A 47,347-nucleotide genomic window follows, 5' to 3' on the forward strand; every position below is an offset into this window, starting at 1 on the left:
GGCTGCGCCAGCTGTCGAACCCCGGTCGGGGCTTCTCATCCCCCCCCTGGTGGGTACAACAGGCGAAAAAAAAAGCCCGTACTTTCGTACGAGCTCTTCTTAAAATATGGCGGTGAGGGGGGGATTCGAACCCCCGATACGTTGCCGTATACACACTTTCCAGGCGTGCTCCTTCAGCCACTCGGACACCTCACCATATTGTTTCGCTGCACACCTTGGGTGGGCAACGGGGCGCTACTATAGGGAGTTGCGCGAAAACGGTCAAGCAGTATTTATTCTTTCTTTACCGTTCGGTCAAGCATTGAACACCGCCCCGCCGTAAACCGGCAGGGCGGTGATTTTAACGCTGTGAATCAAGCTGTTCGCTATTCTTCACCACTTCCTGAGCTTTGCTATAGCTCTCGATCAGTAGCTGGTAGGCCGGGAAAACTTTGGTATACACCTCCGCCCACTCGGCGGCATCCGGACGGTTCCATGTGCGCTGCAGCTCGGAAGCCACCGCCGCCGTATCCATCGGGATAACGCCTGCCTGAACGACGCGAGCCAGGGTTATCTCCTGCGCCATCTTGCTGTAGGTGCCGGAAGCATCGATGACCGCGAAGACTTTATAGCCATCGGCAACCGCGGCGATGGACGGAAATGCCATGCAGACACTGGTAATAGTACCTGCGATAATCAGCGTGTTACGTCCCGTCGCTTTCACCGCGGCAACGAAATCTGGATTATCCCAGGCGTTAATCTCACCTTTACGCGCAATATATTGGGCATGAGGCGCATTTTCGTGGATCTCCGGGATCAGCGGACCGTTCGGCCCCTGCGGTACAGAGGCCGTAGTGATAACCGGTATCCCTGCCAGAGAGGCCATTTTTGCCAACGCGGCGGCGCGAGCGCGGAGTTCAGGCATTGGCATATCACCCACGGTCTGGAACAATCCACTCTGATGGTCAATCAACAACATGGCGGTGTTGTTAACATCAATCACCGGACGAGAACCGTTAAAGTTTGCTGGGGCGGACATATTATTCACCTCTGTCGTTTCAGATCTGGCCAAAACGGCCGCTGTTAAAATCGCGTACCGCTTCCGCGATCTGTGCTTTCGTGTTCATCACAAACGGACCGTAGCCTACGATAGATTCCTGTAACGGCTCACCGGCCAGCAGCAGCACCCTGGCGTTAGCCGCGGCGTGGAGATGAATTGCATCTCCTTTCTGGCTTAACACCACCAGTTGGCCTTCACGTACAGCGTCACTGCCGTTGACGCTGACCTCTCCTTCGAGAACCACCAGCGCGCTGCTCCAGCCATCAGGTTGCGTGAACGTCACGTCATGGCCCTGATTTAACTGCGTATCCCAGACGTTCAACGGCGAGAAGGTATGCGCAGGCCCGGCAACATCGCCGTAGCTGCCGGCGATCACCCGGACATTGCCGGCGCCATCCGGCAGGGCGACATCAGGAATGACATCCGCCGTAATACTCTGATAGCCGGGGTGGGTCATTTTGTCTTTGGCTGGCAGATTGACCCACAGCTGTATCATCTTCAGTTCCCCGCCGCTGCGGGTAAATTCCGCTGAATGGAACTCTTCATGCAGGATCCCGGCACCCGCCGTCATCCACTGCACATCGCCGGGGCCGATGACGCCGCCTTTACCCGTCGAGTCACGGTGTTCAACTTCCCCGGAATAGACGAGGGTGACCGTCTCAAATCCACGATGCGGGTGCTGGCCGACGCCGCGTTTACCGCTACCCGCCGGGAAGCTATGCGGACCGGCATAGTCCAGCAGCAGGAAGGGGCTCAGCTGCTCGCCATGTGTGGTGTAAGAAAACAGCGAGCGAACCGGGAAACCGTCGCCCACCCAGTGCTGCGCCGGCGCGGTGTAAACTCCTGTAATCTGTTTCATTTCTTGCTCCTGTGTCTCTGTTGCTGATGTCAGTAAGCTTATATGTGTGACCAATAGTCCGGTAGATAGCAAAAATGGCCTATACTGTTCTGAAAATGGAACAATGGAGGAAGGATGCAGGATCTCAACGACTTAGCCTGGTTTGTCCAGGTGGTGGACCATGAAGGGTTTGCCGCCGCCGGAAGAGCGCTCGATCAGCCAAAATCAAAATTAAGCCGGCGGATAGCTCAGCTGGAAGAACGCCTCGGCGTGCGTTTAATTCATCGCACCACGCGACAGTTTGTGGTGACCGAAGTCGGGCAGGCCTTCTATCAGCACTGCAAAGCGATGTTAATAGAAGCCGAGGCGGCGCAGCAGGCGGTTGAAACCCTGCGTGCTGAACCGTGCGGCAGCGTCAAACTTACCTGTCCGATCACCTTATTACATGCGCACGTCGGGCCGATGCTGGCGCGGTTTATGCTGCGTTACCCGGGGGTGAACGTCCTGCTGGAGGCGACGAACCGCCGGGTTGATGTCGTCGGCGAGGGAATAGATGTCGCGATTCGCGTACGCCCGCGCCCGTTTGACGACAGCGATCTGGTGATGCGTGTCCTGGCTGACCGCGGCCATCGGCTAGTGGCCAGTCCGGCATTAATTGCCGGTATGGGACGGCCTCATGCGCCATCCGCGCTCAGCGCGTGGCCTGGTCTTAGCCTCGGGGCGGGCAAGCATCAGCACAAATGGCAGCTGATGGGGCCCGCTGGCGCGCGGGCGGAAGTCTATTTTACGCCCAGAATGGTGACCACGGATATGCTGGCGCTTCGTGAGGCGGCGGTTGCCGGCGTCGGGGTGGTCCAGCTGCCGCTATTAATGGTGCGCGATCAGCTGGCGGCGGGAGAACTGGAGGTGGTGCTGGATGAGTGGCAGCCGCAGCGGGAAGTGATTCATGCGGTATTTGCCTCCCGCCGCGGTCTGCTGCCCTCGGTAAGAGCGCTGGTGGATTTTCTCAGCGAAGAGTATCAGCGAATGGAAGAGGATTGATGGCAGGGCCAGCGCTGCGCCAGCCCTGATCTCCATACAGAGCGATTATTTTTGCTGCCTGAAAGCGATGACCGTATCCCATGCGGTTTGCTGCAGGGCGCGGGCCGTCTGTTCGCTCATATCGCTGTCCACAGGCAGGGCGCCGCCTATCGGTGATTTATTATACAGGGTCGCGAACAGCACGCAGGCCGTCAGATAAGTACCGGCCAGAGACGGGTGGTTGCCGTCGCTATGGTATAAATTTATCTCCGGATGCTGCGCAATGGCGCGCGCAAACGCGAGGCCGACAGGGGCAACGTACCCCTGGGTCTGGCGAGCGATATCCAGATAGGCTTTTTCCAGTTTATCCGTCTGCTCCGGTTTATTTTTGCTGGCCCACGTCATGAACCAGACGACCTTTTCATTTGCTTTATGCGCCATATCCGCCATTTTTATCGCCGATTGCTTAAAGTCTTCCCGGGTGGCGGCTTTTTTGGTAATGGCTTCCGTCGAGTTTCCCTGGAAGACGACCACGTCCCATTTTTGCAGGCCGTTTTGAAACTCCAGATTGGGGATATGCCAGCCTAAGTGCCCTGTCGAGATGGTAATACCGCGGTACGCATAGCCTTTGCCGCGATCGGGCAGCAGCGAACGGGCGAGATCGCGCAGGCGAGTATTCACGTTGTTATTGTAATGGGTGTAAGAGTTGCCATATATCGCCACGGTTTTGTTTGCACCGCTCATCGTCGACCAGGGCGTCGGGGCAATCACGGTCTCAGCCTGCGCGAGGGCTGACAGACACAGACAGCCGGCCAGTAGATAACGTGCTTTTTTCATATTGCTGATCCTCAAAAGTCGTAGCGCAGTCCGGCGATGAAGGCATCGTCATGGATTTGCTTATTTTTATTGGCCAGTTCCTTCACATAAGTCAGGGATAGCCAGGTATCTTTCGCTAGCGTTAATTGTGTTTCCGCACGCCAGCCCCGGCGTTCGGCATATTTCTTACCATTTTCATTCAGCGTGCTATATCCTCCCAAAAATCTGACTTTTTGATATTTCCATGAAGCTAAGGAATCGAAGCTGGTATAATCATTGTCAGCTTTCTTATCGCGCGCGATCGTGACTTTACCCACCGTGGCGGCGAAAGAAATATCGCCATAATCGAGCTGTAGCCCGCCGGTATATTGCGTATGCTTTTTCCGCCCGTCCGTCGTTTTTACCCCGTCTTTGCGCTTATATTCGCTGGATGAGAGGGCTGGCGTTATTTTCAGGTCAGCTAACGACCAGGTTTTTCTGTAACTTGCCATCATGCCGTCATCCAGAGCATTAGTATCGCTATTACCGTTGCCCATGACATATGCCAGCTGGATCTGGTGTCCGTCAAACTCGCCGTTCCACTGAATGGTACCGTCCTGACGGTTAAACTGGTAGGAGCTATCTATCGTCGTGATTCCGTAGTTATAGACGTTCGGCGTAAAGTTTTTATAACGGTCGGTCATTCTCATGACCTGATAGAGCGGGTTTTTGGTGCGCCCGCCGATCAATTCACCGTAGCGGGCATGGGCCAGACCGAGCCAGGCATAGCGGGCATCAAGATCTTTCTCTCCGGTTTTATTATCGTTTTTTTCCGTCCTGACCTGCCATTCAACCCGACCGACAATTTTGGTATCATCGAGTACGTCTAATTTGTGGGTTAAATAGAGTCCAAGACGTCCTCCAAGCTGGCTACGTGAATCGTCTTCGGCAAATGACGCGTCGCCATGGGCAAGTTGCCATTCTAACCGACCATATATATCCAACGTATTCTTTTTATCTTTATAAACATTGATTGCAGAGGCGGAATAACTGGCGGTCATGAATGTAATAAGGATGATTGCTTTCGTTGTTGTGTGCATAGAATCCCTCGGGCCAGATAAAATGTAGCGGTAACAGGTTATGTTCTATTGTTGGGCGTGCGCTGTTTTTTTAAACCTGAACGATGATGCGCGGTAGGGGAAACTTTTTTTCTCATGGCCAATTGTGATATTAAACACAAATTACCGTCCAGGGCGCTATTAAAAGCGGTGTTTTATTCCTCACGGAATTAGTGAAATGATTATTTTAAAAGAACCGAGGGCGTAAAATTGGGGGGGTTGTTAAGTCGCTCACATTCCCGCAGGGGGAGTCTTGAGGTCCGGCGGGAAATAAATTTTCCCATTTTTCCTGTTAATTATTTAACGCACAATCAGCCGCAGAGAGAAAACCATTCAGTTGTGCCAACCGGGCCATACTGTCGGTAGAGGCGTAACCCATACAGGAGTTGATGATGCGAGGTAGTCAAAGTTCGGTATTTGATTCAGAACTGTATTCTTCTCTGTTTACCCAAACGGAGATGAAAGTTATCTGGTCGGATGAAAACCTGATTAGCTGCTGGCTAACGTTTGAATCGACCGTCGCGCGCGTGCAGGCAGCGCTGGGGATAATTCCCCAGCAGGCGGCAGATGATATCGCCGAAACCTGCCGGACGCTTTCACTCGACTGGGACCGACTGGCGCAAGAAACCCGCAGCGTCGGTATGCCAATCAAGCCGCTGATCGATCAAATTGCCGATGCGGGGACGCCGCAGGTGAAAAAATACCTGCACTGGGGCTGCACCACCCAGGATCTTCTGGATAGCGGACTAGCGATGCGTCTTAGTCAGACGCTGACGCTGCTGCGGCGCCAGACGATCGCGCTGGGAAACGCGTTAAAAGAGATGGCCGTGGAGCATAAACACAGCGTCATGGTCGCGCGGACTAATTCGATAGACGCCTCAGCGACCACGTGGGGACTGCAGGTGAGCGGCTACCTGGGGGAAGTGACGCGGCATTTGCGGCGCCTGGATAACCTGTTTGCGACGGCAACGACCGGTTTATTTGGCGGGGCGGTGGGGAATCTGGCGTCGGTTGGCGCGCAGGGACTGGCTATCCGCAACCGTTTGATGAGCGAGCTGGGGCTAAGCTGTCCGTCCGGGGTCATGAATGCCAGCCAGGATAACGTCGTTGAAGTGGTACAGTTTTTCGCCCTCGTTCATGGCACCTTGTGTCGCATTGCCAATGACGTGGAGACGCTGGGCCGTACGCCGATTGCGGAGCTGCGTGAAGGGGAAGGCGGGGGCGGCTCCAGCGCGATGCCGCATAAAACAAACCCGCGGGCCAGCAATATGATCCAGACGCTGGCCCGGATGGGCTGGATGTATTCCTCTGGCGGGCCAAATCTTCTCGATCAGCATGACGTACGTTCTGCCTCCGTCCGGGTGCTGAACTGGACGCTGGTGCCGGAAGCCGCGCTCTGTCTTGCCACCAGCCTTGAGCGTGGCGAACGCCTGATTCGTCACCTGGAGGTGGATACCGCCAGGATGCGTGAGAACTTCACCGCCTCGCACCACTTTATCATGTCGGAATCCGTCTCTATGAAGCTGGCAGAAAAAATTGGCCGCAGTGAGGGATACAACATGTTGAAAAGCCTGTTAAACCAGGCGGACGGATCGCAAAATCTTTACGACACCCTTATGGGATGCCCGGCCATCAGAACTCTCCTGTCAGAAGAGGAGATCCGCCACGCCTGTGAACCGGCCAGCTGGCTGGGCAGCAACGATATATTAATTGATGAGGCCATTTGCGCCTTCGATCGCCAGCTATCTCCCCCGGCCAGCGGGCAGGGCTAATGCGTTATTTTCGGCTCATCCGGTAGCCCGTCAGGTACCGGATGAGAAGGTTTCAAAAAAGACGAAAAGCTCTTCCAGCTGTTCAAAATTACCTTCGCCGCCACCTTTTTCATAGGCCAGATGAAGGGTGAGTTCAATAAAGAAGAAACCAATGATCCGGCTTTTAAACACCGAGCGGGTATCGCTCGGTAAAACGAACTGCAGATTGCAAAACTTCCCGTAGGGATTGGATTCAGAATTGGTGATCAGCACCACCAGCGCCTTCTTGCTGCGAAACCATTCTGCGATGCGTAACGCGGTATTATTAAATCGATAATAGGAAAAAACGATCAGCACATCATTATCTGCCAGGTTCAATAGTGATTTGGGGAGTTCTCCGGCATCCAGAGATAATAGCGTGACGCGGTCGCGAAAATACTTTATGAGAGTGACGAAGTGCGTCGCCATCGCATGAGATGACGAGGGGCCGACGACAAATAATTTCCGGTCGTTATCCAGAATAATATCGATAAAATGGTTAAGGGTTTTGATATCGATGCTGTCTTTGAAACTCGTAAAAAGCGTCGCCACGTTATTATTGAACTCCGTCACGACCTGCTCCGTGGCGACGTTGTCTCTGACCGGCGAACGTGTTGCCAGCTGATACGGTGAAATCATCTTTTGCGGCGACAGGGACTCTTCGACAACCCGCCGGAACGCCGCATAACCGGTAAACCCTATTTTATTTAAAAAACGACCAATCGTCGCTTTACTGACCGCCGCGTTGTTAGCGACATCGACAATGCCATGATACGGGATTTCATTAAAATGCTCACGGATATAGTTATCCAGACGCTGTTCTGACTCGGTTAAAACAGATAAATGCGCGGTGTTAATCTTATATTCTTCCAGCGTTAAGGGTGATTTAATTGACATTTTATAGACCCCGGAAAAGTTATTTCGTTATGAAATATCGCATATTTAGATGGATAAGTAAGTATTTCGCTAATCCAATAACTCTGGACACTTCGCGTTATGGGATCATGCGCACAATTTGCTGTGGGAAAATCATTTTCTCATTTTTTACCGGTACGGCGAAATTTACTCTGTTGGTATCTGAAACACAACCCACGACCAGAAACGAAGCATTTCTCTATCTTACCCGGCTTCATAAAAGGACATCATCCATGATCGCATTTATAATCGCCATTGTGATTACCGCTATTGCCGCATGGTTAATTATCAAGAACGTTCAGCCTCAGACGGTCCTCCTGCTGGCCGGGCTGGCGCTGCTAACCATCACCGCGCTATTTTATCCTGAACAGAGCATCTTGTACGCTAACGCCAAATCGACGGGATCGATCTGGCTCGATATCTTCTCCTTCGCGAAAGAGTCGCTGGCCACCCAGGTCGCAGGGATAGGGCTTATCATCATGGCGGCAGGGGGCTTTGCCAGCTATATGGACCACATTAAGGCGTCGAATGCGATGGTGAATGTCTGCATTCGTCCTTTACAGGTGATTAAAGCCCCCTATGTGATTCTCGCGTTGGGATATATTTGCGCTCAGCTCCTGCACGTGGCGATTTCCAGCGCTGCCGGGTTGGCGATGCTGCTACTGGTAACCTTTTTCCCCGTACTGGTGCGCCTTGGCGTGAGCAAAGCGGCGGCGGCGGCGATGATCGGTCTGTGCGCGTTTATGGATCTGGGCCCCGCGGTCGGAACCGCCAACCTCGCGGCTAAACATGCTGGCATGGAAGCGGCGGTCTATTTTGCCCGCTACCAGATGCCGGTGGCGATCGCCGTGATGCTGACGGTTGCGGTACTGATTTATTTCACCGCGAAATATTATGATAAAAAAGAAGGACATTGCCCTGGCGAACCGTTAGCGCAGCACGCGAGTGCTCATGACGCCGAGCGGCAGGCGCCGATATTTTACGCCATTCTCCCGGTTTTTCCCGTCATACTGGTGCTGGTATTCAGCCCGTTGGTCATCACATCAATTAAGGTCGATGTGGTCACCGCGATGATTGTCGGCACGCTGCTGGCGTTTGTCTGCGAACTGGCGGTGACACGGGATTTTCGCGCGAGCTGCAAGGGCGTGCAGAGCTTTTTTAAAGGAATGGGCAGCATGTTTACCAGTATCGTTTCACTGCTGGTCTGCGCCGATATTTATGCCCAGGGAATGCAAAAAATTGGCGCTATCGACTATTTACTCGACGCCGTACAGAACGCCGGTTTTGGTTTCGCCAGTATGACGCTGGTGATGACCGCGCTGGTTGGGGTGACCGCCGTGCTCACCGGCTCTGGCGTCGCGGCCTTCTTCTCCTTCTCCGGTATGGCCCCTTCGATTGCCAGCACGTTTGGTGAGAGCGCGGTGAAGATGATTCTGCCGATGCAAATGATGGCCGGCATGGGGCGCGCCATTTCTCCGGTCGCCGGTATTATTATCGCCGTCAGTAAGGCGGGAGAGTGCTCGCCTTTTGCCATCGTACGGCGGACGCTCATTCCCGCTATCGGCGGCATTATCGCCATGCTGGCAACCAACTATCTCATGTTCTGAATATCAACGTCGCGCCACTTTACCCACTGGACCTTGTTATGGACAATGCAACAAGAGAAAACCCGCTTTATATTCCGTACGCCGGTTCGCTATTGCTGGAGTCGCCTTTATTGAACAAAGGGAGCGGCTTTACACAGGCGGAACGGGATAATTTTAATCTGCATGGTTTGATCCCGGCGACGGTTGAATCGATTGAAGAGCAGGCGCAGCGTGCCTGGCTGCAGTTTCAGGATATTAAATCGGATATTGCCCGGCATATTTATTTACGCAATATTCAGGATATTAACGAGACGCTATTTTATCATCTGGTCGAAGGTTATTTACCGGAGATGCTGCCGATAATTTATACTCCGGTAGTCGGGCTGGCCTGTGAACATTTTTCTGCGATGTACCGGCGCCCGCGCGGATTGTTTATTTCGTGGGAAGACCGCTATCGCATCGATGATATTCTGCACAATGCCTCCCGCCAGAATGTCCGGGTTATCGTGGTAACCGACGGCGAGCGTATTTTAGGACTGGGCGATCAGGGAATGGGCGGCATGGGGATTCCGATCGGCAAATTATCCCTGTATACGGTCTGCGGGGGGATCGCCCCGGAATATTCGTTACCCATTTTTCTTGATGTCGGCACCAATAATCCCCGGCTGTTAAACGATCCGCTGTACATGGGGCGGCGGCATCCACGTATCACCGGCGAGGAGTATTTTGAGTTTATCGACCTCTTTATTCGCGCGGTGAAACAGCGCTGGCCTGAGGTCCTGCTGCAGTTCGAGGATTTTGCCCAGCAGTCGGCGATGCCGCTGCTGGAGCGCTATCGTGATGAACTGTGCTGCTTCAACGATGATATTCAGGGGACCGCCGCGGTAACGCTGGGGGCGGTAGTGGCCGCCAGTCATGCCACCGGGCGGCGGGTCAGTGAGCAAACGGTGGTGTTCCTCGGGGCCGGCTCGGCGGGATGCGGCATCGCCGAGCAGATTGTGACGCAGATGGTCGCGGAGGGGCTAAGTGAAACGCAGGCCCGGGCGCGTATCTATATGGTTGACCGCGCTGGCCTGCTAACGGAGGAGCAGACGGATCTCCTTGCTTTCCAGGCGCGCCTCAGTCAACCGCTCAGCCGGCTGAAGGGCTGGCAGTGCGAACAGGGTCATTACGGGCTGCAGGAGGTGGTTCGCCACGCCCAGCCGACGATTTTGATTGGCGTGAGCGGCCAGCCTGGTCTGTTCAGCGAAGCCGTGATAACGGAGATGTATCGTCATTGTCGGCGGCCGATTATTATGCCGCTCTCTAATCCGGACTCTCGCGTGGAAGCCCGGCCGGAAGATATTCTGGCCTGGACCGAAGGGCGGGCGATCGTCGCTACCGGTAGCCCCTTTGCGCCCGTTCAGTGGCAGGGGGAAAGCTACCCGGTTACGCAGTGCAATAATGTTTATATCTTTCCGGGGATTGGGCTTGGCGTGATGATAAGCGGCGCGCGGCGGGTAACGGACGGGATGCTGATGGCGGCAAGCCGGACGCTGGCGGAGTACTCTCCCCTGGCCCTTCACGGTACCGGTCTGCTGCTGCCCGATATTTCGCAGATTCAGTCGCTCACCCAGAAGATCGCGGTTCGCGTGGCGCAGGCGGCGCAGCAAGACGGCGTTGCCGCCGAGCTGCCAGAGGAGAGCCTGTGGGCGCGCATTGCGGACAACTTCTGGCGCCCGCGATATCGGCAGTACCGGCGCACGCCATTTTGAACCCACCGATTCTTTTACCCGGGTGGTGAGGGCCACGCGCGGCGGCGATGATATTGACGACATCACGCCGCCGCTCATAAATGCTGAGGAAGCCTGCCGCGCGACGGTAGGCCCTTTCCAGAAACGGCGGTGTGGTCATTTTTCCCACGCTCTTTGGCGTGAACCCGGCTAACCCTGGCAAAAAGCTGAAACAAACAAGCGGCCTCGTTTGCTGCGCGAACCGCAGTATAAAATTCCGCCTGTCCTGCTGGTAGCTCATGTGCGGATATGATGTGGCTTTATCTCCGTCTGTACTCTCCCGGGGCCGTCTACGCTGCGGTCACGTATTCTCCGCAAAGAATTTTTATGACCGATAAAGGGCGGTCAATTATTCCCCTGCCAGGTTATCTCTTTACGCGCTCTGGAGTATACATGGGTAAATAGCGATTAAGCCGAAGCGGTGTCTGAGAATAATAATGTGTTGTAGAAAGGCGGGCGCGAAGAAAAAAGGCAATCAGTCGGATGATATGATTGCCTTAAAATGGTGTACATCACCGGTTGTATCTAACGACAACCTTTTTTAAATGAGTATCTGGCTCTTGTTTTCATCCGGAGAGAGTGAGTTGCGGGCCAAATTCATCGTCAGTAAGCGTAGGCGCGAATAGCGGCGAGGAGAAGGGGAATAAATGGGAAACAGTTTTGCATTTGCCGGGCGCAGCTGGCGGATGCTTCTGAACGATCTCCCCGGGCCGTTGCAGGTTAATAAAACTGCTTTGTCGGTTCTGGCGAGGAATTAAAGCAACACAGTTTTGCCGACATAGTTCTTATTCCATCCAATAATACAGGTTAAAGTAACATCGTGGTTGAAAATCAATATCGCTTTGTCGCAAACCACCTATTTATATTATTGAGGAGCAGCAAAATGACCGATTCAATTGTGGAACGTCATGATATTCTTCCTGCAGATGTAACAGCCGATGCCGTCTTTTATGAATACTCAAAAGCCGCCAATCCTATCGGGGCTAAGATCATTTCACGCGTGCCGTATCATACTTTCCCGGCTTCATTGTATGAAAGTGGCGAGACCCGCGTGATTCCTCTGGATCTCTCCGACAGATTAAATTGTGTCGGTCCGGCAACTGGCCCGGGGTTACTGGCTAATTTTATTCGCATCAATGGCGGTGACAGAATTGCGCTGAATCCGCTTGCGACTTCACAAATTGTTTATGTCATTGATGGTTTCGGCGTAGTGGAACATGACGGGAAAAACATCCCTCTGGATAAGGGCTCTTTCCTGGCATTCCCGGGGGGAATTCCGACCACGCTCAGGGCTGTGACGACCTTAAAACTCTATTATGTTAATGACGCGCCGTTGCTTTCTTATCTTGGCGTTGGCCAGGTAACGCCACGCTTCTCCGCGACGCTGTATGGCGCCGAACGTGCGGAAGAAGAGCTGCGTAAAGCCGCAGCAGATAAAGACGCGGGTAACCGTAGCCGAATTTCCGTGCTGTTGGGGAATAAGCACTTCCCACATACTCGTACGATTACCCATGTTCTGTGGGCAATGTTTGGTACGCTGCCCGCGAATTCCGTGCAAAAACCGCATCGCCATCAGTCTATCGCGCTGGACTATATCGTTGATTGCCCGCAGGGATGCTACTCGCTGGTGGGCACTAAACTCGATGAGCAGGGTAATATTGCGGATGCCACCCGGGTGGATTGGGAACCGGGAATGTCTTTTGTTACCCCTCCGGGTTACTGGCACGCGCATATCAATGAATCCAGCGAAGCTGCCAGGCTTATCCCTATTCAGGACGCCGGTCTGCAGACCTGGCTGCGTTCGCTGGATATTCGCTTCAGCTAAATGAAATCACCGCCTTAGAAGAATAAGGCGGTGGAATGGATGTCACTCATCACCCTGCCAGCGCGGCGCCGGCCGGGTGTTTTTTTTATGAAGCAAGCCATGCGGTAAAACGATATGCTGACTGTTCACGATCGCGCCAGAGGCTCCTTTGGCTATGGCCACAGGCGCGGGAGGTTCATTCGAATGCTAAGGTAATATACGATGAGTGACGCAATAATGCCTGGTTCAGAGCAGGATAAACCGGCCGCTTTGTCATTAAATATAGGCAATAAAATAAGGCGCCTGCGGCAATCACGAGGCATTTCGTTAAACGATCTGTCTAAATTGTCAGGTATTTCAAAGGGCGCGTTATCTAAACTGGAGTCAGGTCACTCAAATCCCCGGGTCGATACGCTGGATGCTATCGCCGCCGCCTTACGCCTGCCTATTGGCGATTTGCTGAGCGGCAGCAATAAGCTATACCCTTATTTTGAAAGATATCGGCCTGCGCCGGGCGATTATTCACAAACGATGAAATTCCGCATCGGGCCGGGAAATACCTCCGAGATATGGCTATTGCAAATGAATCCGCAAGTGACCATTAACAGTCCGGGCCATTCTGTTGGCACCCATGAACATATTATGGTGCATAGCGGGGTTTTGCTATTACGGTTTAGCCCGAACGAGGCCATTACATTACGAGCGGGGGATTTTTACGGTTTCTCCGGGGAGGTTGCGCATGCTTATATCTCTACTGAAACGGCGATTAGTGCAACGGTGGTGATGTCGCATCTGGATCCGGGTTAATGGCCTGCGCCGCGATCGGGTGAGATGCGTCAGGTAAGGAGTCTGTCTCCCGGGCCTTTGTTCACTTAAAGAAACGAAACCTGCGGTCTGATAATCATGCGGTAAAAATTTTTATAAATAAAAGATATTTAATTCAGTAAGTTGATGTCCGGGTAATGAAATCATTCACCTGGGATCGGGAAACCTATTGTTCTGCTTTGTGGGTAACTGTATTCTTATTTCGAACAGCCGCGTTGGATCTTCCGCGTATCAATTTGCCGGAAAGATAAGCAAGATCGCGCGGTAAACCACGGGCAGCGATACCGCGATTCTCTTTATAGTCCGCCGGTATCTCTTTTTCAGCAATAAATCTAACCTGGCAGGCTCAGCACCGTGCTGCCTGTTTCCCGGCTATTTTTATTATATATTAAACTCGTTAGTGTCAGAGCACTATGATGGAGATGATTAATGCGTAAAGTTAATTTAAAAGAAAGCTTTGATCTGTTCAGCGATCGCTGGAGTCCGAAAATTGTCGGCGATATCAACGATGCGTATGTCAAACTGGCTAAATTCTCCGGAAAGTTTGACTGGCATCATCATGAACATGAGGATGAGCTTTTTCTGGTTATCAGCGGTCGTTTACGGATGGGGTTAAGAACAGGGGATATCGATCTTGAACCGGGCGAGTTTATCATCGTGCCTAAAGGAACCGAACATTGTCCTGAAGCGCTTAGCGAAGAGTGTTGCGTCGTTTTGCTTGAGCCAAAATCGACCCTTAATACGGGTAATATCGTCAATGAGCGTACCGTGCATGCCCTGGATAAATTGTAATCACCGTGCTTGTCGTTTCGCTTCTGGCAGCATATCAGCGAAATATTTTATTACTTTATAAAAATATCTGCTCTCGGCAATAGAAAGTTATAGTTGTCGCCTGGCGGACCATGATTGCCGATAGCTCCTGTATTTCTATGAACGACTCTGCGAACAAACATAATATTGTTCCCGGGACGTGGGACTTTGTTACGGACAGGGGGTTTTACTCATCTCATGAATAGATATTGAGATTAAAGAAATATATGTCCCGCACATTTTCTCATCCCTGCTGATTATTCCGTTAGCGGGTGGCGTTGCGGCTGTTTTTCTGTCGCGGTGGGGCTATCGAGCCAGTAAGGTTTTTCACCGATCTCAGCAATCATAAAGTCGATAAATGCTCTTACTTTCGATGATACTGTCTTTTTATGGGGGTAGGCTAACCAGATATCAGTAGGTTCGCGTCCCGGCTGAAAGGTAATTTGCGGGAAGACTTTTACGAGTTCCCCTGCTTTTAATGCATTAAACGCCAGCCATTCCGGGAGAACCACAATACCTTGATTATTTTTGGCCCGTTCCAGCAGAACTTCTTCTTCCCGTGAAATGAGACGCGGTAGCCGGTGAGTTCCGGTTTCCTGCCATTCACCTTTTCCTTCCCTCCAGTACCAGCCGATTTCGCTGGGGATGAAAAACGCGCTGGCGATAAGTTGTTGAACATGTAACGGGAAGCCTGGCCTATGCAAACAGGAGGGGCTTGCATAGGCCGCATAGCTATGCGTAGCCAGTTTACGCGCGCGAATCGTTGACTGATTTAACGCGCCAAAACAAATAGCGAGGTCGGTTTCGGTGCCAATCAGGCTCTCCTGGCCGGTGCTGTAGCGCAGATAAATATCGATATCCGGATAGCTAAGAAAGAACTTATCTATCAGTTTCAGTACGTGGTGACGACAAAAGGCACCGGGAACCGTTAGTTTTAATTGCCCTGAAGGGTGCTGATTTAATGCCATAGTGGCGGCTTTGGCTTCTGCCAGATTATGCAATAACTCTTTGGCTTTCGGAAAAAATAACGTACCAGCCTCGGTCAGACTTAATCCGCGGGAGGTTCTGTTGAATAGCGTAATATGCAGATGCTCTTCCAGTCCGGAGATGTGTCGTGATACGGTCGATCTCTTTATCGAGAGCTCGCTGGCAGCACGATTAAAACTCTGCAGTTCTGCCACGTGGATAAAGGTTTGCAAAGCTGAAAAGTAGTTCATAGACACCCCGACATTATTTATGATGAGATACAATGGCATCGATGGCACCTTTCCTGAAGTGCTATTTTTGGATAACACAATTGCATAATTATGCCACCTGCGAAATGCTTCTTAAGAAAGCGGAAAAGGACCAAGACAATGAATTATTTTGCTGCGATCAGAACGTTTGTTAGCGCTGCAGAATTGAAAAGTTTCAGTGCCGCCGCGAAGGAACTGAATATCGAAACCTCAACCATCTCCCGGCATGTCGCCGATCTGGAAGAGGATCTGCATATTGCACTGTTCAATCGTTCAACGCGCGGTTTGACGCTAACCGAAGCGGGGAAGCTTTTCTATTCGCATGCCACTCGTTTATTGGCACAGTGGGAGGAGGCGAAAAATTCGACTTCGGCGCTCAACAAGCGGCCTGCGGGTATGTTGCGCATCAGCGTCCCGAGCGCCTTTGGCCGCATGCATGTGATGCCCTTCGTGGAGGAGTTTCTTCAGCTCCACCCGGAAATCTCCCTGGACATGACTTTCAACGACGATGTGCAGGATCTGATCGAATCTCGCATCGATCTGAGCATCCGCATCGGCATACTACCGGAATCGACTATGCATGCGCGGAAACTGGCTGCACAGAAACGTTATGCCTGGGCGAGCCCGGACTGGATAGCACGGCATTCGCCCGCAGATCTGCTGCCTGGTCAGCAGATGTTGATGTTTTCGCGGCTCCACGGCGAAGGCTGGTATGCCCGTAAAGAGGGGGCCGGGGATGACTGGGCTCGAATATCGATGAACTCCCGGCTTATTGCCAACGACAGCGAAGCCCTGCTTTATGCGTGTCGCCATGGATCTGGAATAGCCGTGCTGCCTGACTGGCTGGTCTGCAATGATTTGCGACAACATCGCCTGCAGCGCGTTTTTCCCGAATGGGAATTCAGCATGCTGCGCGCCGAAACGGCTATCTGGATTGTTTATCCGCGTAAAAGGATCGTTTCCAGCAAGGTCCGGTCGTTTATCGACTTTCTGGTGGCGAAAATTGGCACTCCGCCGCTCTGGGAACGACTATAGCCGGAGGCAAGTTAAAAACCGGGTTCCGGTTGCATCCGCCTGAACCCAGGTTTTGTTCACCGGTGCATAAGAAAACCGCGCCGCGTTATGGGCTGCTTGTGGAGTTTATAACCGGCTATTAATGCCACAATCCTGCCAGCAGTGGCACAATCAACGCCGTGAGTAAGCCGTTCAGACCAATACCAATCGCGGCAAATGCAGCGGCTAATCCGTTCAAGGGCGCGATTTGCGCTGCGGCTACGCCACTACCGGCCACCCCTGCGGCAAAACCGTGCGCTCTCCAGTCGTTAATTTTAAACCAGCGTAGGATCGTTCGTCCCACCACGGCCGCGACGATACCGCCAGCAATCGCCAGCGCGGCGGTCAAGGCGGGCACTCCACCGACTTCCTGCGCCAGCGCGATAGCGATCGGGGTGGTCACCGACTTGGAGGCCATCGACAGAGCCACGGTGCGTGCGCCGCCAAATAGCCATACCAGCAGCGCGCCGGTGATGGTGGAAGTCAATGACCCCGCCAGTAGCGCAAGTCCAATAGGCCGAAAGCTACTTTTAATATGTGACATGTTCAGCGCCAGCGGTACCGCCAGCGATACGGTCGCTGGCCCAAGCAGAAAATTGATAAACCGGGCGCCTTTGAAATAGACGGCATATGGCGTCCCGGTAAGTTTCAGCAAGATGGCCATCAAAATAATGGCCAGCAGTACCGGGTTTAATAACGGTGAATTTCCTGAAAGTTGCTGTACCTTTTTCCCTGCCATGAAACATAACAACGTCAGCGTCAGCCACAGCAAAGGACTTAATGCCATCGGCGTCCACAAAGCATGAATAGTCGACATTATTGTTGCCCCCGGAGTTCTATCGATTCGCTCAACTGCTTATTTTTTCGTGAAAAATGATGCATCACCAGTCCGGTGACCACCAGTCCAAGGATGGTTGAAAATACCAGACCAATGAGAATGGGTAACCAGTATTCACGAAGTATGCCGCCTTCCGTAATAATCCCGACACCGGCGGGGACAAACAACAACCCCATATTATTTATCAGGCCCTCGGCGAGCTGTTTTAATGCACTATCAGGGGCGCTTGCTAACTTGCTTGTACCGCGAAGGATGAGAATGAGCGCCAGAATAAACATGCCAATGACCGGCCCTGGTAACGGAAGATGGAGTAAATTCCTCAGTAGTTCACCTGTTAATTGGGCGACCACCAATAACGCAAACGCATTTACCATGATATTTTCTCAATATTAACTTTATTTAAGGATAATGATTTTAAGTCCGTGCGATATTTATCTCCGGGCCGGGAGAATACGTTGTCTATGGCTTATATTCAGCCCTGGCCTGATGGGCAATATACTACAGGGGATCGTTTCGCGGACAATGTCCCTGGATGCAAAACTGTGTTGCGCTTTAACTTAAAGGGCCGGGGAGACGAGATTCTTGCCCCCCGCTATTTATGCAAAACTGAATTCCATATATTGCGTTTCTCTGATTGTTCGAAAAAGGCATACTGGCTACGGTATCAGCGAACGGGAAAGCGTTAAGACGTCGTTGCCGGATTGTCCCGCGAAGAGGAGAACCCTGGCCGGCCGGGCTCACTCGCATACCCGCTTCACCTGCGACAGTTATTTCAATACCAAGGATATGAATATGAGTACCAATACGATCCGGCGCCGATGCTCAGTTGCGGCCGTCATTTATGAACTCCTTAATCCAATACCATATGGTTTTTTCTGCGCAGCGTTAATTTTTGATGTTATTTATCTCTATAGCACCAACGTTATGTGGGAAAAGAGTGCGGCCTGGTTAATTGCGCTGGGGCTTATTTTGGCCATTATTCCCCGGCTGATTAATCTTTTTCAGGTGTGGGTCGGGCAGTCATCGCCGGCCCTCTCCGCGGTGAAGATCAATTTCTGGTTAAACGTTGTTGCCATCATTTCAGCAATCCTCAACGCCTTTGTGCATAGCCGCGATGCCTACGCCGTGGCGCCGCAGAACGTGGTTTATTCTGTGATTACGGTTGTGTGCTTGCTGATCGCCACGCTGGTTTTATCCTGCAGCGGGGAAAATAGTCGAGGTGAACGCCATGAATAAATTTTTCCTGATGGTGCCGCTGGCCTTCGCACTGTCTACCGTTCTTAGCGGCTGTGATGAAAAAGCGCAACTGACGCCAGACCAGCAAATCGGCCCCGATCCCATTCTACCGAAAGCGCAGGATTTCCTCGTGCCGCCGATGCAGGTCCCTTCCGGGGTGGGCTGGAAATCAGGGATGGTCCCCAAAGTAGCGGCCGGGCTGAAAATTGAGAATATCGCCAGCGGCCTGATGCATCCGCGCCAGGTTTATGTATTACCGAACGATGACGTTCTGGTGGTAGAAAGCAATAGTCCGGGAAGCGAACCGCTGACCACGCCGAAACAGCTTATTGCCGGCATAGTAAAAAATCAGTCAGGTAAAGGCGGAAAAGGCGGTAACTCGATCACCCTGCTGCGTAAAGGCCCTGGCGGTTGGGAAAAACATCTGTTCCTTCAGCATCTGCATTCGCCTTTTGGCGTACAGCTTATCGGCGATAACCTGTACGTCGCCAATACCGACAGCATCATGCGTTTCCCTTACCAGACGGGGGAGACCTCGATTAGCGCGCCGGGAACTGAACTTGCCGATCTTCCGGATAAGATCAACCACCACTGGACCAAGGCGCTGTTAGCCAGTCCGGACGGGAAAAAGCTGTACGTCGGGGTCGGTTCGAACAGCAACATCACCGAAAATGGCATCGATGTCGAGTATCGACGAGCCAACGTGCTGGAAGTGGATGTCGCCACCGGCGCCAGCCGTATTTTCGCCAGCGGTATTCGTAACCCCACGGGCCTGCAGTGGGAACCGCATAGCGGCAAGCTCTGGGCGGTGGTCAATGAGCGCGATGAGATCGGCGCGGATCTCGTGCCTGACTATATGACGTCGGTACAGGACGGGGGATTCTATGGCTGGCCGTGGAGCTATTTTGGCCAACATGTCGATCGCCGCGCCCGACCGCCGCGTCCGGACATGGTGGCGAAAGCGATTAAGCCGGATTATGCGCTGAGTTCGCATGTGGCGCCGCTGGGGCTACTGTTCTATACCGGCGCCATGTTGCCGCAGAAGTACCAGGGCGGGGCCTTTATCAGCGAGCACGGGAGCTGGGATCGCTCGCCGCTGAACGGTTACCAGGTCTCATTCGTCGCCTTTAAAGATGGCAAGCCGGTAGGTAAACCCGAAACGGTGGTCAGCGGCTTTGTCTCCGATGATGAGAAAGAGCTGTATGGCGCCCCGGTGGGCCTGGCTCAGGACAATGAGGGCGCTCTGATCATCGCTGACGATGTCGGCAACGCCGTCTGGCGCGTGACGACCCGGTAAACACAGCGCCAGGGTAACCAGACAATGCTCTTTGTTGAAGACCGTTGCGCTGGTTATCTTTTTACCCGCGAGCGCCGGCGCGTCGGCTAAATATCTTTTGTAGGGCCGAATCCATCGCCGCTTTTTTTCGGAATGCCGTATGCCTGAATATGTCTATCTGTTCTCACAGAAACGCAGCTGCTGGTTCATAATTGCCGGCAGCGCGTTATTAATGGGCGCGTTGATGTTATTTTTTGCCGCCTGTGGCCTGATTGCCGCTGACCGCATCGGGTATGAGGAATACGCGCTATGCGGCATCGTGGTTGCCGGCATGGTCGGCGCTTATGCCCCCGAAAGCCGCCTGCGCTACGGCGCGCTGGCGCTGTGGTTTATCAGCACCTTCGAGGGGGTACGCCTCTCTCTGGAGCAGTTTCTGAGCCCGGTTTCTGCCGTGGAAGAGCTGAGTGACGGTATGCCAAAACTGCTGCCGGTCTGGCTTATATCGCTGAATGAATTTATGCACGGCAATATCCGGAATCCTATTGCCAGCAATCCCGACAGGTATTTTCTACCGGAAGAGATAGCCAAATGGCTGCTGTTATTTTTTACCTTTCATTTGGCGATCGCCATTCTGACCACATTTTCCCAACTCTCTTCTTTCAAATCCGCGCGTTGATATTTTTTAAGGAAATAATGCATATCCAAACCAGTATTCTGATTTCAATTTTGTCTAAACTCGCCAAAATATATCCATGCTGTGCGGACGAACATCGCTATCAGCAGTATGTTGCTGAGGAAGCCAGCGAGGCGATATTTATTGGTCACTTGCTGTATCTGGCAGAAAAGGGCCTGATTGAGACCGACCTGCACTGGGACCTGGAACGTCGGCAATATCAGCTGAATCCGGGCCTGTTGCGGATTAACTGTTATGGCCTCGACCTGCTGAAAGAGCAGGCAAGAGGGCTGTAGCCATGCGCCGCCGCTAAGGCGACGTTTCCCCGCGGTTTTCCGCATGAGCTGGCCAACGCCAGGGAGCAATGAGCGGCAATTTTCGCGCGCATTGCTCCGCTTCTCCTCCCCGCTGGTCGTTAGCTCCAGCCCTCCAGACGCATCGCCGAACGAATAAGACGCTGCTCTTCCAGCTCAATGTCATGGAGATTTTTTTTCACATTCATGACGTGATCGCGGGCGGCACGCTGGGCGACTTTGGGCAGCCGCTGCAGTACGGCGTGGTAAACCCGCGCGTGCTGTCTGTCGATCTGTTTTTTCTGCGCCGGACGGTGATACAGGTTATTCACGCAGGCAAATACCGAATTGAGCATCAAATCGGTCAGCGACTGGAGGGTGAAAACCAGTACCTGGTTGTGCGACGCCTGGCAAATCGCCAGGTGAAAGGCGTGATCGAGGCGGGCATGTTCAATGAGGGTAATTTCGTTGTCGCCTTCGCTGGCAGCCAGCATTTTCTCATAACATCGGGTGATCAGCACAAAATCAGCCTGAGTGCCTAGCTGGGCGGCAAGCCTGGCGGATTCCCCTTCCAGCAGCGCGCGCACGTCGAGCAGATCGTACAGGGTGCGTGGTTGAGAGTTAAACAGGTGTATGAGCGGCGTGGTGTCCTGCATTTTGTTCAGACGGGCGACGCGGGAATCGCGGCCCTGGGCGGTTTCGATAATCCCGCGGCCGCGCAGCACGGTAAGCCCTTCACGCAGAGCCGAACGGGAGAACCCGAGCTTCTCACACAGGCGACGCTCTGAAGGAAGTGGCTGTCCGACTTTTAACACGCCATCAACGATCAACCGTTCGATACTTTCCGCAACAACTTCACAAATAGGGCGACGAGTCGAGCTATGTTCATCTTTCATAAACGGACCTCGGTTGCTGGTAGGACCAATTTTGCTGTTATGTTCTTATCGTAATAGTTACATACCGGAAGTTTTATTATCACAGTCATTTAACACCAAATTAACCATTGCGCGTCAATCATTGATGAAAAAAAAGTGGTCTGACCGCTAGATAAAGTGATAGACGGCAGGTCATTCCCCACCTAAAAACTGATCGCAGAAGCAGCGGGCAAACGAACTGCTGCCACATAACACGATTACAAAGTGAACCCTACTCATGAATATCTTATACGACGAGCGCCTTGATGGCGTTTTACCCGATGTCGAGCGGACATCGGTATTGATGGCACTGCGTGAGCATGTCCCCGATCTGGATATTCTCCACACCGATGAGGAGATGATTCCCTACGAATGCGACGGCCTGAGCGCCTATCGTACGCGGCCGATGCTGGTTGTCCTGCCTAAGCGTATCGATCAGGTGATCGCTATCCTGGGTGTTTGCCATCGGCTACACGTCCCGGTGGTCACCCGCGGCGCGGGAACCGGTCTTTCCGGCGGCGCCTTGCCGCTCGAAAAGGGCGTATTGCTGGTCATGGCGCGGTTTAATGAGATCCTCGATATCAACGTCGCCGGACGCCGGGCGCGGGTACAGCCGGGCGTGCGTAATCTGGCGATTTCTCAGGCGGTTGCGCCTTACGATCTCTATTACGCTCCCGATCCCTCTTCCCAGATTGCCTGCTCTATCGGCGGTAACGTTGCGGAAAACGCCGGGGGAGTACACTGCCTGAAATATGGCCTGACCGTACATAATCTGCTCCGACTGGAAGTGTTAACCCTCGAGGGCGAGGCGCTGACGCTCGGCTCCGACGCGCTGGATTCCCCCGGTTTTGATTTACTGGCGCTGTTTACCGGTTCTGAAGGCATGCTGGGGGTGGTGACCGAAGTCACCGTTAAGCTGCTACCCAAACCGCCGGTCGCCCGGGTGCTGATGGCCAGCTTTGACTCGATCGAAAAGGCGGGTCTGGCCGTCGGCGATATTATCGCCAATGGCATCATTCCCGGCGGTCTGGAGATGATGGATAACCTCTCTATTCGCGCCGTGGAAGATTTTATTCATGCCGGCTATCCCGTCGAGGCGGAGGCCATTCTGTTATGCGAGCTCGACGGCGTGGAGTCCGACGTGCAGGAGGACTGCGAACGGGTCAACGAGATCCTGCTGCAGGCAGGCGCGACAGAGGTCCGCCTGGCGCAGGATGAAGCCGAGCGTATCCGCTTCTGGGCCGGGCGCAAGAACGCCTTCCCGGCGGTGGGGCGCATCTCGCCCGATTACTACTGTATGGACGGAACCATCCCGCGCCGCGCGCTACCGGGGGTGCTGGAAGGCATCGCCAACCTATCGCGTCGCTACGAGCTGCGGGTGGCGAACGTCTTCCACGCCGGCGATGGCAACATGCATCCCCTGATTTTGTTTGATGCCAACACGCCTGGCGAGTTCGAACGCGCAGAAATCCTCGGCGGCAAAATCCTTGAGCTTTGCGTGCAGGTGGGCGGCAGCATCACCGGCGAACACGGCGTCGGCCGTGAAAAGATCAATCAAATGTGCTCGCAGTTCAACAGCGATGAAATTACCACTTTCCATGCGGTAAAAGCGGCTTTCGACCCTGACGGTCTCCTGAACCCTGGTAAGAATATTCCCACGCTGCACCGCTGCGCAGAATTTGGCGCCATGCATGTTCATCATGGCCATCTGCCTTTTCCTGAACTGGAGCGCTTCTGATGACAGGCGAATGTAATTACAGCAAAGAGCTGCTGGAACAGGTGAACGATGCCATCGGCAATAAAACGCCGTTAGCGATTCAGGGCAGCAACAGCAAGACCTTTCTGGGGCGTGAGACTTGCGGCCAACTGCTGGATGTGCGTTATCACCGCGGCATCGTTAACTACGATCCTAAAGAGCTGGTGATTACCGCCCGCGCCGGCACGCCGCTGGCGGAAATTGAAGAGACCCTGGGCAACGCGGGGCAAATGCTGCCCTGTGAGCCGCCGCACTTTGGCGCTGGCGCAACATGGGGCGGGATGGTGGCCAGCGGCCTGGCCGGCCCGCGGCGGCCATGGAGCGGGGCGGTGCGTGATTTTGTGCTGGGGACCCGCGTCATTACCGGCCGCGGCAGGCATCTGCGCTTTGGCGGCGAGGTGATGAAAAACGTCGCCGGATACGATCTCTCGCGGCTGATGGCGGGAAGCTACGGCTGCCTCGGCGTGTTAACCGAAGTCTCCATGAAGGTGCTGCCTAAGCCACGGGCGACGATGAGCTTGCGTCTTGAGCTTAACCTGCCTGTGGCGATGGGCGAGATCGCCAAGTGGCAGCAGCAGCCGCTGCCGATCGGCGCGCTATGTTATTACGATAATGCGCTGTGGATCCGTCTGGAAGGGGGAGAAGGTTCGGTGAAAGCGGCGCGCGAGCGGCTCGGCGGCGAGACGGTCGCCAATCAGTTCTGGTGGCAGCTCCGCGAGCATCAGCTACCCTTTTTCCGCCTGCCGGCGACGCTGTGGCGAATCTCGCTGCCGATCGATGCACCGGTTATCGGCTTCCCGGGCGAGCAGCTGATCGACTGGGGCGGCGCCCTACGCTGGTTGAAATCCGACGCCGATGCAGGGCTGATTCGCCTGATGGCCGCGGAGGCGGGCGGCTACGCCACCCGTTTTAGCGCCGGCGATGGCGGCTTCTCACCGCTTGCCGCGCCGCTACTGCACTATCACCAACGGCTAAAAATGCAGCTCGACCCTCACGGCGTGTTTAATCCGGGGCGGATGTACGCGGAAATATAAGGATTAATCATGCAAACCAACCTTAATGAAGAAATGCGGCACAACGCGCGCGCCGACGAGGCGGAAAGCATCCTGCGCTCCTGCGTTCACTGCGGCTTCTGCACGGCAACCTGTCCGACCTATCAGTTATTGGGCGATGAGCTGGACGGGCCGCGTGGGCGAATTTATCTGATCAAACAGGTCCTGGAAGGTAACGAGGTCACGCTAAAAACCCAGGAGCATCTGGATCGCTGCCTGACCTGCCGTAACTGTGAAACAACCTGCCCGTCGGGCGTGCGCTATCACAATCTGCTGGATATCGGCCGCGAAATCGTCGAAGAGAAGGTGAAGCGGCCGCTGCCGGAACGCATGCTGCGGGAAGGATTGCGGCAGATCGTCCCGCGGCCGTCGGTTTTCCGCGCGCTCACCCAGGTGGGTCAGGTGTTCCGCCCGATGCTGCCCGCGGTGCTGAGGGCCAAGCTACCCGCGGCGGCGGCGGTGGCGAAAGCGCGCCCGCCGCAGCGCCATGCGCGCCGGGTACTGATGCTGGAAGGCTGCGCGCAGCCCACGCTGTCGCCCAATACCAACGCGGCGACGGCCCGGGTGCTGGACCAGCTTGGCATCAGCGTGCAGCCGATTGCCCAGGCCGGCTGCTGCGGCGCGGTGGATTATCACCTGAATGCGCAGCAGAAGGGGCTGGCGCGCGCAAGGCAGAACATTGATGCCTGGTGGCCGGGGATTGAAGCGGGGGCAGAGGCCATTTTACAAACGGCCAGCGGCTGCGGCGCTTTTGTTAAAGAGTATGGCCATCTGCTGAAAGACGATGCGCGGTACGCGGAAAAAGCGCGCCGGGTGAGCGAACTGGCGATTGATTTAGTTGAGCTGCTGCGCAATGAGCCTTTGGAAAACCTGCGCATACGCGGAGACAAAAAGCTGGCATTCCACTGCCCCTGCACGCTGCAGCATGCGCAGAAACTCAATGGCGAGGTCGAAAAGGTGCTGATCCGGCTGGGATTCAGTTTAACGGCGGTCCCGGATAGCCACCTGTGCTGCGGTTCGGCAGGCACCTATTCCATTACGCATCCCGAGCTGTCGCGTCGGTTACGGGATAACAAGATGAACGCGCTGGAAAGCGGGAAACCCGACCTGATCGTCACCGCGAATATCGGTTGTCAAACGCATCTGGCCAGCGCCGGGCGGACGCCCGTGCGCCACTGGATTGAAATGGTAGAAGAAGCCCTTGAACAGGAACAGCACAATGAAGACTAAAGCGATCCTCAGCCAGCAGCTGGCTGCCCCGATAATTGCCGCGGGCCATGAAGAAGCATTGAAACATAACTGGTCGGTTGCCCTGGCGGTGGTGGACGACGGAGGCCATCCGCTGGCGTTAACCCGCATGGATAGCTGCGCTCCAATCGCCGCCTATATCGCACAGGAGAAAGCGCGGACCGCCGCGCTGGGCCGCCGTGAAACGCAGGGATATGAAGAGATGGTGAATCATGGCCGCACCGCGTTTGTGACCGCGCCGCTATTAACCCCGCTTGCAGGCGGCGTGCCGATTATCGTTGATGGCCAGGTCATCGGCGCGGTAGGTGTGTCCGGCTTAACCGGCGCGCAGGATGCCCAGGTGGCGAAAGCGGCGGTCGCGGGTCTGGTAACGGCAACGAACGAGTCATAAGGAGCGGAATATGAGTGAGATGATAACCCAGGGCACTTTACGCGTTGACGCCGATTTTAAGCGCTTTGTTGATGAGGAGGTCCTGCCCGGCACTGCCGTGCAGCCCGCGGCGTTCTGGCGCGATATCGAGGCGTTAATCCACGACCTGACCCCGGAAAACCGCAAACTGCTGGCGGAGCGCGATCGTATTCAGGCGGCGCTGGATAACTGGCACCGCACGTTTCCCGGTCCGGTGAGCGATAAGGCCGCCTGGAAATCTTTCCTCCGCGAGCTGGGGTATCTGGTGCCGCCGCCGCCGCGCGTCGAGGTGGCGACAACCGGTATTGACGAAGAGATTAGCGGGCAGGCCGGACCGCAGCTGGTGGTGCCGGTGATGAACGCCCGCTATGCGCTGAATGCGGCGAATGCCCGTTGGGGCTCCCTGTACGATGCGCTGTACGGCAGCGACATTATTCCCCAGGAGACGACGTCCGGCAGCGGTTACGATCCGGTTCGCGGCGCGCAGGTGATCGCGTGGGTTCGCCGCTTTCTTGACGAGACGCTGCCGCTGGAAAGGGGCAGCTACCACGATGCGCTGGGCTTTACCGTGGTGCAGGGGCAATTGTGTATTCAGCTGCGTACGCAAGGCGAAACGACGTTACGCACCCCGGCGCAATTTATCGGCTATCGTGGAGAACCGGCGGACCCTGAGGTGATTTTGCTCAAGAATCACGGCTTGCATATTGAACTGCAGATTGATGCCGGGGGGCGAATCGGTCAGGGCGATCCGGCGCATATTAATGATGTGATTATCGAGTCGGCGATCAGCACCATTCTTGACTGCGAGGATTCGGTCGCCGCCGTCGATGCGCAGGATAAAATAGTGGTGTATCGCAATCTGTTGGGGCTGATGACCGGAACCCTACGGGAGACGATCGTTAAAAATGGCCAGCAAATCGTGCGTCGGCTCCATGACGATCGCCGCTACACCGCCGCCGACGGCTCGGCCCTGACGCTGCCGGGCCGCGCTTTGCTGTTTATCCGCAACGTCGGCCATTTAATGACCACTCCCGTTATCCAGGATAGCGCTGGCCACGATATTCCGGAAGGTATCCTCGATGGCGTCATGACGGGCGCGATCGCCTTACATGACCTGCAGCGCAGGCAAAATTCGCGCGCCGGTAGCGTATATATCGTCAAACCTAAGATGCATGGCCCGCGCGAGGTGGCGTTCGCCAACCTGCTGTTTACGCGTATCGAGGCAATGCTGGGGATGGCGGAGAACACGCTGAAAATGGGGATTATGGATGAGGAGCGGCGGACATCGGTCAACCTGCGCAGCTGTATTGCCGAGGCCCGTCACCGGGTGGCGTTTATTAACACCGGCTTTCTCGACCGCACCGGGGATGAGATCCATTCGGCGATGGAGGCGGGGGCAATGCTGCGTAAAAATCAGATGAAATCGACCCCGTGGATTCAAGCCTACGAACGCAATAACGTTCTCTCCGGCCTGTTCTGCGGCTTACGCGGCCAGGCGCAGATTGGCAAAGGAATGTGGGCCATGCCCGATATGATGGCCGCGATGCTGGAACAAAAGGGCGAACAGCTGCGCGCCGGGGCCAATACCGCATGGGTGCCTTCGCCGACGGCGGCAACGCTGCATGCTCTGCATTACCACCAGATCGATGTCCGCAAGGTGCAGGCCGATATCGCAGGGGCTGATTTTAGCGCCGAGTTCGCGTCGCTGCTGGACGATCTGTTGACGGTACCCGTAGATGAAAAAGGCGGCTGGTCGGCGGAGGAGATTCAGCAAGAGCTGGATAATAACGTGCAGAGTATCCTTGGCTACGTCGTGCGCTGGGTTGAGCAGGGAATTGGCTGCTCTAAGGTGCCGGATATCCACAACGTGGCGCTGATGGAGGACCGCGCGACGCTGCGCATCTCCAGCCAGCATATCGCCAACTGGCTACGGCACGGCGTGCTGAGCCGGGAGCAGGTGCAGGCCTCGCTGGAGAATATGGCGCAAGTCGTGGATAGGCAGAATGCGGGAGACGCCGCCTATCGACCGATGGCGACGGATTTTTCCGCCTCCAGCGCGTTTAAAGCGGCCAGCGATCTGATTTTTCTCGGCGCGGAACAACCGAATGGCTATACCGAACCGCTGCTGCATGCCTGGCGTTTACGCGATAAGCAGCATGCATCGCGCTGAATAACGGATAGAGACCTCGCGGCGCCATCAATGGCGCAATAAAAAATAAAAAGCCCCCGGCGATATTCTCTGCTGGGGGTTACTGCAGATAATGCGGTAGCGCGACGATGCGCTTTTTATGCTGATGATCTGAGCGGCGAACCGCACGCTGAGGTCAAAATAAAAATAAAGAAACTCGCGCAGTTTTATTTTGTGACTGACGCCGGGTGGTATGAAGAACATGGACATCTTAATCTCCTTCTGCGCATTCGTGTGCTGAAGAACTCCTCTTACCAACATATATCAGGTGTGCTGGCAGGTATCTTTATGAGTCGTAACGGCAAAATATATTAAATTATATTTGCAGTTGCTCAGGATGCCCGAAACATACCAGGTATATAAAATAATTAGAGACTGAAAATATGCTTACCTGGAATCAAATGTATACACCGTCAGGCAGTCTGGGGGTATCAGCACTGATCGCCTTAATACCGATTATATTCTTCTTTATTGCCCTGGCGGTATTAAGATTAAAAGGTCACGTCGCCGGGACGATTACCTTAATATTATCGATGGTGATTGCGATTTATGCTTTTCATATGCCGGCCAAAATGGCGTTTGCGGCCGCTGGCTATGGCTTTTTGTACGGTCTATGGCCGATCGCCTGGATTATTATCGCCGCCGTTTTCCTGTATAAACTGACGGTGATCAGCGGCCAGTTTGATATTATTCGCAGTTCGGTACTGTCGATCACCGATGACCAGCGTCTGCAGGTTTTGCTGATCGGTTTCTCTTTCGGCGCGCTGCTGGAGGGGGCCGCCGGTTTTGGCGCACCGGTGGCGATTACCGGCGCGTTGCTAGTCGGGCTGGGGTTCAGACCCTTATACGCCGCTGGCTTATGTCTGATTGCCAATACGGCGCCGGTGGCGTTTGGCGCTCTCGGCGTGCCGATTCTGGTCGCCGGGCAGGTGACAGGGATTGATCCATTCCATATCGGCGCGATGGCCGGGCGCCAGCTCCCGCTGCTATCGGTGATGGTGCCTTTCTGGCTGATTGCGATGATGGACGGCTGGAAAGGCATTAAGGAGACATGGCCCGCGGCGCTGGTGGCCGGCGGCAGCTTTGCCGTTACGCAGTTTTTTACCTCTAACTATATTGGCCCGGAGCTGCCGGATATTACCTCGGCGCTGGTCAGCATTGTTTCACTCTCGCTGTTCCTCAAGGTCTGGCGGCCGAAAAATACCGAAGCGTCGCTGAGTATGGGACAGTCCGCCGGGGCGATGGCGCTACAGAGAGCGATTTCTACCGGTCCCGTACCTTCTGAATACCATTTTGGGCAAATTCTTCGTGCCTGGTCGCCGTTTTTGATTCTCACGCTGCTGGTGACGATCTGGACGATGAAATCCTTTAAAGCGCTGTTTATTCCCGGAGGGGCGCTGTACTCCCTGGTCTTTAATTTCCAGATCCCGCATCTGCATCAGCTGGTCATGAAAACCGCGCCGATTGTCGCACAGCCAACCCCGATGGACGCGATATTCAAGTTTGATCCGCTCTCGGCCGGGGGAACCGCCATTTTTATTGCCGCGATTATCTCGATGTTTATTTTAAAGGTTGAGGTAAAAAAAGGCGTCAGGGTATTTGGCGAGACCCTGGTCAGTTTAAAATGGCCCATATGGTCGATTGGCATGGTGCTGGCCTTTGCCTTTGTGACCAACTACTCCGGGATGTCGACCACGCTGGCGCTGGTGCTGGCCGGAACGGGCGTGATGTTTCCCTTTTTCTCACCGTTCCTCGGCTGGCTGGGGGGCTTTCTTACCGGTTCTGATACCTCTTCTAACGCGCTGTTCTGCTCATTGCAGTCTACGACGGCGCAGCAGATTCATGTTTCAAATACGTTGTTGGTGGCGGCGAATACCAGCGGTGGCGTAACAGGAAAAATGATCTCTCCGCAATCCATCGCCGTCGCCTGCGCCGCGACGGGAATGGTGGGGAAGGAATCTGAACTGTTCCGTTTTACCGTTAAGCATAGCCTGATCTTCGCCTGCATTATTGGCGTTATTACGTTGCTCCAGGCATATGTATTTACGGGGATGCTGGTTCATTAATGTCATACCGCGTCGGGTATTCTGCTGAAGATTACCCGACGTATTTTCGGGCTGAGTCAATTAATCCTGACTGTGTGAGTGATTTAACATCAATATGAGGTTTATATGTCTTACGATAAGCAACGTTCGGCGCTGGATTATCATCAATATCCGCTACCGGGGAAAATAAGCATTGCCCTGAGTAAACCGGCCGATAATGCCGAGCATTTAGCGCTGGCGTATAGTCCGGGCGTCGCTGAACCGGTTCGGGAAATTGCGCGGGATCCGGAAAACGCCTGGCGTTATACCGGCAAGGGCAATCAGGTGGCGGTGATTTCCAACGGTACGGCGATTCTGGGATTAGGCGATTTAGGTTCTTTGGCCAGTAAACCGGTAATGGAAGGTAAAGCGCTGCTGTTTAAACGCTTTGCCAATATTGATGCGATTGATATTGAAATTAATACCAAAGACCCGGCACTGTTTATTCAGACCGTGGCGCAGATCGCCGATACGTTTGGCGGTATTAATTTAGAAGATATTAAAGCGCCGGAATGTTTTGAGATTGAACGGCTGTTAAAGCAATCTTGCGCCATTCCGGTGTTTCATGACGATCAGCACGGCACGGCAATTGTCACCGCCGCCGGCATGCTGAACGCGCTGGAAATTCAGGGGAAAACCCTCGCCAGCGCCAAAATTGTCTGCCTGGGCGCCGGCGCGGCGGCCATCGCCTGCATGCGGCTCTTACGCCAGCTTGGCGCCCGGGCGGAGAATTTGTATATGGTCGATCGCGCCGGGGTGATCTATGCCGGGCGTGCCGGCGTTAACCGCTTCAAGGAAGAGTTTATCAATAACAGCGGCCCACGCACCCTGCGGGAGGCGATGCAGGGCGCCGATGTTTTTTTGGGGCTATCCGGAGCGGATCTGCTTGGCGCGGAGGACCTACGCGCGATGGCGGAAAAACCGGTGGTGTTCGCCTGCTCTAACCCGGATCCGGAAATTGCGCCAGCGCTGGCGCACGCCACGCGCAGCGATATGATTCTGGCGACCGGACGATCCGACTACCCTAACCAGGTGAATAACGTTCTCGGATTTCCGTTTATTTTTCGCGGGGCGCTGGATATTCGTGCCCGGGATATTAACCAGCCGATGATGATTGCCGCGGTGCATGCTCTGGCGGCGTTGGCAAAAGAGCCGGTTCCGGAGGTCGTGCTGCGCAGCAGCCAAAGCGGGGCGCTGACGTTTGGGCCAGAGTATATCTTACCGAAACCGATGGATGAGCGGCTGTTGGGACGAATCGCCGGCGCGGTGGCTCAGGCCGCGGTGGCCAGCGGCGTTGCGCAGTTGGATTACCCGGCGCATTATCCGTTATAAGGTAAAAAAAGCGGCGCGAGAGCATCGCGCCGCAGCCCCATAATGGGCAAGACCCCGCAATCAGCTATCGGGCTGAGTAATAAGAATCGCCCGGAAGTCGTTAACATTAGTGCGCGTCGGTTCGGTGACAATCAGATCGCCCAGCGCGGAAAAGTAGCCGTAGCCGTTGTTGTTATCCAGCTCATGGCGCGCGCTGAGGCCGATCGATGCCGCCCGCTGCCAGCTTTGTGGCGTCATGATCGCCCCCGCGTTGTTTTCTGAACCGTCGATGCCGTCGGTGTCGCCGGCCAGCGCCCAGATCCCCGGCTGTCCTTTGAGCTCATTGGTCAGGCTTAACAGAAACTCGGCGTTGCGCCCGCCGCGCCCGCTGCCGCGCACGGTGACGCTGGTTTCACCGCCGGAAAGAATCACCGCTGGCGCGGCAATCGGCTGACCATATTTTTGAATTTGCCGCGCAATCCCCGCGTGTACGCGGGCGACTTCACGGGATTCTCCTTCCAGGTCGCCGAGGACGATCGGCGTGATGCCCGCGGCTCTGGCGTAGCTGGCGGCCGCGTCGAGGGCCATTTGCGGCGTGGCGATCAGCTGATAGTGGCTGCGCGCCAGACGCGGATCGCCGGGCTTAACGGTTTCAGATTGCGGGTCTGACAGCCACTGATGAACGTGTTCGGGGATCTGAATGGCGTAGCGTTTGACGATCTCCAGCGCGTCAGCAGAGGTGGTGGCGTCTCCCCACGTCGGGCCGGAGGCAATAACCGCAGGGTCATCGCCAGGGACGTCGGAAATGGCGTAGGTGTAGACGCTGGCTGGCCAGCAGGCCGCCGCCAGGCGTCCTCCTTTGATGGCGGAGAGATGCTTACGCACGCAGTTTATTTCACTGATGCTGGCGCCGGAGCGTAGCAACGCTTTATTGATCTGTTTCTTATCTTCGATAGTGATGGCCGCGCAGGGAAGGGCTAGCAGCGATGAACCGCCGCCGGAAAGCAGGAAAATAACCCGGTCTTCTGCGGTGAGGCCGCTGACCATCTCTAATACGCGCCGAGCGACGCGTTCGCCGGCGTCGTCCGGGACCGGGTGCGCCGCTTCAACCACTGCAATTCGCTGGCAGCTGACGCCATGTTTATAGGGGGTCACGACCAGGCCGGTGAGCTCTCCTGGCCACTCTTCCTCCACGACGGCCGCCATCGCGGCGGCGGCTTTACCGGCGCCGATCACCAGCGTTCTGCCGCTGGCGGGAGCGGGCAGGTAGGGCTTCAGGGTCTGACGCGGATGAGCGGCGGCGATGGCGGTGGTAAATAATCCCGTGAGAAACGATTGGGCATTGAAGGACATATCGATCTCCTGTACGCGCTGCCCGACGGCTGCAGCGCGAATGGCGTCTTATTTTTACGCTTTATTTGACATGTGCCCGATGGGCGTAGGGTACGTCAGTAAGGGCTCTTCTTTCAGCAAAAGCCGGCGGGTTTCCCGCATCCGGCATAAGCTTCAGGAGGAGAGTTGTTGCCTATTTCTGACCGTCAATGGTGAAATTCGCCATATGTTCGAGTCCTTTTACCAGCGCCGAGTGATCCCACTCCGCGCCGCCCAGCGCAACGCAGGTGCTAAAGACCTGCTGTGCATTGGCCGTGTTGGGCAAATTCAGGCCCAGCTCTTTTGCGCCAGCCAGCGCCAGATTGAGATCCTTCTGGTGCAACGCGATACGAAACCCGGGGTTAAAGGTCCGTTTGATCATCCGCTCCCCGTGGACTTCGAGAATTTTTGATGAGGCGAACCCGCCCATCAACGCCTCGCGCACTTTGGCCGGATCGGCGCCATTTTTCGCCGCAAAAACTAACGCTTCCGCCACGGCCTGAATATTGAGCGCGACGATGATCTGGTTGGCGACTTTGGCGGTTTGTCCATCGCCGTTGCTGCCAACGTGAGTGATATTTTTGCCCATCGCCTGTAGCAGCGGTAGCGCGCGCGCAAAGGTGACCTCATCGCCGCCCACCATGATTGACAGGGTTCCGGCCTGTGCGCCGACCTCGCCGCCCGATACCGGGGCGTCGAGATAAGCGGCGCCCAGCGCGTTTACCCGGGCTGCGAACCCTTTCGTCGCGCCGGGTGAAATTGAGCTCATATCAATCACCACCTTACCGCTGCTCAGCCCCTGAGCGACGCCGCCATCGGCAAAAAGCACTTCTGCAACCTGCGGCGTATCCGGCACCATAATAATGATGAATTCGGCATCCCCGGCCACCGCTTGCGGTGTCGGCAGGGCGATGCCGTGTTCGCCCAGCAGCTCGGTGGGTGCCGGCCGGTGATGTTCAGAGAACAGCAGGGTGTGACCGGCTTTTTGCAGATTCTGCGCCATCGGTTTGCCCATGATGCCGGTTCCGATAAATCCAATACGTGCCATAATCGCGGTCTCCGTTAAGAAATAGTGTGCGTTTTCATCCAGCCCAGACCGGCTTCGGTCGTCGTGGCGGGTTTGTACTCGCAGCCGATCCATCCCTGATAGCCAATCGCTTCCAGATGGGCGAAAAGAAACGGATAATTAATTTCGCCGGTTCCCGGTTCATGCCGCCCCGGGTTATCCGCCAGCTGGACATGATTGATGAGCGTCAGGTTTTCCTGCAGCGTTCTGGCTAAATCGCCTTCCATAATCTGCATGTGATAAATGTCATACTGGATAAACAGATTAGGATGGTTAACCCGGGAGATGATTTCCAGCGCCTGGCGGGTGTGATTAAGGTAAAAACCGGGGATGTCGCGGGTATTCACCGGCTCCATAACCAGCTTGATGCCCGCCTGCGCCAGTTTGTCGGCGGCATAACGCAGGTTGTCGATAAAGGTTGTCGCGATGACCTCATCGTCGTAGCCTTGCGGCTTAATGCCGGCCAGGCAGTTAACCTGGCGATTCCCCAGAATATGGGCGTAAAGAATCGCCTGCTCGACGCCATCGCGGAACTCCGCCACCCGCTCAGGCAGGCAGGCGATGCCGCGTTCGCCGGCGTTCCAGTCGCCGGCAGGCAGGTTAAATAGCACCTGAGTGAGCCGATGCTCATCGAGCAGCGTTCTCAGCTGAGCTGCGCTGTAATCGTAGGGGAAGAGATATTCCACCCCCTTAAAACCGGCCCTGGCGGCAAGAGAAAAGCGTTCGATAAAATCTACTTCGGTAAACAACATGGACAGGTTTGCAGCAAAACGTGGCATCGTGTGCTCCTTGTTTTTACGGGTCAGAGACGCTAATCAGTTAAATGGTGGAACCGAGGTGGGCGCATCGGCCGCACTTTCCGCCAGCTCTTCAAACTCATTGATCGCGTTGATTTCCGTTCCCATCGCAATGTTGGTGACACGCTCGAGAATAATTTCCACCACCACCGGGACGCGATATTGCCGCATGAGCTCCTGCGCCTGACGCAGCGCCGCCGGAATCTCGCCGGGGTTGAATACGCGCAGCGCTTTACAGCCGAGACCCTCCACGACCGTCACGTGATCGACGCCGTAGCCGTTAATCTCCGGCGCGTTGATATTTTCAAACGACAGCTGGACGCAGTAGTCAATATCGAAGTTCCGCTGCGCCTGGCGGATGAGCCCCAGGTAGGAGTTATTGACCAGAATGTGGATATAGGGGAGGTTGAACTGTGCCCCGGCAGCCAATTCCTCGATCATAAACTGAAAGTCATAATCGCCGGACAACGCCACCACCTGGCGCTGCGGATCGGCTTTGACCACCCCCAGCGCCGCGGGAATCGTCCAGCCTAGCGGGCCGGCCTGACCACAGTTGATCCAGTGGCGCGGCCTGTAGACGTGTAAAAACTGCGCGCCTGCAATTTGCGACAAGCCGATGGTGCTGACATAGCAGGTTTCCTGACCGAAGAATTTATTCATCTCTTCATAGACGCGCTGGGGTTTTACCGGCACGTTGTCGAAATGGGTTTTGCGGTGCATCGTCCGTTTACGCGCGGCGCATTCGCTGGCCCAGGCGCTGCGATCCTTGAGTTTGCCCGCGGCCTTCCATTCGCGGGCCACCTCCAGGAAACGCTCCAGGGCAGCGCCGGCATCCGAGACAATGCCAAAATCGGGGGTGAAGACCCGGCCGATTTGCGTCGGTTCGATATCGACATGAATAAAGCGGCGACCTTCGGTGTACACCTCCACCGAACCGGTATGGCGATTGGCCCAGCGGTTACCAATGCCGCACACCACATCGGCGGCCAGCAGCGTGGCGTTACCGTAGCGATGCGCGGTTTGTAATCCCACCATTCCGGCCATCAGCGGGTGATCGTCAGGAATCGTGCCCCAGCCCATAAGGGTGGGAATAACCGGAATGCCGGTCATTTCCGCAAAGGCGACCAGCTGTTCGCTGGCGTCGGCGTTGATAATACCGCCGCCGGCGACGAGCAGAGGCCGCTCGGCTGCGTTAAGCATCGCCAGCGCTTTTTCCGCCTGGGCCCGGCTTGCCGCCGGGCGGTGTACCGGTAATGGCTCATAGGTGTCGATATCGAATTCAATTTCCGCCATTTGCACATCAAACGGCAGATCGATCAGCACCGGCCCCGGACGCCCGCTGCGCATTTCGTAAAATGCCTTCTGGAAGGCGTAAGGAACCTGGCCCGGCTCCATCACCGTCGTCGCCCATTTGGTCACTGGTTTGACGATGCTGGTGATATCGACAGCCTGAAAATCTTCTTTATGCATTCTGGCGCGTGGCGCCTGGCCGGTGATACACAGCAGGGGAATCGAATCTGCGCAGGCCGAATAGAGCCCGGTGACCATATCGGTACCTGCCGGGCCGGATGTGCCGATACAGACGCCGATATTGCCGGCGTTGGTGCGGGTATAGCCCTCAGCCATGTGTGAAGCGCCTTCCACGTGACGAGCCAGTACATGGTCGATACCGCCGATTTTCTGCATCGCGGCGTACAGGGGATTAATCGCCGCGCCGGGTACGCCGAAAGCCGTATCCACCCCCTCGCGCCGCATTACCTGGACAGCGGCTTCGATTGCTCTCATTCTGGTCATGATTAACTCCTGATAGTCGATATTTTAATTATCGTCTTCAGCATAAAATAGGCTATATGTTACTTGAATGACCTAAAATCGGTTTCTGTCGATACTGGAGGTATGGAGTGGGGCGCTACACCGAGCTGAATACATTTGTGCAGGTCGCGGAGAAGGGGAGCTTTGCGGCGGCCGCTGTCAATGAAGGCGTAACCCCGGCGATTCTGGGGCGGCGGTTGGACGCGCTGGAGAGGCGGCTGGGCGTCAAGCTGATGCATCGTTCAACCCGCGGACTCAAGCTTACCGAAGCCGGCGAACGCCTGCTGGAACGCGCGAAAACCGTGCTGCATGAGTTCGATGAAGTTGAGGGCGATATCAGCAACAGCAACCTGGCGGTGAACGGGCAGCTCTCTGTATCGGCGCCGGCGGCATTTGGCCGTCGCCATATTGCGCCGCATGTCTACGCTTTCAAACAGCGCTACCCGGAGCTTAATCTTAATTTCAACTTCACCGATACGGTTCTCGATCTGGTCAATGACGGTTTTGATATGAGTATCCGTATCGGCGAGATTCTGGATCCCACCTATGTGGCGATTAAGCTATTTCCAAACCAGCGGGTGGTGTGCGGTACCCCGGAGTATTTTTCCCGCTGCGGTATGCTGCACTCGCTTGATGATTTAGCAAAACATAACTGTCTGGCCTTTAGCATGCAGGGCGGGCAACAGCGCGGCTGGACGTTTCAGAACCAGGGCCGGCAGGTGGCGATTAAGGTTCGCGGCGACCTGGCATGTAATGATGGCGAGCTTTTACTGTCGTGGGTAAAACAGGGGTTGGGGATTGGTTGGCGTTCGACCTGGGAGATTCATGGTGAACTGCAGCGCGGCGAACTCATTACGGCGCTGGATGAGTATGCGTTGCCGGCATACAACATCCAGGCCGTTTTCCCCCAGCAACGTTATCTGCCGGCGAAGGTGAGATTATTTATCGATTATCTCAAGGCGCTGTATCAGACTCCGGGGTATTGGGACAAGACTTATCCGTTGCTCTGACACCGTCATTCAGGATGAAATACGGTTTATCGTTAGTCGCAGATGATTATAAATGATCAGCAAAAACGAACCACATAGTTAAAATATTTCATAGTATGCTCATCAACATAAGAGTCTGATTTGTCAGCTACCAGACCGGTTGTTGAGGGCGTGTTTCCTGAAATATACAAAGGGACTTTATTGCTATTGAGGCCAGTATATATACCCGCATGATTTCCGAGTTTTGTTCCACCTGGCAGAGCTGGATAGTTTACTCTTAAAACGACATCTCCAGGTGAAAGAATAGAAAAGGTAATTGCTTTACCAAGATTAAGGGATTGCTTATAAAAATCACTGACACTGGCTGTCTTTGGAACGCCTTGAATCCCGGCATGTAAATGACACCAGTAAACAAAAGCCATACACCATGGGGCACCAGCCGCATGATTAACACTTTTTAAATATTCGTTTACCTGTGTTCCTGAATTATGGCCAAGAGGGTCCTCAGCAACACCAAGCTGGCTTTTTGCAATTTGAATTAATTTACTCGCATTAGACATGATAGTTTCCTGGGGATGTTATTGAAGTTTATAACCTGACATCAAAATTCTCTAGCCAGATTATGAACCTGGGGCTACCTGTTATCAGTGCTGACCGGTATTCTTAAAGTATCTTTGGATTTTTTCATCAGGAATACCGGTTTTATAAGCAGAAGCGATATCTCTTCTTATATCTTTATAGCGTAACCAATCGAAATTGTTAAGAAAACGCAAGGCTGCTTCAGCGCCTGCTTTGAATAACTCAAGTTTATTGCGATCGCTCATATTAAAATCTAACCATGGGATTTCACCGGTATCGATCGACGTGACTAAATGAGTATAGTCAGGATTTTTTTTGATAAAGTTGTAATTCATAGCATGACGAGCTGAATTGAAAGATTGGGCTACTATATCAATGGTGCTGGTGATCTCATGATTGTGTTCATCGAATTGAAGTTTAACGCCAAATGTTGGTCTGGTAGGTATTTTTGTGGGGTTGTGAAAGACATCTATTGGAAAGTTAGACATAATGCCACCATCTATAAAACAAGAAAGTGCCGGAGGGAAGTCAGACACTTTAATATCGTTAAAGTTGATGCCGGTCTGCTCAACCCATTTTCCCTTGAGAAAATCGTTCAATGCAGGTATTTGGGTGATATATGGTTTAAATACAAAAGGTATTGACATTGAACAGCGGCAGAATACCGCAGGATTAATGTTTTGTGGATTTTTCCAGTATAGCTCAGCCATCACAGGCAGCTCAATCTTAAATTCAGTAGATATATCTGCTGCTATAAGGCACAGGTAATTGTTGTTTATATTTAGTTTTTCCAGTTGTGCCTGGCCGTTTAACTGGGATGCTTTATATTTACTAGCCTCCCTTAATTTCCATCCATCGGGAGTGCTGGCCATTTTTTTCTTAAGATCCGCTAATGTATAAATGCCAAACTCTGATAACTTTTCTTTTAACCATTGTTCAAATCTATCTCCCCGGTTAAGCCCATGAATTTTCTTTAAATTGTCGTTAATGGTCATAAATCTAAAAATAGACTTTAGAATGGAAAGTCGGGATTTGTTTTTTGTGTTTATTAAATGAGAGATGGCGTCTATAAACCTCTGTGGGTCATGATCGTTATCATTTTTACCATCGATAAATGTGTTCATAGGCATGTTCGCAATTATATCTATAAGGCGCTCACCTTTCTCCTTTTCAGGAACGTCGATTGCGGACAACATAAGTGCTGCGATGGATCCAGCAGATGTACCAGCTATACTAATAAATCGTATTCCTGCTTTTTCCAGAATATAGATGTAACCGACAAGCGCAATGCCAAGAACACCTCCACCTTCCATTACCAAATCGATATATTGATATCCTTTGCTGTCAAGAACATCACTATACTCTTTATTTGATAGCGCTTCTGCCTGAGTTTTTATTGTTTTGACTTCATCTAAAAAATCTTTAACGGAGAGGGCCATTTTTTATCCTCTGAGATAAATGCTGGTTTACTGGAAAGTTATCGCCATAACCATAACTAGCAATGTATATGAGTAACTCTTATCAGCTGAAAACGGATGCCTGTTATTCAGGTTTGGTTATTTTTTGATTTAGTTAATCCGAGTATAACGTTGGTCATGGATGAGCACCTCATTCATATGAATGAGATGATAAAAAATAGTTAACCGTGAATGGCACGGATGATGATGAGCAGTTCGGACTGATTGCGGGTGCGTGTCTTTCTGTACAGAGCGCTTAAATGAGTTCGGATAGTCGCAATGGATACTCCCAGGTGCAGGGCACATTCTTCTGGTGTCATCCCTCTGACCAGTAGGCCTGCTAAGGTATTCTCACTCGGAGTGAGGTCAAACAGTTCCATCAATGGCGTGCCATTAAGAAAGGGGTCAGGAATGATAATGCAGGCGACACCGGAAAGGTGGGATGCAGGGAGAACCAGCACAGGCTTAACTTTACTTCCTGTTGTATAGCATAAACCTGCTTTCGGGGATCCTTCGGTTGACGTGGCTCGTTCTATCGCCTGTTTAAGTTGTTTGCCGTCAGTCTCAATACTGATGGTATCACGCTTTGCTGACCATAAATCACGGCGCATACTTTGGTATGTTTCAGCATGAGTGTTGGCATACAGAATTTTTCCGATGTGATTTACAAGCCACACCGGATAAATGTTATTATCCAGAAGGGCGTTTTGATATTTTAGGTTATCCCTAAGTTGCTCAAATCTCGCATGTAATTTGCTTGCGGTAATTAATGCTGGCACTACGCGTCGAAAAATATCAAACTGAGATTGTTGTGGATAGGGGGTAGCGTTTGCTGTGATGAGCGATAAAAAAGATGAATAGCCATTGATGGTACTCAGTTTAACGCTGGTCAGATAGTTCATGTCATTGGGGTGGTGAAATTCATTATAGTACACACTACGGGAAATAAATTTATCACCTAAAATCTCTCTGTCCTGATAAATTTCTCCAACGGGCAGGTCGGTTAGTATTTTTTCAGCAGGGTCGATGGCTAAAAACACATCCCGGTATGCGGTAAAAACCTTTTCCTCACAGAGTAAGGCATCGGTCATCAGGTGGGCATTCCCTTTGTCATAAAAAAGTAATGCTGCATATTGATGTCCTGAGGCCAGTGATAATTTTTCAAGTGCTTTCCCCCATAACTGAGAGTCTAAGGTAGCCCCGAGGACGGTCTCTAAAATTTCCGAGTATAATTTTTCGGCATTGATAGACATATTTATACCTATATGCTCAGTGTTATTATATACAGCAGTGCCACGGATTCTATCGATGTATTAATAATAATATTGGAATGGAAATTATGGCAATCCGGCAAAGCCTTATTTATAGGGAAAATAAATTATCGCTACCATAACGAGATTTTTGTATGTTCTTACCACCGAATATAGTGAATAGCACTGATACAGGTCGGGAATAGTTCGCCATTATCTGGTGCTAGCAATCCTCTATCTGTTGACCGGCTTCAATTGTCTGTTTACCCTGGAGTTGCTGAAGATCTTCCTGCGTTACCCGGTCGGGGCTTCTCATCCCCCCTGGTGGGGTACAACAGGCGAAAAAAAAGCCCGTACTTTCGTACGAGCTGTTCTTAAAATATGGCGGTGAGGGGGGATTGACTCGCTGCGCTCGCCGTTACCCGGCCCATCCCTGGGCCTGGCCCCTGCGGGGCCAACGCAGGCGTTGTTCAAAAATGCTCCCGGCATTTTTGTGCGGGCAGCCCGCTCACGGGTTCGCGGTCTGTCCAGCTGGCTGCGCCAGCTGTCGAACCCCGGTCGGGGCTTCTCATCTCCCCCCTGGTGGGGTACAACATGCGAAAAAAAAGCCCGTACTTGCGTACGAGCTCTTCTTAAAATATGGCGGTGAGGGGGGGATTCGAACCCCCGATACGTTGCCGTATACACACTTTCCAGGCGTGCTCCTTCAGCCACTCGGACACCTCACCATATTGTCGTTCCCTTGCTGCCGGGAACGGGCGCTAATTTAGGGAAATACGTATCTCTCGTCAATCAACTTTTTCAAAAAAACGTGCGTTTAGCCAAACTTCGCGCAACTTGCTTTTTAAATGCGCGACAATCGATTTTTTTGCCACCACTCTCTTTTTATCTGACAGCAAAGTGAAATTTGTTATGCTGGCAACCTAATAGAAAACAACAAGTAAAATACGACGCTTGGCTTAGCCTGGGTAAAGCGTCAGCGATCAGGAGTCACTATGGACATTATCTTTTATCACCCGACGTTTGATACCCCGTACTGGATTGCCGAGCTGGAAAAACAGCTGCCAGGATCGCGCGTTCGCGAGTGGAAACCCGGCGACAACCACCCTGCTGACTACGCGCTGGTGTGGCATCCCCCGGTAGAGATGCTGCAGGGACGCGACCTGAAAGCCGTCTTCGCCCTGGGGGCCGGCGTTGACTCCATTCTGAGCAAACTGCGTGAGCACCCGGAAATGTTGCCGCTGTCGATTCCGCTATTCCGCCTGGAAGACACCGGCATGGGCCTGCAGATGCAAGAATATGCCGTGAGCCAGGTATTGCACTGGTTCCGCCGCTTCGATGACTATCAGGCGCTAAAACAGGAAGCTCGCTGGCAGCCGCTGGCGGACTACCGCCGTGACGAGTTTACCGTCGGGATTATGGGCGCGGGCGTACTCGGGGCGAAAGTCGCCGAGGCGCTACAGGCGTGGGACTTCCCGCTGCGTGTCTGGAGCCGGAGCCGCAAATCCTGGCCGCAGGTACAAAGCTTTGCCGGGGCGGAGGAACTGGGGGAATTCCTCGGCGGTACGCGCGTGCTGATCAACCTGCTACCGAATACGGCGGAAACCGCCGGTATAATTAATCAGCAGCTGTTGGCGCAGCTTCCGGATAACAGCTATGTTCTCAATTTGGCCCGGGGCGTTCACGTCGTCGAAGACGATCTCCTGGCGGCGCTGAACAGCGGTAAGCTTAAAGGCGCGATGCTGGATGTCTTTAGCCGCGAACCGTTACCGGCTGACAGCCCGCTGTGGGCGCATCCTCGGGTGGCGATGACGCCGCATGTCGCGGCGGTGACGCGTCCTCAGGAAGCCATTACCTATATTGCCGGGACCATTGGCCAGCTGGAGCGGGGCGAAACGGTGAACGGGCAGGTCGATCGCCAGCGCGGATACTAAGAGAAAACCCCGCTGAGGCGGGGTTTTTGCTCATCATACGCCCTGATACCTGCTATTCTTGCCACAAACAGAGAAGGAGAATGTGATGTATCCTGTTGACCTGCACATGCATACCGTCGCCAGTACCCACGCCTACAGCACCCTGCACGATTATATTGCGGAAGCAAAGCGTAAGGGGATCAAACTTTTCGCCATTACCGACCATGGTCCGGATATGGCCGATGCGCCGCACTACTGGCATTTTGTCAATATGCGCATCTGGCCGCGGCTGGTGGACGGCGTCGGCATTTTGCGCGGGATTGAAGCCAACATTAAAAATATCCACGGCGAAATCGACTGTTCCGGCCCGATGCTCACCTCACTGGACCTGTTCATTGCGGGTTTCCACGAGCCGGTCTTTCCACCGCAGGACAAAGCGACTCATACCGAGGCGATGATCGCCGCGATGGCCAGCGGCGCGGTGCATATTATTAGCCATCCGGGTAACCCTAAATTCCCCGTCGATATCCCGGCGATTGCTGAAGCGGCGGCGAAATATCAGGTGGCGCTGGAAATCAACAACTCATCCTTCATTTCTTCCCGCGTGGGCAGCGAAGATAACTGTCGGGCCATTGCTGCCGCGGTGCGCGATGCCGGAGGTTGGGTGGCGTTGGGCTCCGATTCGCACACGGCATTTACCCTCGGTGAATTCAGAGAGTGTCGTAAAATCCTTGATGAAGTGAACTTCCCGGAGGAGCGGATCCTGAACGTTTCTCCGCGTCGGCTGCTGGATTTCCTCGAGTCTCGCGGGATGCCGGCGATTCCTGAATTTGCTGACCTTTAATTTGAACAACTGGAATAAATGAATGAACGAGTTTTCAATCCTCTGCCGCGTGCTGGGCTCTTTGTACTATCGCCAGCCGCAGGATCCGCTTCTGGTACCGCTGTTTACCCTGATTCGTGAAGGGAAACTGGCGGCGAGCTGGCCGCTGGAGCAGGATGAGCAGCTGGAGCGTCTGCAACAAAGCTGCGACGTGCAACCGCTGGCCGCGGACTACAACGCGCTGTTTGTTGGCGAAGAGTGTCGCGTTCCTCCTTATCGTAGTGCCTGGGTCGAGGGGGCGAGCGAAGCGGAAGTGCGCGGTTTCCTCAGCGCGCACGGGATCCCCACCGGAGAAGGCAACGCGGACCATATTGGCTCGTTGCTGCTGGCCGCTTCATGGCTTGAAGACCATGCCCCGGAGGATGAAAGCGAAACGCTGGAAACGCTGTTTGCCGATTACATTCTGCCATGGTGCGGCACTTTCCTCGGTAAGGTCGAGGCCCATGCCGAAACGCCATTCTGGCGCACGATGGCGCCGCTGACGCGCGATGCGATCTCGGCCATGTGGGATGAACTGCAGGAAGAAACTGAAGAATAAAGTGTGATGCGGCTAGCATAATAAATGCAATTGATATTCTGATGTTGCATGTAATGTGCTCCAGATCGCATTTGAGCGCCGCGTATCTGCTATGATACGCGGCATGAACATACTTCTCGCAATCGCAATCACCACAGGCATTCTCTCCGGTATTTGGGGATGGGTGGCGGTCGCGCTCGGCCTGCTGAGCTGGGCGGGCTTTCTCGGCTGTACGGCCTATTTCGCTTGTCCGCAGGGCGGGCTGAAAGGCCTGCTGATTTCAACCTGCACGGTGATGAGTGGGGTGGTGTGGGCGCTGGTCATTATATATGGCAGCGCGCTGGCGCCGCATCTCGAGATCCTGGGCTACATGATGACCGGCGTCGTCGCCTTCCTGATGTGCATTCAGGCTCGGCAACTGCTGCTCTCTTTTGTCCCCGGTACCTTTATTGGCGCCTGTGCCACCTTTGCCGGTAACGGCGACTGGCGTGTGGTGGTGCCTTCGCTGGCGCTGGGGCTGGTATTCGGCTATGCGATGAAAAATAGCGGGCTATGGCTTGCGGCGCGAGCGCGCAAGCAGAAATCATCTCTGGGCAATGAAACGCCCGACCGGGTATAAGCTGACTCGCTCCGCACGCATAAACAGGGCCTCGGGCCCTTTTTTTTTACTCCCCGCCGTTAATGTTCCGTAACATACCCTTGCTATTCTGCACATTGATTATCAGTGACATGCGCACGCCCAGGCTTTCGTCCCAGAGGTTATCGTGCCATATTATCCGCTATGCTTTATGTAAAGACGTTTGCCGACAGGAGGCGAAATGACGGTTAAACCTGAGGTTATTCTCGGCGACATCACTACGCTGCACGTCGATGTTATCGTCAATGCCGCTAACCCCTCGCTACTTGGCGGGGGCGGGGTCGATGGCGCGATTCACCGTGCCGCCGGGCCGCAACTGCTTGCCGCCTGTCAGGTCGTTCGCCAGCAGCAAGGAGAGTGTCCGCCGGGGCATGCGGTGATTACGGCCGCGGGACAGCTGCCGGCCAGCGCGGTTATTCACGCCGTCGGGCCGGTCTGGCACGGGGGCGATCGGCAGGAGGCGGAGCTGCTGGCGGATGCCTATCGCAATAGCCTGCTGCTGGCGGCAGCAAATAACTATCGCTCGATTGCCTTCCCGGCAATCAGCACCGGCGTTTATGGTTATCCTAAGCAGGCGGCTGCGGAAATCGCCGTGCAGACGGTGAATACCTTTCTGACGCGCTACAACCCGCTGGAGCGGGTCTGTTTTGTCTGTTTTGATGAGGAAACGGCCGCTATCTACCGTCGCCTGCTGGCGCCGCAGTGAGGACGCTGGAAGGACGGGGCAGGCCGATCGCCGCCTGAAACAAGCGGACGATCGGCCTGGCTCAGCTGGTGGAAACCTGCGGTTTAGCCGCTTTTTGCTGGAACTTCCCCGAAAAAAGAAAGCGTAGCAGCGGGATGCGCAGATGAATTTCATACAGCACGACGGCAATACCCACCACGAAGATTAAACCGGCAATAAATCCTAAGGCGTTGGATTTAATCGCCGGCGCGATCCAGGCGCCGTAGAGCAGGGTCAGCGGGTGGTGCACCAGATAAATAAACAGCGAAGCGTTCACAAAGTAGGTCACGCGCGCGGACTGGAAGTTGAGCAGACGGTGGCCGAGAGAAAACACCACGTTCACCATCCACAGGCCGAGCACCATGGTAATGATCGATTCGGTTTCGTACATCCAGCCCTCACCGGAGCCGTACTGCTGATTCAGGCGGTAGGCGATAAAGCCCAGCAGCGCGCCGACAAAGCACCATGGCGATGGGGTGGTGAACATCGTTTTCAGACGCTGATTGATAAACACCTGCGCGCCGAGAATAAAAAAGGGCAGGTAAAACAGCGTTTGCATGACGATAAAGTTAAACAGGCCGTTGCTGAGCAGCGGCGCATATAGCACAAACAGCGTGCGGCGGATCACTGCGTACAGCACGCCAAGCGCCAGAAAAATCATCGACAGCTGGCCTAATGTGACGGTGTCACCGAAGCGGGGGGTGCCTTCACTTCGGCGACCGGTCAGCCACTTAAAGAGCACCACGCCCAGCGAAGTCAGGACCACCAGCACCAGCAAAAACCACAGGTGCGAAATCAATTCCCACGCCAGGGTATTAAATTTGTCATAGCCCGAGAGGCTGTGCCAGCTATCGGCCTTGCCGTTGACGTACTGCAGCATAATAAACTGCGGGAGGGTCAATAGCGGAATGGCGGTCAGCATCGGAATACCTACACGCTCAACGCGCACTTTCCACCATTTTTTGAGCGGATAGCGCAGGAACAGCATGTAGGAAAAATAACCCGAAATGACGAAGAAGACCTGCATGCGGAAAGCATGAATAAAGTCGTTAAACAGGGTCAGCCCCCAGGACGGCTCGACGCTATTCACATGCCAGCTGTGACTGGAATAGATCAGCGAGATGTGAAACGGAATCCCCAGCAACATCAACCATGCGCGGATGCTGTCGAAGAAATATTCACGTTGTACTGGCGTATTATTCATACAATATCACTACATTCTCAGACAATTCGTCTTATCACTCAAGGTGATAACGTTTAAATTCTCAGCAACCCTACATCAACTCTGGATAACTGTCTCCAGGATAAGTACGCAAAGTGCAAATGTGGCAGTTAACTGTCTATTACCTGCGCCGCTAAGGTGAACAAAGCAGGGATTATGTTGTCGGATTGCCTGAATTACCATTAAAATAGATCGGATCGATTTAAGCACACAAAGGGGGAAGTGCTTACTTATATGAAACTTAAACCACAG

43 protein-coding genes and 2 tRNA genes are annotated in these 47,347 nt (G+C 54.0%); 25 read left to right on the forward strand and 20 right to left on the reverse strand.

The features are described from left to right. Window positions 1–107: 107 nt before the first annotated feature. The 3 genes from ACI2JR_RS22750 to ACI2JR_RS22760 form a co-directional block, all read right to left on the reverse strand. Window positions 108–195, reverse strand: a tRNA-Ser gene (locus ACI2JR_RS22750). 145 nt (window positions 196–340) lie between these two features. Then, entirely contained in the window at window positions 341–1,018 is a 678-nt protein-coding gene (locus tag ACI2JR_RS22755) for an isochorismatase family protein (protein WP_132727019.1), read from the reverse strand. 19 nt (window positions 1,019–1,037) lie between these two features. After that, window positions 1,038–1,898: a pirin family protein gene (locus ACI2JR_RS22760; RefSeq protein ID WP_132727016.1), complete on the reverse strand. Its 861-nt coding sequence runs from the start codon at window positions 1,896–1,898 to the stop codon at window positions 1,038–1,040. 114 nt (window positions 1,899–2,012) lie between these two features. Here ACI2JR_RS22760 and ACI2JR_RS22765 point away from each other — a divergent pair, with 114 nt between their 5' ends. Continuing rightward, window positions 2,013–2,918 carry a LysR family transcriptional regulator gene (locus tag ACI2JR_RS22765; protein WP_132727013.1) on the forward strand — a complete coding sequence of 302 codons (906 nt, stop codon included), beginning with the start codon at window positions 2,013–2,015 and terminating at the stop codon, window positions 2,916–2,918. Between the two features lie 45 nt (window positions 2,919–2,963). On the opposite strand, the gene ACI2JR_RS22770 is transcribed toward ACI2JR_RS22765, so the two are convergent. Together ACI2JR_RS22770 and ACI2JR_RS22775 are read right to left on the reverse strand one after the other, a co-directional pair. Then, window positions 2,964–3,734, reverse strand: a complete 771-nt coding sequence (locus tag ACI2JR_RS22770; RefSeq protein WP_462479536.1) for a DUF4886 domain-containing protein — start codon at window positions 3,732–3,734, stop codon at window positions 2,964–2,966. Window positions 3,735–3,745: 11 nt separating this feature from the next. Further along, window positions 3,746–4,792, reverse strand: a complete 1,047-nt coding sequence (locus ACI2JR_RS22775; RefSeq protein WP_132727007.1) for a porin — start codon at window positions 4,790–4,792, stop codon at window positions 3,746–3,748. A gap of 410 nt (window positions 4,793–5,202) precedes the next feature. Here ACI2JR_RS22775 and ACI2JR_RS22780 point away from each other — a divergent pair, with 410 nt between their 5' ends. After that, on the forward strand, window positions 5,203–6,582 hold the full coding sequence (locus ACI2JR_RS22780) for an adenylosuccinate lyase family protein (protein WP_462479551.1): 1,380 nt from the start codon (window positions 5,203–5,205) through the stop codon (window positions 6,580–6,582). A gap of 30 nt (window positions 6,583–6,612) precedes the next feature. Here the strand turns inward: ACI2JR_RS22780 and ACI2JR_RS22785 are convergent, their stop codons facing one another. Beyond that, entirely contained in the window at window positions 6,613–7,497 is an 885-nt protein-coding gene (locus ACI2JR_RS22785) for a MurR/RpiR family transcriptional regulator (protein WP_462479537.1), read from the reverse strand. Between the two features lie 251 nt (window positions 7,498–7,748). On the opposite strand from ACI2JR_RS22785, the gene dcuC reads away from it, so the two are divergent. The 5 genes from dcuC (at window position 7,749) to ACI2JR_RS22810 (ending at window position 14,294) form a co-directional block, all read left to right on the forward strand. Continuing rightward, entirely contained in the window at window positions 7,749–9,122 is a 1,374-nt protein-coding gene (gene dcuC / locus ACI2JR_RS22790) for a C4-dicarboxylate transporter DcuC (protein WP_132727001.1), read from the forward strand. 38 nt (window positions 9,123–9,160) lie between these two features. Then, on the forward strand, window positions 9,161–10,855 hold the full coding sequence (locus ACI2JR_RS22795) for an NAD-dependent malic enzyme (protein ID WP_462479538.1): 1,695 nt from the start codon (window positions 9,161–9,163) through the stop codon (window positions 10,853–10,855). An 838-nt stretch (window positions 10,856–11,693) separates the two neighbouring features. Next, entirely contained in the window at window positions 11,694–12,698 is a 1,005-nt protein-coding gene (locus ACI2JR_RS22800; RefSeq protein WP_462479539.1) for a hypothetical protein, read from the forward strand. Between the two features lie 216 nt (window positions 12,699–12,914). Next, window positions 12,915–13,484 (forward strand): helix-turn-helix domain-containing protein, encoded by a 570-nt coding sequence (locus ACI2JR_RS22805; protein WP_462479552.1) that lies wholly within the window; start codon window positions 12,915–12,917, stop codon window positions 13,482–13,484. 447 nt (window positions 13,485–13,931) lie between these two features. Further along, window positions 13,932–14,294 carry a cupin domain-containing protein gene (locus ACI2JR_RS22810; protein WP_132726995.1) on the forward strand — a complete coding sequence of 121 codons (363 nt, stop codon included), beginning with the start codon at window positions 13,932–13,934 and terminating at the stop codon, window positions 14,292–14,294. Window positions 14,295–14,569: 275 nt separating this feature from the next. Here ACI2JR_RS22810 and ACI2JR_RS22815 read toward each other — a convergent pair whose 3' ends face one another. Continuing rightward, window positions 14,570–15,568 (reverse strand): LysR family transcriptional regulator, encoded by a 999-nt coding sequence (locus ACI2JR_RS22815; protein WP_132726993.1) that lies wholly within the window; start codon window positions 15,566–15,568, stop codon window positions 14,570–14,572. A 99-nt stretch (window positions 15,569–15,667) separates the two neighbouring features. Between ACI2JR_RS22815 and ACI2JR_RS22820 the strand changes: the two genes are divergently transcribed. Continuing rightward, on the forward strand, window positions 15,668–16,582 hold the full coding sequence (locus tag ACI2JR_RS22820) for a LysR family transcriptional regulator (protein WP_132726990.1): 915 nt from the start codon (window positions 15,668–15,670) through the stop codon (window positions 16,580–16,582). 118 nt (window positions 16,583–16,700) lie between these two features. Here ACI2JR_RS22820 and ACI2JR_RS22825 read toward each other — a convergent pair whose 3' ends face one another. Both ACI2JR_RS22825 and ACI2JR_RS22830 read right to left on the reverse strand, forming a co-directional pair. Continuing rightward, entirely contained in the window at window positions 16,701–17,417 is a 717-nt protein-coding gene (locus ACI2JR_RS22825; RefSeq protein ID WP_207896593.1) for an LrgB family protein, read from the reverse strand. Next, window positions 17,417–17,812: a CidA/LrgA family protein gene (locus tag ACI2JR_RS22830; RefSeq protein ID WP_132726987.1), complete on the reverse strand. Its 396-nt coding sequence runs from the start codon at window positions 17,810–17,812 to the stop codon at window positions 17,417–17,419. Before ACI2JR_RS22830 ends, ACI2JR_RS22825 begins: the two co-directional genes overlap by 1 nt. A 418-nt stretch (window positions 17,813–18,230) precedes the next feature. On the opposite strand from ACI2JR_RS22830, the gene ACI2JR_RS22835 reads away from it, so the two are divergent. From ACI2JR_RS22835 to ACI2JR_RS22850, 4 genes are all read left to right on the forward strand, one after another. Then, window positions 18,231–18,674 (forward strand): DUF2231 domain-containing protein, encoded by a 444-nt coding sequence (locus ACI2JR_RS22835; RefSeq protein ID WP_132726984.1) that lies wholly within the window; start codon window positions 18,231–18,233, stop codon window positions 18,672–18,674. Continuing rightward, window positions 18,667–19,971 (forward strand): PQQ-dependent sugar dehydrogenase, encoded by a 1,305-nt coding sequence (locus ACI2JR_RS22840; protein ID WP_132726981.1) that lies wholly within the window; start codon window positions 18,667–18,669, stop codon window positions 19,969–19,971. The genes ACI2JR_RS22835 and ACI2JR_RS22840 overlap by 8 nt, the downstream gene beginning before the upstream one ends. Before the next feature lie 139 nt (window positions 19,972–20,110). Further along, a complete protein-coding gene (locus tag ACI2JR_RS22845; protein WP_132726978.1) occupies window positions 20,111–20,626 on the forward strand; it encodes a disulfide oxidoreductase in 516 nt (171 codons plus the stop codon). A gap of 17 nt (window positions 20,627–20,643) precedes the next feature. Continuing rightward, window positions 20,644–20,919 carry a hypothetical protein gene (locus ACI2JR_RS22850; protein WP_132726975.1) on the forward strand — a complete coding sequence of 92 codons (276 nt, stop codon included), beginning with the start codon at window positions 20,644–20,646 and terminating at the stop codon, window positions 20,917–20,919. Window positions 20,920–21,038: 119 nt separating this feature from the next. On the opposite strand, the gene glcC is transcribed toward ACI2JR_RS22850, so the two are convergent. Then, window positions 21,039–21,812, reverse strand: coding sequence for a transcriptional regulator GlcC (glcC, locus tag ACI2JR_RS22855; protein ID WP_132726973.1), 774 nt, complete (start codon window positions 21,810–21,812; stop codon window positions 21,039–21,041). A gap of 256 nt (window positions 21,813–22,068) precedes the next feature. Between glcC and glcD the strand changes: the two genes are divergently transcribed. The 5 genes from glcD to glcB are packed head-to-tail and all read left to right on the forward strand — an operon-like array spanning window position 22,069 to window position 28,465. Next, a complete protein-coding gene (glcD, locus tag ACI2JR_RS22860) occupies window positions 22,069–23,568 on the forward strand; it encodes a glycolate oxidase subunit GlcD (protein ID WP_132726970.1) in 1,500 nt (499 codons plus the stop codon). Continuing rightward, a complete protein-coding gene (glcE, locus tag ACI2JR_RS22865; protein WP_132726968.1) occupies window positions 23,568–24,620 on the forward strand; it encodes a glycolate oxidase subunit GlcE in 1,053 nt (350 codons plus the stop codon). The genes glcD and glcE overlap by 1 nt, the downstream gene beginning before the upstream one ends. A 9-nt stretch (window positions 24,621–24,629) precedes the next feature. Next, window positions 24,630–25,868, forward strand: coding sequence for a glycolate oxidase subunit GlcF (gene glcF, locus ACI2JR_RS22870; protein WP_132726965.1), 1,239 nt, complete (start codon window positions 24,630–24,632; stop codon window positions 25,866–25,868). Then, window positions 25,858–26,277 (forward strand): heme-binding protein, encoded by a 420-nt coding sequence (locus ACI2JR_RS22875; RefSeq protein ID WP_132726963.1) that lies wholly within the window; start codon window positions 25,858–25,860, stop codon window positions 26,275–26,277. The genes glcF and ACI2JR_RS22875 overlap by 11 nt, the downstream gene beginning before the upstream one ends. A gap of 10 nt (window positions 26,278–26,287) precedes the next feature. Then, window positions 26,288–28,465, forward strand: a complete 2,178-nt coding sequence (gene glcB, locus ACI2JR_RS22880; RefSeq protein WP_132726960.1) for a malate synthase G — start codon at window positions 26,288–26,290, stop codon at window positions 28,463–28,465. A 27-nt stretch (window positions 28,466–28,492) separates the two neighbouring features. Here glcB and ACI2JR_RS22885 read toward each other — a convergent pair whose 3' ends face one another. After that, on the reverse strand, window positions 28,493–28,693 hold the full coding sequence (locus ACI2JR_RS22885) for a hypothetical protein (RefSeq protein WP_462479540.1): 201 nt from the start codon (window positions 28,691–28,693) through the stop codon (window positions 28,493–28,495). Between the two features lie 173 nt (window positions 28,694–28,866). On the opposite strand from ACI2JR_RS22885, the gene glcA reads away from it, so the two are divergent. Both glcA and ACI2JR_RS22895 read left to right on the forward strand, forming a co-directional pair. Then, window positions 28,867–30,549 carry a glycolate permease GlcA gene (gene glcA, locus ACI2JR_RS22890; protein WP_462479541.1) on the forward strand — a complete coding sequence of 561 codons (1,683 nt, stop codon included), beginning with the start codon at window positions 28,867–28,869 and terminating at the stop codon, window positions 30,547–30,549. A 105-nt stretch (window positions 30,550–30,654) separates the two neighbouring features. After that, the gene (locus ACI2JR_RS22895; protein WP_462479542.1) at window positions 30,655–31,899 is read left to right on the forward strand and encodes a malic enzyme-like NAD(P)-binding protein; all 1,245 of its coding nucleotides are present in this window, start codon (window positions 30,655–30,657) and stop codon (window positions 31,897–31,899) included. A 60-nt stretch (window positions 31,900–31,959) separates the two neighbouring features. Here the strand turns inward: ACI2JR_RS22895 and ACI2JR_RS22900 are convergent, their stop codons facing one another. The 4 genes from ACI2JR_RS22900 to gcl form a co-directional block, all read right to left on the reverse strand. After that, window positions 31,960–33,231, reverse strand: coding sequence for a glycerate kinase (locus tag ACI2JR_RS22900; protein WP_462479543.1), 1,272 nt, complete (start codon window positions 33,229–33,231; stop codon window positions 31,960–31,962). Between the two features lie 172 nt (window positions 33,232–33,403). Further along, window positions 33,404–34,297: a 2-hydroxy-3-oxopropionate reductase gene (locus ACI2JR_RS22905; protein ID WP_132726949.1), complete on the reverse strand. Its 894-nt coding sequence runs from the start codon at window positions 34,295–34,297 to the stop codon at window positions 33,404–33,406. Between the two features lie 14 nt (window positions 34,298–34,311). Further along, on the reverse strand, window positions 34,312–35,094 hold the full coding sequence (gene hyi, locus ACI2JR_RS22910; RefSeq protein WP_462479544.1) for a hydroxypyruvate isomerase: 783 nt from the start codon (window positions 35,092–35,094) through the stop codon (window positions 34,312–34,314). Window positions 35,095–35,130: 36 nt separating this feature from the next. After that, a complete protein-coding gene (gene gcl / locus ACI2JR_RS22915; RefSeq protein WP_462479545.1) occupies window positions 35,131–36,906 on the reverse strand; it encodes a glyoxylate carboligase in 1,776 nt (591 codons plus the stop codon). Window positions 36,907–37,013: 107 nt separating this feature from the next. Between gcl and ACI2JR_RS22920 the strand changes: the two genes are divergently transcribed. Further along, window positions 37,014–37,934, forward strand: a complete 921-nt coding sequence (locus ACI2JR_RS22920; RefSeq protein ID WP_462479546.1) for a LysR family transcriptional regulator — start codon at window positions 37,014–37,016, stop codon at window positions 37,932–37,934. Window positions 37,935–37,990: 56 nt separating this feature from the next. Here the strand turns inward: ACI2JR_RS22920 and ACI2JR_RS22925 are convergent, their stop codons facing one another. The 4 genes from ACI2JR_RS22925 to ACI2JR_RS22940 all read right to left on the reverse strand — a co-directional run bounded on the left by ACI2JR_RS22925 (window position 37,991) and on the right by ACI2JR_RS22940 (window position 41,927). Then, the gene (locus tag ACI2JR_RS22925) at window positions 37,991–38,473 is read right to left on the reverse strand and encodes a hypothetical protein (protein ID WP_462479547.1); all 483 of its coding nucleotides are present in this window, start codon (window positions 38,471–38,473) and stop codon (window positions 37,991–37,993) included. Between the two features lie 84 nt (window positions 38,474–38,557). Next, complete coding sequence (locus ACI2JR_RS22930) at window positions 38,558–39,931, reverse strand: patatin-like phospholipase family protein (RefSeq protein WP_462479548.1); 1,374 nt, start codon at window positions 39,929–39,931, stop codon at window positions 38,558–38,560. A 200-nt stretch (window positions 39,932–40,131) separates the two neighbouring features. Further along, entirely contained in the window at window positions 40,132–41,202 is a 1,071-nt protein-coding gene (locus tag ACI2JR_RS22935) for a helix-turn-helix transcriptional regulator (protein WP_462479549.1), read from the reverse strand. A 637-nt stretch (window positions 41,203–41,839) separates the two neighbouring features. Continuing rightward, window positions 41,840–41,927: transfer RNA gene (locus ACI2JR_RS22940), tRNA-Ser, on the reverse strand. A 267-nt stretch (window positions 41,928–42,194) separates the two neighbouring features. Here ACI2JR_RS22940 and ghrA point away from each other — a divergent pair. The 5 genes from ghrA to ymdB all read left to right on the forward strand — a co-directional run bounded on the left by ghrA (window position 42,195) and on the right by ymdB (window position 45,855). Beyond that, entirely contained in the window at window positions 42,195–43,133 is a 939-nt protein-coding gene (gene ghrA, locus ACI2JR_RS22945; protein WP_132726940.1) for a glyoxylate/hydroxypyruvate reductase GhrA, read from the forward strand. 85 nt (window positions 43,134–43,218) lie between these two features. Then, window positions 43,219–43,956, forward strand: a complete 738-nt coding sequence (locus ACI2JR_RS22950) for a phosphatase (RefSeq protein WP_132726937.1) — start codon at window positions 43,219–43,221, stop codon at window positions 43,954–43,956. Window positions 43,957–43,978: 22 nt separating this feature from the next. Beyond that, window positions 43,979–44,533 (forward strand): TorD/DmsD family molecular chaperone, encoded by a 555-nt coding sequence (locus ACI2JR_RS22955; RefSeq protein WP_132726935.1) that lies wholly within the window; start codon window positions 43,979–43,981, stop codon window positions 44,531–44,533. 103 nt (window positions 44,534–44,636) lie between these two features. Then, window positions 44,637–45,131 (forward strand): DUF1097 domain-containing protein, encoded by a 495-nt coding sequence (locus ACI2JR_RS22960; protein ID WP_132726932.1) that lies wholly within the window; start codon window positions 44,637–44,639, stop codon window positions 45,129–45,131. Window positions 45,132–45,330: 199 nt separating this feature from the next. After that, window positions 45,331–45,855, forward strand: a complete 525-nt coding sequence (gene ymdB / locus ACI2JR_RS22965; protein WP_132726930.1) for an O-acetyl-ADP-ribose deacetylase — start codon at window positions 45,331–45,333, stop codon at window positions 45,853–45,855. Window positions 45,856–45,916: 61 nt separating this feature from the next. On the opposite strand, the gene mdoC is transcribed toward ymdB, so the two are convergent. Continuing rightward, window positions 45,917–47,077, reverse strand: coding sequence for a glucans biosynthesis protein MdoC (gene mdoC, locus ACI2JR_RS22970; protein WP_462479550.1), 1,161 nt, complete (start codon window positions 47,075–47,077; stop codon window positions 45,917–45,919). Window positions 47,078–47,347 lie beyond the last annotated feature (270 nt).

Source organism: Klebsiella sp. NPDC088457 (assembly GCF_044900465.1).
In the GTDB taxonomy this organism is placed as follows: domain Bacteria; phylum Pseudomonadota; class Gammaproteobacteria; order Enterobacterales; family Enterobacteriaceae; genus Klebsiella.

What these genes read in the sequence shown, in the direction of transcription:
- ACI2JR_RS22755 (WP_132727019.1), bottom strand. Translation starts at nt 1,018, where the DNA reads ATGTCCGCCCCAGCAAACTTTAACGGTTCTCGTCCGGTGATTGATGTT.
- ACI2JR_RS22760 (WP_132727016.1), bottom strand. Translation starts at nt 1,898, where the DNA reads ATGAAACAGATTACAGGAGTTTACACCGCGCCGGCGCAGCACTGGGTG.
- ACI2JR_RS22765 (WP_132727013.1), top strand. Translation starts at nt 2,013, where the DNA reads ATGCAGGATCTCAACGACTTAGCCTGGTTTGTCCAGGTGGTGGACCAT.
- ACI2JR_RS22770 (WP_462479536.1), bottom strand. Translation starts at nt 3,734, where the DNA reads ATGAAAAAAGCACGTTATCTACTGGCCGGCTGTCTGTGTCTGTCAGCC.
- ACI2JR_RS22775 (WP_132727007.1), bottom strand. Translation starts at nt 4,792, where the DNA reads ATGCACACAACAACGAAAGCAATCATCCTTATTACATTCATGACCGCC.
- ACI2JR_RS22780 (WP_462479551.1), top strand. Translation starts at nt 5,203, where the DNA reads ATGCGAGGTAGTCAAAGTTCGGTATTTGATTCAGAACTGTATTCTTCT.
- ACI2JR_RS22785 (WP_462479537.1), bottom strand. Translation starts at nt 7,497, where the DNA reads ATGTCAATTAAATCACCCTTAACGCTGGAAGAATATAAGATTAACACC.
- dcuC (WP_132727001.1), top strand. Translation starts at nt 7,749, where the DNA reads ATGATCGCATTTATAATCGCCATTGTGATTACCGCTATTGCCGCATGG.
- ACI2JR_RS22795 (WP_462479538.1), top strand. Translation starts at nt 9,161, where the DNA reads ATGGACAATGCAACAAGAGAAAACCCGCTTTATATTCCGTACGCCGGT.
- ACI2JR_RS22805 (WP_462479552.1), top strand. Translation starts at nt 12,915, where the DNA reads ATGCCTGGTTCAGAGCAGGATAAACCGGCCGCTTTGTCATTAAATATA.
- ACI2JR_RS22810 (WP_132726995.1), top strand. Translation starts at nt 13,932, where the DNA reads ATGCGTAAAGTTAATTTAAAAGAAAGCTTTGATCTGTTCAGCGATCGC.
- ACI2JR_RS22815 (WP_132726993.1), bottom strand. Translation starts at nt 15,568, where the DNA reads ATGCCATTGTATCTCATCATAAATAATGTCGGGGTGTCTATGAACTAC.
- ACI2JR_RS22820 (WP_132726990.1), top strand. Translation starts at nt 15,668, where the DNA reads ATGAATTATTTTGCTGCGATCAGAACGTTTGTTAGCGCTGCAGAATTG.
- ACI2JR_RS22825 (WP_207896593.1), bottom strand. Translation starts at nt 17,417, where the DNA reads ATGTCGACTATTCATGCTTTGTGGACGCCGATGGCATTAAGTCCTTTG.
- ACI2JR_RS22830 (WP_132726987.1), bottom strand. Translation starts at nt 17,812, where the DNA reads ATGGTAAATGCGTTTGCGTTATTGGTGGTCGCCCAATTAACAGGTGAA.
- ACI2JR_RS22835 (WP_132726984.1), top strand. Translation starts at nt 18,231, where the DNA reads ATGAGTACCAATACGATCCGGCGCCGATGCTCAGTTGCGGCCGTCATT.
- ACI2JR_RS22840 (WP_132726981.1), top strand. Translation starts at nt 18,667, where the DNA reads ATGAATAAATTTTTCCTGATGGTGCCGCTGGCCTTCGCACTGTCTACC.
- ACI2JR_RS22845 (WP_132726978.1), top strand. Translation starts at nt 20,111, where the DNA reads ATGCCTGAATATGTCTATCTGTTCTCACAGAAACGCAGCTGCTGGTTC.
- ACI2JR_RS22850 (WP_132726975.1), top strand. Translation starts at nt 20,644, where the DNA reads ATGCATATCCAAACCAGTATTCTGATTTCAATTTTGTCTAAACTCGCC.
- glcC (WP_132726973.1), bottom strand. Translation starts at nt 21,812, where the DNA reads ATGAAAGATGAACATAGCTCGACTCGTCGCCCTATTTGTGAAGTTGTT.
- glcD (WP_132726970.1), top strand. Translation starts at nt 22,069, where the DNA reads ATGAATATCTTATACGACGAGCGCCTTGATGGCGTTTTACCCGATGTC.
- glcE (WP_132726968.1), top strand. Translation starts at nt 23,568, where the DNA reads ATGACAGGCGAATGTAATTACAGCAAAGAGCTGCTGGAACAGGTGAAC.
- glcF (WP_132726965.1), top strand. Translation starts at nt 24,630, where the DNA reads ATGCAAACCAACCTTAATGAAGAAATGCGGCACAACGCGCGCGCCGAC.
- ACI2JR_RS22875 (WP_132726963.1), top strand. Translation starts at nt 25,858, where the DNA reads ATGAAGACTAAAGCGATCCTCAGCCAGCAGCTGGCTGCCCCGATAATT.
- glcB (WP_132726960.1), top strand. Translation starts at nt 26,288, where the DNA reads ATGAGTGAGATGATAACCCAGGGCACTTTACGCGTTGACGCCGATTTT.
- ACI2JR_RS22885 (WP_462479540.1), bottom strand. Translation starts at nt 28,693, where the DNA reads ATGTCCATGTTCTTCATACCACCCGGCGTCAGTCACAAAATAAAACTG.
- glcA (WP_462479541.1), top strand. Translation starts at nt 28,867, where the DNA reads ATGCTTACCTGGAATCAAATGTATACACCGTCAGGCAGTCTGGGGGTA.
- ACI2JR_RS22895 (WP_462479542.1), top strand. Translation starts at nt 30,655, where the DNA reads ATGTCTTACGATAAGCAACGTTCGGCGCTGGATTATCATCAATATCCG.
- ACI2JR_RS22900 (WP_462479543.1), bottom strand. Translation starts at nt 33,231, where the DNA reads ATGTCCTTCAATGCCCAATCGTTTCTCACGGGATTATTTACCACCGCC.
- ACI2JR_RS22905 (WP_132726949.1), bottom strand. Translation starts at nt 34,297, where the DNA reads ATGGCACGTATTGGATTTATCGGAACCGGCATCATGGGCAAACCGATG.
- hyi (WP_462479544.1), bottom strand. Translation starts at nt 35,094, where the DNA reads ATGCCACGTTTTGCTGCAAACCTGTCCATGTTGTTTACCGAAGTAGAT.
- gcl (WP_462479545.1), bottom strand. Translation starts at nt 36,906, where the DNA reads ATGACCAGAATGAGAGCAATCGAAGCCGCTGTCCAGGTAATGCGGCGC.
- ACI2JR_RS22925 (WP_462479547.1), bottom strand. Translation starts at nt 38,473, where the DNA reads ATGTCTAATGCGAGTAAATTAATTCAAATTGCAAAAAGCCAGCTTGGT.
- ACI2JR_RS22930 (WP_462479548.1), bottom strand. Translation starts at nt 39,931, where the DNA reads ATGGCCCTCTCCGTTAAAGATTTTTTAGATGAAGTCAAAACAATAAAA.
- ACI2JR_RS22935 (WP_462479549.1), bottom strand. Translation starts at nt 41,202, where the DNA reads ATGTCTATCAATGCCGAAAAATTATACTCGGAAATTTTAGAGACCGTC.
- ghrA (WP_132726940.1), top strand. Translation starts at nt 42,195, where the DNA reads ATGGACATTATCTTTTATCACCCGACGTTTGATACCCCGTACTGGATT.
- ACI2JR_RS22950 (WP_132726937.1), top strand. Translation starts at nt 43,219, where the DNA reads ATGTATCCTGTTGACCTGCACATGCATACCGTCGCCAGTACCCACGCC.
- ACI2JR_RS22955 (WP_132726935.1), top strand. Translation starts at nt 43,979, where the DNA reads ATGAACGAGTTTTCAATCCTCTGCCGCGTGCTGGGCTCTTTGTACTAT.
- ACI2JR_RS22960 (WP_132726932.1), top strand. Translation starts at nt 44,637, where the DNA reads ATGAACATACTTCTCGCAATCGCAATCACCACAGGCATTCTCTCCGGT.
- ymdB (WP_132726930.1), top strand. Translation starts at nt 45,331, where the DNA reads ATGACGGTTAAACCTGAGGTTATTCTCGGCGACATCACTACGCTGCAC.
- mdoC (WP_462479550.1), bottom strand. Translation starts at nt 47,077, where the DNA reads ATGAATAATACGCCAGTACAACGTGAATATTTCTTCGACAGCATCCGC.